The organism is Yoonia litorea, assembly GCF_900114675.1.
In the GTDB taxonomy this organism is placed as follows: Bacteria; Pseudomonadota; Alphaproteobacteria; order Rhodobacterales; family Rhodobacteraceae; genus Yoonia; species Yoonia litorea.
In genome coordinates this window covers 1-56,759 of the sequence record NZ_FOZM01000003.1, presented here as the reverse complement: position 1 = coordinate 56,759, position 56,759 = coordinate 1, and the positions used below count along the sequence as shown (strand labels likewise).

General features: G+C 57.1%; 58 protein-coding genes and 1 tRNA gene (1 of these 59 running past the window's edge). 30 read left to right on the top strand and 29 right to left on the bottom strand.

Features of this window, described 5'->3' with window-relative positions; translation table 11 throughout:
* From BM316_RS13430 to rnr, 4 genes are all read left to right on the top strand, one after another.
* Window positions 1-451, top strand: partial view of a heme-dependent oxidative N-demethylase family protein gene (locus BM316_RS13430; RefSeq protein ID WP_090209666.1) — the 3' portion only. The gene continues 260 nt to the left of window position 1, outside the view; 451 of the gene's 711 nt are visible here — the last part of the coding sequence; the start codon falls outside the window, past its left edge; its stop codon occupies window positions 449-451.
* 49 nt (window positions 452-500) lie between these two features.
* Window positions 501-1,643, top strand: coding sequence for a succinyl-diaminopimelate desuccinylase (gene dapE / locus BM316_RS13425; RefSeq protein ID WP_090209664.1), 1,143 nt, complete (start codon window positions 501-503; stop codon window positions 1,641-1,643).
* 98 nt (window positions 1,644-1,741) lie between these two features.
* A complete protein-coding gene (locus BM316_RS13420; protein ID WP_090209661.1) occupies window positions 1,742-2,206 on the top strand; it encodes a hypothetical protein in 465 nt (154 codons plus the stop codon).
* 53 nt (window positions 2,207-2,259) lie between these two features.
* Window positions 2,260-4,515: a ribonuclease R gene (rnr, locus tag BM316_RS13415; RefSeq protein ID WP_090209659.1), complete on the top strand. Its 2,256-nt coding sequence runs from the start codon at window positions 2,260-2,262 to the stop codon at window positions 4,513-4,515.
* On the opposite strand, the gene BM316_RS13410 is transcribed toward rnr, so the two are convergent.
* The 4 genes from BM316_RS13410 to ribA are packed head-to-tail and all read right to left on the bottom strand — an operon-like array spanning window position 4,516 to window position 7,132.
* Complete coding sequence (locus BM316_RS13410; protein ID WP_242649908.1) at window positions 4,516-5,001, bottom strand: hypothetical protein; 486 nt, start codon at window positions 4,999-5,001, stop codon at window positions 4,516-4,518.
* The gene (locus BM316_RS13405; RefSeq protein WP_242649907.1) at window positions 4,998-5,501 is read right to left on the bottom strand and encodes an RNA pyrophosphohydrolase; all 504 of its coding nucleotides are present in this window, start codon (window positions 5,499-5,501) and stop codon (window positions 4,998-5,000) included. Before BM316_RS13405 ends, BM316_RS13410 begins: the two co-directional genes overlap by 4 nt.
* Before the next feature lie 48 nt (window positions 5,502-5,549).
* Window positions 5,550-6,044, bottom strand: coding sequence for a L,D-transpeptidase family protein (locus tag BM316_RS13400; protein ID WP_090209657.1), 495 nt, complete (start codon window positions 6,042-6,044; stop codon window positions 5,550-5,552).
* Between the two features lie 14 nt (window positions 6,045-6,058).
* Window positions 6,059-7,132, bottom strand: coding sequence for a GTP cyclohydrolase II (gene ribA, locus BM316_RS13395; RefSeq protein WP_090210369.1), 1,074 nt, complete (start codon window positions 7,130-7,132; stop codon window positions 6,059-6,061).
* A 162-nt stretch (window positions 7,133-7,294) separates the two neighbouring features.
* Here ribA and BM316_RS13390 point away from each other — a divergent pair, with 162 nt between their 5' ends.
* Window positions 7,295-7,981, top strand: a complete 687-nt coding sequence (locus tag BM316_RS13390) for a response regulator transcription factor (RefSeq protein ID WP_090209655.1) — start codon at window positions 7,295-7,297, stop codon at window positions 7,979-7,981.
* 185 nt (window positions 7,982-8,166) lie between these two features.
* Window positions 8,167-8,541: a rhodanese-like domain-containing protein gene (locus tag BM316_RS13385; protein WP_090209653.1), complete on the top strand. Its 375-nt coding sequence runs from the start codon at window positions 8,167-8,169 to the stop codon at window positions 8,539-8,541.
* Here the strand turns inward: BM316_RS13385 and BM316_RS13380 are convergent.
* Together BM316_RS13380 and serB are read right to left on the bottom strand one after the other, a co-directional pair.
* Window positions 8,538-9,650 carry a trans-sulfuration enzyme family protein gene (locus BM316_RS13380; protein ID WP_090210367.1) on the bottom strand — a complete coding sequence of 371 codons (1,113 nt, stop codon included), beginning with the start codon at window positions 9,648-9,650 and terminating at the stop codon, window positions 8,538-8,540. The genes BM316_RS13385 and BM316_RS13380 overlap by 4 nt on opposite strands.
* A gap of 47 nt (window positions 9,651-9,697) precedes the next feature.
* Complete coding sequence (gene serB, locus BM316_RS13375) at window positions 9,698-10,573, bottom strand: phosphoserine phosphatase SerB (protein ID WP_090209651.1); 876 nt, start codon at window positions 10,571-10,573, stop codon at window positions 9,698-9,700.
* A 236-nt stretch (window positions 10,574-10,809) separates the two neighbouring features.
* Between serB and BM316_RS13370 the strand changes: the two genes are divergently transcribed.
* The 4 genes from BM316_RS13370 (at window position 10,810) to mnmH (ending at window position 15,519) form a co-directional block, all read left to right on the top strand.
* Window positions 10,810-11,955, top strand: coding sequence for a phosphoserine transaminase (locus BM316_RS13370; protein ID WP_090209649.1), 1,146 nt, complete (start codon window positions 10,810-10,812; stop codon window positions 11,953-11,955).
* Window positions 11,956-12,028: 73 nt separating this feature from the next.
* Complete coding sequence (gene serA, locus BM316_RS13365; RefSeq protein ID WP_090209647.1) at window positions 12,029-13,621, top strand: phosphoglycerate dehydrogenase; 1,593 nt, start codon at window positions 12,029-12,031, stop codon at window positions 13,619-13,621.
* A 10-nt stretch (window positions 13,622-13,631) separates the two neighbouring features.
* A complete protein-coding gene (locus BM316_RS13360) occupies window positions 13,632-14,423 on the top strand; it encodes a metallophosphoesterase (protein ID WP_090209645.1) in 792 nt (263 codons plus the stop codon).
* A gap of 43 nt (window positions 14,424-14,466) precedes the next feature.
* Window positions 14,467-15,519: a tRNA 2-selenouridine(34) synthase MnmH gene (mnmH, locus tag BM316_RS13355; protein WP_090209643.1), complete on the top strand. Its 1,053-nt coding sequence runs from the start codon at window positions 14,467-14,469 to the stop codon at window positions 15,517-15,519.
* On the opposite strand, the gene BM316_RS13350 is transcribed toward mnmH, so the two are convergent.
* The 6 genes from BM316_RS13350 to BM316_RS13325 are packed head-to-tail and all read right to left on the bottom strand — an operon-like array spanning window position 15,506 to window position 22,655.
* Entirely contained in the window at window positions 15,506-17,602 is a 2,097-nt protein-coding gene (locus tag BM316_RS13350; RefSeq protein ID WP_090209641.1) for a slr1591 family oxidoreductase, read from the bottom strand. The two genes, mnmH and BM316_RS13350, sit on opposite strands and share 14 nt — an antisense overlap.
* A 24-nt stretch (window positions 17,603-17,626) precedes the next feature.
* Complete coding sequence (locus BM316_RS13345) at window positions 17,627-18,184, bottom strand: pyridoxamine 5'-phosphate oxidase family protein (RefSeq protein ID WP_090209639.1); 558 nt, start codon at window positions 18,182-18,184, stop codon at window positions 17,627-17,629.
* Complete coding sequence (locus BM316_RS13340) at window positions 18,177-19,208, bottom strand: lipocalin-like domain-containing protein (protein WP_090209637.1); 1,032 nt, start codon at window positions 19,206-19,208, stop codon at window positions 18,177-18,179. Before BM316_RS13340 ends, BM316_RS13345 begins: the two co-directional genes overlap by 8 nt.
* Window positions 19,198-21,582, bottom strand: a complete 2,385-nt coding sequence (locus tag BM316_RS13335) for an FtsX-like permease family protein (protein ID WP_090209634.1) — start codon at window positions 21,580-21,582, stop codon at window positions 19,198-19,200. The genes BM316_RS13340 and BM316_RS13335 overlap by 11 nt, the downstream gene beginning before the upstream one ends.
* Entirely contained in the window at window positions 21,579-22,238 is a 660-nt protein-coding gene (locus BM316_RS13330; RefSeq protein ID WP_090209631.1) for an ABC transporter ATP-binding protein, read from the bottom strand. Before BM316_RS13330 ends, BM316_RS13335 begins: the two co-directional genes overlap by 4 nt.
* A 54-nt stretch (window positions 22,239-22,292) precedes the next feature.
* Window positions 22,293-22,655, bottom strand: coding sequence for a VOC family protein (locus BM316_RS13325; protein WP_242649906.1), 363 nt, complete (start codon window positions 22,653-22,655; stop codon window positions 22,293-22,295).
* Window positions 22,656-22,781: 126 nt separating this feature from the next.
* Here BM316_RS13325 and BM316_RS13320 point away from each other — a divergent pair, with 126 nt between their 5' ends.
* Together BM316_RS13320 and BM316_RS13315 are read left to right on the top strand one after the other, a co-directional pair.
* A complete protein-coding gene (locus tag BM316_RS13320) occupies window positions 22,782-23,957 on the top strand; it encodes an acetyl-CoA C-acyltransferase family protein (protein WP_090209628.1) in 1,176 nt (391 codons plus the stop codon).
* A 74-nt stretch (window positions 23,958-24,031) separates the two neighbouring features.
* A complete protein-coding gene (locus BM316_RS13315) occupies window positions 24,032-24,325 on the top strand; it encodes a Dabb family protein (RefSeq protein WP_090209626.1) in 294 nt (97 codons plus the stop codon).
* Here BM316_RS13315 and BM316_RS13310 read toward each other — a convergent pair.
* Window positions 24,322-25,161 carry an aspartate dehydrogenase gene (locus BM316_RS13310; RefSeq protein ID WP_311135669.1) on the bottom strand — a complete coding sequence of 280 codons (840 nt, stop codon included), beginning with the start codon at window positions 25,159-25,161 and terminating at the stop codon, window positions 24,322-24,324. The genes BM316_RS13315 and BM316_RS13310 overlap by 4 nt on opposite strands.
* Window positions 25,103-25,873: a peroxide stress protein YaaA gene (gene yaaA / locus BM316_RS13305; RefSeq protein ID WP_090209620.1), complete on the bottom strand. Its 771-nt coding sequence runs from the start codon at window positions 25,871-25,873 to the stop codon at window positions 25,103-25,105. Before yaaA ends, BM316_RS13310 begins: the two co-directional genes overlap by 59 nt.
* Before the next feature lie 116 nt (window positions 25,874-25,989).
* Between yaaA and BM316_RS13300 the strand changes: the two genes are divergently transcribed.
* Window positions 25,990-26,829: a fumarylacetoacetate hydrolase family protein gene (locus BM316_RS13300; protein ID WP_090209617.1), complete on the top strand. Its 840-nt coding sequence runs from the start codon at window positions 25,990-25,992 to the stop codon at window positions 26,827-26,829.
* On the opposite strand, the gene hspQ is transcribed toward BM316_RS13300, so the two are convergent.
* A complete protein-coding gene (gene hspQ, locus BM316_RS13295; RefSeq protein ID WP_090209615.1) occupies window positions 26,826-27,152 on the bottom strand; it encodes a heat shock protein HspQ in 327 nt (108 codons plus the stop codon). The two genes, BM316_RS13300 and hspQ, sit on opposite strands and share 4 nt — an antisense overlap.
* Before the next feature lie 80 nt (window positions 27,153-27,232).
* Between hspQ and BM316_RS13290 the strand changes: the two genes are divergently transcribed.
* Window positions 27,233-28,114 (top strand): AEC family transporter, encoded by an 882-nt coding sequence (locus tag BM316_RS13290; protein WP_090209613.1) that lies wholly within the window; start codon window positions 27,233-27,235, stop codon window positions 28,112-28,114.
* 74 nt (window positions 28,115-28,188) lie between these two features.
* Complete coding sequence (locus BM316_RS13285) at window positions 28,189-28,779, top strand: transglycosylase SLT domain-containing protein (RefSeq protein ID WP_090209610.1); 591 nt, start codon at window positions 28,189-28,191, stop codon at window positions 28,777-28,779.
* 40 nt (window positions 28,780-28,819) lie between these two features.
* On the opposite strand, the gene BM316_RS13280 is transcribed toward BM316_RS13285, so the two are convergent.
* From BM316_RS13280 to ttcA, 3 genes are all read right to left on the bottom strand, one after another.
* Window positions 28,820-29,425, bottom strand: a complete 606-nt coding sequence (locus tag BM316_RS13280; protein ID WP_090209607.1) for a LolA family protein — start codon at window positions 29,423-29,425, stop codon at window positions 28,820-28,822.
* Window positions 29,426-29,601: 176 nt separating this feature from the next.
* Complete coding sequence (locus tag BM316_RS13275; protein WP_090209605.1) at window positions 29,602-31,134, bottom strand: PstS family phosphate ABC transporter substrate-binding protein; 1,533 nt, start codon at window positions 31,132-31,134, stop codon at window positions 29,602-29,604.
* A gap of 293 nt (window positions 31,135-31,427) precedes the next feature.
* Window positions 31,428-32,267 carry a tRNA 2-thiocytidine(32) synthetase TtcA gene (ttcA, locus tag BM316_RS13270; RefSeq protein WP_090210363.1) on the bottom strand — a complete coding sequence of 280 codons (840 nt, stop codon included), beginning with the start codon at window positions 32,265-32,267 and terminating at the stop codon, window positions 31,428-31,430.
* A gap of 89 nt (window positions 32,268-32,356) precedes the next feature.
* Here ttcA and BM316_RS13265 point away from each other — a divergent pair, with 89 nt between their 5' ends.
* The gene (locus BM316_RS13265; protein WP_090209602.1) at window positions 32,357-32,893 is read left to right on the top strand and encodes a DUF3833 family protein; all 537 of its coding nucleotides are present in this window, start codon (window positions 32,357-32,359) and stop codon (window positions 32,891-32,893) included.
* A 94-nt stretch (window positions 32,894-32,987) separates the two neighbouring features.
* On the opposite strand, the gene BM316_RS13260 is transcribed toward BM316_RS13265, so the two are convergent.
* Window positions 32,988-33,890, bottom strand: a complete 903-nt coding sequence (locus BM316_RS13260; RefSeq protein ID WP_090209599.1) for a LysR family transcriptional regulator — start codon at window positions 33,888-33,890, stop codon at window positions 32,988-32,990.
* Between the two features lie 88 nt (window positions 33,891-33,978).
* On the opposite strand from BM316_RS13260, the gene BM316_RS16610 reads away from it, so the two are divergent.
* Together BM316_RS16610 and BM316_RS13255 are read left to right on the top strand one after the other, a co-directional pair.
* Window positions 33,979-34,191: a hypothetical protein gene (locus BM316_RS16610; protein WP_131802593.1), complete on the top strand. Its 213-nt coding sequence runs from the start codon at window positions 33,979-33,981 to the stop codon at window positions 34,189-34,191.
* A gap of 30 nt (window positions 34,192-34,221) precedes the next feature.
* On the top strand, window positions 34,222-34,851 hold the full coding sequence (locus BM316_RS13255; protein WP_090209596.1) for a DUF924 family protein: 630 nt from the start codon (window positions 34,222-34,224) through the stop codon (window positions 34,849-34,851).
* Between the two features lie 67 nt (window positions 34,852-34,918).
* On the opposite strand, the gene yidD is transcribed toward BM316_RS13255, so the two are convergent.
* The 3 genes from yidD to rpmH are packed head-to-tail and all read right to left on the bottom strand — an operon-like array spanning window position 34,919 to window position 35,672.
* A complete protein-coding gene (yidD, locus tag BM316_RS13250) occupies window positions 34,919-35,140 on the bottom strand; it encodes a membrane protein insertion efficiency factor YidD (RefSeq protein ID WP_090209593.1) in 222 nt (73 codons plus the stop codon).
* On the bottom strand, window positions 35,140-35,514 hold the full coding sequence (gene rnpA, locus BM316_RS13245; RefSeq protein ID WP_090209590.1) for a ribonuclease P protein component: 375 nt from the start codon (window positions 35,512-35,514) through the stop codon (window positions 35,140-35,142). Before rnpA ends, yidD begins: the two co-directional genes overlap by 1 nt.
* A 23-nt stretch (window positions 35,515-35,537) precedes the next feature.
* A complete protein-coding gene (gene rpmH, locus BM316_RS13240) occupies window positions 35,538-35,672 on the bottom strand; it encodes a 50S ribosomal protein L34 (RefSeq protein WP_090209587.1) in 135 nt (44 codons plus the stop codon).
* A gap of 291 nt (window positions 35,673-35,963) precedes the next feature.
* Between rpmH and BM316_RS13235 the strand changes: the two genes are divergently transcribed.
* From BM316_RS13235 to BM316_RS13180, 12 genes are all read left to right on the top strand, one after another.
* Entirely contained in the window at window positions 35,964-36,695 is a 732-nt protein-coding gene (locus tag BM316_RS13235) for a TVP38/TMEM64 family protein (RefSeq protein ID WP_090209585.1), read from the top strand.
* A 3-nt stretch (window positions 36,696-36,698) separates the two neighbouring features.
* A complete protein-coding gene (locus BM316_RS13230) occupies window positions 36,699-38,117 on the top strand; it encodes a dihydrolipoyl dehydrogenase family protein (protein WP_090209582.1) in 1,419 nt (472 codons plus the stop codon).
* A 19-nt stretch (window positions 38,118-38,136) separates the two neighbouring features.
* Window positions 38,137-39,522 (top strand): sensor histidine kinase, encoded by a 1,386-nt coding sequence (locus BM316_RS13225; RefSeq protein ID WP_090209579.1) that lies wholly within the window; start codon window positions 38,137-38,139, stop codon window positions 39,520-39,522.
* Between the two features lie 75 nt (window positions 39,523-39,597).
* Window positions 39,598-39,674: transfer RNA gene (locus tag BM316_RS13220), tRNA-Arg, on the top strand.
* A gap of 135 nt (window positions 39,675-39,809) precedes the next feature.
* A complete protein-coding gene (gene glgB, locus BM316_RS13215; RefSeq protein ID WP_090209576.1) occupies window positions 39,810-42,023 on the top strand; it encodes a 1,4-alpha-glucan branching protein GlgB in 2,214 nt (737 codons plus the stop codon).
* A 43-nt stretch (window positions 42,024-42,066) separates the two neighbouring features.
* Window positions 42,067-44,439: a glucosylglycerol hydrolase gene (gene gghA, locus BM316_RS13210; RefSeq protein WP_090209573.1), complete on the top strand. Its 2,373-nt coding sequence runs from the start codon at window positions 42,067-42,069 to the stop codon at window positions 44,437-44,439.
* Window positions 44,440-44,527: 88 nt separating this feature from the next.
* Window positions 44,528-45,106, top strand: a complete 579-nt coding sequence (locus BM316_RS13205) for a hypothetical protein (RefSeq protein ID WP_090209571.1) — start codon at window positions 44,528-44,530, stop codon at window positions 45,104-45,106.
* Window positions 45,106-45,771 carry an ABC transporter ATP-binding protein gene (locus BM316_RS13200; protein ID WP_090209568.1) on the top strand — a complete coding sequence of 222 codons (666 nt, stop codon included), beginning with the start codon at window positions 45,106-45,108 and terminating at the stop codon, window positions 45,769-45,771. Before BM316_RS13205 ends, BM316_RS13200 begins: the two co-directional genes overlap by 1 nt.
* Window positions 45,771-46,940, top strand: coding sequence for an ABC transporter permease (locus BM316_RS13195; protein WP_090209564.1), 1,170 nt, complete (start codon window positions 45,771-45,773; stop codon window positions 46,938-46,940). The genes BM316_RS13200 and BM316_RS13195 overlap by 1 nt, the downstream gene beginning before the upstream one ends.
* A gap of 15 nt (window positions 46,941-46,955) precedes the next feature.
* Window positions 46,956-47,729, top strand: a complete 774-nt coding sequence (locus tag BM316_RS13190; protein ID WP_090209561.1) for a DUF4198 domain-containing protein — start codon at window positions 46,956-46,958, stop codon at window positions 47,727-47,729.
* Window positions 47,726-48,061 carry a hypothetical protein gene (locus tag BM316_RS13185; protein WP_131802592.1) on the top strand — a complete coding sequence of 112 codons (336 nt, stop codon included), beginning with the start codon at window positions 47,726-47,728 and terminating at the stop codon, window positions 48,059-48,061. Before BM316_RS13190 ends, BM316_RS13185 begins: the two co-directional genes overlap by 4 nt.
* Window positions 48,062-48,073: 12 nt before the next feature.
* A complete protein-coding gene (locus tag BM316_RS13180; RefSeq protein WP_165606596.1) occupies window positions 48,074-48,952 on the top strand; it encodes a metal ABC transporter substrate-binding protein in 879 nt (292 codons plus the stop codon).
* Between the two features lie 39 nt (window positions 48,953-48,991).
* Here BM316_RS13180 and BM316_RS13175 read toward each other — a convergent pair whose 3' ends face one another.
* The 7 genes from BM316_RS13175 to BM316_RS13145 form a co-directional block, all read right to left on the bottom strand.
* Window positions 48,992-50,482 carry a mannitol dehydrogenase family protein gene (locus tag BM316_RS13175; protein ID WP_242649904.1) on the bottom strand — a complete coding sequence of 497 codons (1,491 nt, stop codon included), beginning with the start codon at window positions 50,480-50,482 and terminating at the stop codon, window positions 48,992-48,994.
* Window positions 50,482-51,255 carry an L-iditol 2-dehydrogenase gene (locus tag BM316_RS13170; RefSeq protein ID WP_090209550.1) on the bottom strand — a complete coding sequence of 258 codons (774 nt, stop codon included), beginning with the start codon at window positions 51,253-51,255 and terminating at the stop codon, window positions 50,482-50,484. The genes BM316_RS13175 and BM316_RS13170 overlap by 1 nt, the downstream gene beginning before the upstream one ends.
* Entirely contained in the window at window positions 51,252-52,256 is a 1,005-nt protein-coding gene (locus tag BM316_RS13165; RefSeq protein WP_090209547.1) for an ABC transporter ATP-binding protein, read from the bottom strand. Before BM316_RS13165 ends, BM316_RS13170 begins: the two co-directional genes overlap by 4 nt.
* Before the next feature lie 13 nt (window positions 52,257-52,269).
* Window positions 52,270-53,100, bottom strand: coding sequence for a carbohydrate ABC transporter permease (locus BM316_RS13160; RefSeq protein WP_090209545.1), 831 nt, complete (start codon window positions 53,098-53,100; stop codon window positions 52,270-52,272).
* Between the two features lie 11 nt (window positions 53,101-53,111).
* Window positions 53,112-53,990 carry a carbohydrate ABC transporter permease gene (locus tag BM316_RS13155; RefSeq protein WP_090209542.1) on the bottom strand — a complete coding sequence of 293 codons (879 nt, stop codon included), beginning with the start codon at window positions 53,988-53,990 and terminating at the stop codon, window positions 53,112-53,114.
* Between the two features lie 117 nt (window positions 53,991-54,107).
* Window positions 54,108-55,424: an ABC transporter substrate-binding protein gene (locus BM316_RS13150; RefSeq protein WP_090209538.1), complete on the bottom strand. Its 1,317-nt coding sequence runs from the start codon at window positions 55,422-55,424 to the stop codon at window positions 54,108-54,110.
* Window positions 55,425-55,519: 95 nt separating this feature from the next.
* A complete protein-coding gene (locus BM316_RS13145) occupies window positions 55,520-56,545 on the bottom strand; it encodes a LacI family DNA-binding transcriptional regulator (RefSeq protein WP_207493706.1) in 1,026 nt (341 codons plus the stop codon).
* Between the last annotated feature and the right edge of the window lie 214 nt (window positions 56,546-56,759).

Sequence of the window (56,759 nt, the reverse complement as noted above, 5' to 3'; positions counted from 1 at the left end):
GGAGGTGACGTGCCCCGACGGGCGCACGTTGGTCATTGACCGCGACGCCCCCCTTCTGACCCTTGGCCATCTGGTGCAGGAAGACCTCTGCATCCTCGAAAAGCGTGGGGCCGAGCATGTCCTGACGGGTGCTGTTTTGTGCTTTCCTGCAAGCTGGCGTCTGGCCGACAAGGTCGGCCGCCCGCTGGCGACGATCCATGATCCTGTTCCCGAATACGACAGCAATATCGCCGCGCGCGTGCAGCGCCTTTTCGACGGCGTGCAGGTAGGACGACCGCTTTGGCGGTTTAACAGGCTCCGCTATGCCAACCCCGATTTGCATCAGCCTGTCAGACAAGACCCTGACGCCCCGCGCCCTTATCACCGCTCGGAGCGCCAGAGCATCTTGCGCCTGCCCCGGACGCAGGCGGTTGTCTTCACCATTCATACCTTCGTGGTCGCTGACCGCTGATTGCATCCCATGCGCCATCCCGATAGCCATTGGGGAAAGGAGCTAACACATGCCTATTGATCCCGTTGACCTGACTGCGGCACTTGTCCGTTGCCCATCTATCACCCCCGAAGAGGGTGGTGCGTTGGTCCATCTGGAAAAAGTCCTGACAGATGGTGGTTTCACCTGCACCCGCGTGGATCGCGGCGGCGTGTCAAACCTCTTTGCACGTTGGGGACGGCAGGGCGCAAACCGCTCGTTCGGGTTCAACGGCCACACTGATGTGGTGCCTTTGGGCGATGAAGCTGCCTGGACGATGCCGCCCTTCGGCGCCGAGATCAAAGACGGCTACCTTTATGGCCGTGGTGCAACGGATATGAAATCGGGTGTGGCGGCTTTTGCGGCGGCGGCGATTGATTTTGTTCAGGACACGCCACCTGATGGCGCCATTATCCTCGCCGTTACCGGCGATGAGGAAGGCGATGCGACAGATGGCACGACTGCCTTGCTCGACTGGATGGCCGCCAATAACGAAAACATGAGCGTTTGCCTTGTTGGTGAACCGACCTGCCCAGACGTGATGGGTGAGGCGATGAAGATTGGCCGGCGGGGGTCAATGGCCGCGTTTTTCACGGTCACGGGGGTACAGGGACATGCGGCCTATCCGCATCGTGCCAAGAACCCGATGCCTGCGATCGCACGATTGATGGATGCGTTGTCCAGCCGCGTGCTGGACGAGGGGACAGAACATTTCGATCCTTCGTCACTCCAGGTGCTGACCATCGACACCGGCAATCCTGCGACCAATGTCATTCCGTCACAGACCCGCGCGACCGTGAATATCCGCTTCAACGACACCCACACCAGCGCGGCCCTGACCACCTGGATGCAGGAGGAAGCTGACAAGGTCGCTGCGGCGTTCGACGTCAAGGTCGAGATGCGGGTGAGGGTCTCTGGCGAAAGCTTTGTGACCCCTCCGGGAGAGCTGTCCGATCTGGTCGGCGCTGCGGTCGAGGCCGAGACAGGGGTAGAACCCGCATTGTCCACCTCTGGCGGCACGTCGGATGCACGGTTCGTCAAGGATCATTGCCCTGTGGTCGAATTCGGCCTGACGGGCAAAACGATGCATCAGGTGGATGAGCGGGTGAAGGTCGATGAGGTCCACCAGCTCAAGGCGATCTACACGCGCATCCTGCGTGACTATTTTGCATAACGCCGCGGGATTTCCGCAAATCCCGCCCGTTGCGGCCCTTGTCCTGCCTTAGTTCTGCGGCACTGGTTGCCGAGTAAGAATACTCAGGAGCTATTTTCATGAAGCGTTTTGCCCTTGCCGCCATCGCTGCTGTTACCTTGTCCGGATGTTTGTCGTTTCCGACCACACCGGAAGAACTGCGCAGCCACTCAGGTGTCCGCACAGAAACAATTGAGGTGAACCGCTCGGCCTCTGCTGCGATGTCCACGATTTCCAATCGCGGACGGTCCTGCCTGAATTTCGGGTCTCAGACACAGATCACGCGCGGGATGACCATGAACGCGATCTTCACCGACAATTACCGCACACGTCGCGAAGGCAATTCTTTCATCGTTGAGCATATGAGCCCTAACAACGTCGGTGATCCGGGCTGGTACCCGCGTGTTCTGGCCGATGTTGTCGCGACCGGCTCAGGCGCGCGCGTCACAACCTACGCCCCCATTGGTGATGGCGTCTTCACACGGGCCATTCAGGCATGGGCGCGTGGTGATACGACGCCCTGCCCCCGTAACGATCTGTTCTGATCAAACGCAGCTATTTGGATGACGCTTGCCGCAGCCCGTGCTAGGGCTGCGCCATGACACGTATCCCCTCGAAATCGGAAATCCTCGACTGGATTTCGGCAAACCCCACCAAATCCGCCAAGCGCGACATTGCCAAAGCCTTTGGCATCAAAGGGGCTGCGCGGATTGATCTCAAACGGTTGCTCAAGGAATTGCAGGATGAGGGCAAGCTTACCAAACGCCGCTCATCCTATCGCGATGCCGAAGAGCTGCCGCCGGTGGCGGTGCTGGAAATCCTCGGACCGGATCCGGACGGGGATGTTTTTGCCAGACCGATGGAGTGGACAGGCGAAGGACCTGAGCCGCGCATCCTGATGATGCTGCGCGAAAGCGATCCAGCACTGGGTCAGGGAGACCGCATTCTGGGGCGTCTGACCGTCGACAAGACCGAGGACTACACCCACACCGCCCGTATGATCCGCCGCATCGGTGCCAACCCTTTGCGTATTCTCGGTGTCTTCCGTGCGGGATCAGAGGGCGGGCGTATCCTGCCAATCGACAAAGGTGCTGACAAACAATGGACCGTAGCTCCGGGTGCGACGGGCGGGGCCAAGGACGGAGAGCTTGTGGAGGCCGAACAGGCCGGCCCCAAAGGCCGGCTGGGGCTGCCAAAGGCCCGCATCATCACGCGGCTTGGCGATCCGACTGCGCCACGCGCAGTGTCGCTGATTGCAATCCATCAGCATGGGATTCCTGACCATTTCCCGGACGAGGTCATTGCCGAGGCCGATGCGGCGACGCCTGCAAAGCTCGGCAAACGGCGGGACCTGCGGGATATGCCGCTGATCACCATCGACCCTTGGGATGCCCGCGACCATGACGATGCCTGCTTTGTCGAGGCTGACACAGATCCCAAGAATGAAGGCGGATTCATCATCTGGGTCGCGATTGCGGATGTTGCCCATTACGTGACGCCCGGCTCGGCACTTGACCGCGAAGCGCGGCAACGCGGCAATTCCACATACTTCCCCGACCGGGTTGTGCCAATGTTGCCGGACCGGCTGTCTGGTGATCTGTGTTCGCTGCACGAAGGAGTGGAACGCGCCTGCCTTGCGGTTGCCATGCGGATTGACGCGGCTGGCATTAAAATAGACCACCAGTTCCATCGCGGGCTGATGAAATCAGTCGCATCACTCAATTACGAAGAAGTCCAGGCGGCAGTTGACGGGCAACCAAACGACAAGGTTGCGCCGCTGATGGATGAGATCATCTCACCACTTTACGGTGCGTTTTCAGCCTTGATGAAGGCGCGGGCGCGGCGTCAACCGCTCGACCTTGACCTGCCGGAACGCCAGATTGTCCTGAACGACAAGGGACAAGTGACCTCGGTCCGGTTCAAGGAACGGCTCGATGCGCACCGGCTGATCGAGGAGTTCATGGTGCTGGCCAACGTGGCCGCCGCTGAAACGCTCATCGCCAAGAAATCGCCGCTACTGTTCCGCGTCCACGAAGAACCCGACCCTGACAAGCTGGAGGCCTTGCGCGAGGTGGCGCAAGCCTCGGGTCTCAATCTTGCAAAGGGTCAGGTGCTCAAGACCGCGCACCTCAATGCGTTGTTGCGTGGCGCGCAGGGGTCAGAGAATGACGAATTGATTAATATGGCCACCCTGCGGGCGATGACGCAGGCGTATTATGCGCCGGATAACTTCGGTCATTTCGGCCTTGCTTTGCGCTCTTACGCGCATTTCACGTCACCCATCCGCCGCTATGCCGACCTCATCGTCCATCGTGCCCTGATCACGGCGCATGGCTGGGGTGATGATGGTCTGAGTGAATGGGACATCGCCCATCTGGCCGATACGGGAAAGCAGATCAGCGACACCGAACGGCGCTCGATGGCGGCTGAACGGGACACCACGGATCGCTACCTCGCGGCCTTTCTGTCGGACCGTGTCGGTGCAGAACTGACGGGCAAGATTAGCGGCATCGCCAAATTCGGGGTTTTTGTGAAACTTGACGAGACCGGCGCGGACGCAATGATCCCCATCCGCACACTGGGGCGCGAGTTCTTTCACTATGATGCCGATAGTCAGACCTTGATGGGGTCTGACAGTGGCATGGTGATCGGTCTTGGGCAGAAGGCAACCGTCAAGCTGGCCGAAGCGGCACCTGTCTCTGGCGGGTTGATCGTGGAATTGGTCGCGCTTGATGATCGGATCATGCCGCGTGGCCCTAGCCGTGGACGGGGCAAGCCGCCGCGCCGCAAACAGGCCAGCGGACGCAAGAAAGCGGCAAAAACGGCCCGCAAGGTCAAGCGCAAGCGGAAATGATTATTCGCTGACAGGCACGCAAGTTCCGTCAGCCATGCAGCTTTCCAGCATCGTGACCACCGCGTCGGTTGGCTCGAAAAATGTCATGCTGCCACAGGGGTCAGCCTGTAGAATTGCCGGCGGGTCGCTGAAAGGCACAAACCAGACTGCCTCGACGTTGCTGCGGGCCGAGCCGCACCACGGACCGGCGCAATTGACCTGCAACAGGACGTTGCCGACATAATCTGTCGTAAAGCCTTGCTTGCTCAAGCCACTGCCGACAAAGAACCCAGGGATGGGGTCAGGCTGCGCCATGTCGTTGTCGCCGACGCTTGGCGGCAGGGCCGCTTCGTCAAATGTCAGTGTGCCGCGCAGCACGAAATAGCTTTCCTCCGCGGCTGCGAGCCGTTTGAAGGTCTCAATGGGGTCTGGCCGCAGACAAGAGAGCGCTACCGACTGTGTTGCGAAGGCTGCACACAGAACGGTTGTGATCAGCAGACGTATCACAGTTTGTCACCAAATTCGGCCAAGACCTGTTGATAGACCTCCCGCTTGAAAGGGACGATTGCCGCCACGATCTCACCGGCGTCGATCCATTTCCAAGCGGTGAATTCGGGGTGATCTGTGTCGAGGTTGATGTCGCGATCCATCCCGTGAAAGCGCATCAGATACCATTTCTGTTCCTGCCCGCGATACCGCCCGCCCCAGATATTGGGAACGAGTGCATGGGGGATATCATAGCGGATCAGCCCTTTGGTCTCTGCTTCGGTCGAGACAAGCTTGGCCGGGATGCTCGTCTCTTCTTCCAGCTCCCGCAAAGCAGCGTCGCGGGTGTTTTCACCTTTGTCGACGCCCCCTTGTGGCATTTGCCAGGCGTCGGTGTCTCGGTCGCGACGTTGTGCGACAAATACCTGTCCGCGCGGATTGGCGAGCATCACGCCAACGCAGGGGCGATAGGGAAGCTGGGCGATTTCGTCAGGGGTCATGGCTGGGCCTTGGTCTTTCATCTGATCCACCTTTTGCGGGTTGGACGAGATTTAGGCAAGATGGCGGCGCTATGCGATAACAAGGCGTGTTTCATGGCGGATGCGGGCGGCTATCCAGCGCAGGTGGTCTCGTCTGAAGGCAATACATCCCGCCGTCGGCCGCCCCGGCCCGCGCCACTGATGGATAAAAATCGCAGACCCCCTGCCCTTGACCGCGTAAGGCCAGTTCCAGTCTGTCAGGATCACCAGGTCATACATTGGATCAGCCCTGCGCAGGCGTTCGTGACTATAGGGATAGGGTGCACGCACCATGAGGTTATAGTCCTCATGGGACGGATCATCTGACCACAGATCAGACGGTCCGATGGGAAGCGCCCAATCTGCTGGACGCGCCATCCGGTCAGGCCGGTAAAGCATCCCGACGATCCGATGCGTGCCACGCGGCGTCGCACCGTCGCCTTCCTTTTTGCGATCCGTTAACCCACCGCGCCCGATGGTGCAGGGAAAGCGGCGGTTCATAAAGCGCAGGTGGGTAGGGGTGAGGACAAGATCGGTGGGTTTCATGTCATCTCACCTGATCAAAAAATATGACCCGACTTCGCGGCCTTTGTGGCGAGGTATCCTTCGTTGTGGCGGTTTTCGCCGACCTTGAGCGGCACGCGTTCGACGACGGTCAGGCCGCAGCTGTTCATGCGTTCGACTTTAGCGGGATTGTTGGTCATCAGCCGCACTTGAGAGAACCCCATGCGGCGTAAAATCTCCGCCCCGATGCGGAAATCGCGCTCGTCATCCTCGAACCCGAGGCGGTGGTTGGCCTCGACCGTGTCAAAGCCCTGATCCTGTAACGAATAGGCCCGCATCTTGTTGGCAAGGCCGATCCCGCGTCCTTCCTGATTAAGGTAAAGCAGAACGCCAGCACCCTCCGCCCCCATCTGGGCGAGGGCGCCGCGCAGTTGCGGGCCGCAGTCGCATTTCAGCGATCCCAGCAAGTCGCCGGTGAAACAGGCCGAATGCAGGCGCGACAGCACCGGCTGTTCCCGGTCGGGACGGCCGATCTCAACGGCGTAGTGTTCTTCTCCGCCATCCTCGGGGCGGAAGATGTGCAGACGCCCGGCTTCTGATACCGTCAGCGGCAGGCGCGCATGGACGATTTCGTGCAATGGGCTGAGCGACGTGTCGACCGCGGCTGCCTCGGGCACCAATGTCAGATTGTTCTGGGTGGCGAAGGCGGATGCGTCGGTCACTTCGACAACAACGGCTGCAGGAAGAAGCCGCGCCGATTTTGTCAGCACGATGGCGGCGCGATGGAGCGCGGCAGACCCGTCACGCTGGGTGAGAAGCGGGCCTTTCATCGGGCTGCGCAAGTCATCGGCAGGGTCCGCAATAGCACGCACCCATGCAAGGTCCGCGTCAGACGGGATTTGAACGCGGGCAACGTCTCCGTCATAGGCGCGGGCTTTGAGGGTGTCCGCGCGCCACGACGTAATGGCCAATACCGGATCGCCGATCGAGCGCATCGCAGCAAGACGTTTTGCGTCCAAGGTCTCTGCTGCGAGAATCACGGCACCACCGGCAAAAACCACAGGCACACCCATGCGCAAATCCGATCGCGCACGTGCCAAGCGTTCATTTGTGTCGGGGGAAAAGCCCATCAGGTTCATGCCTTGCAATTTGTTTCAATCCCATACCCGTTCCGTCGCGAAAGTGAAACATTTGCCGGTCAAATCACACGTCCGTGTGAACCTTTCATCCTGTCACTTGTTGAGGACGTAACAAGAACACAAGTCTGATCCAGACGGCAAAGGAGGCCGCAGATGGCACAATTGAAGAAAATCTTGCTGGTGGATGATGATGACGACCTGCGCGAAGCGCTGGGCGAGCAGTTGTTGATGACCGAAGACTTCGATGTTTTCGAAGCCGACGACGGTGCCAGTGCAATGGTGAAGGCAAAAGAAGGCCTTTACGATCTGATGATTCTCGATGTGGGTCTACCAGATACAGACGGACGTGAGCTTTGCCGCGTGTTGCGCAAGCAAGGCGTGAAGTGTCCGATCCTGATGCTGACGGCACAAGACAGCGATGCAGATACCATCCTTGGACTTGATGCTGGTGCCAACGATTATGTCAGCAAACCTTTCAAATTCCCTGTCCTTCTGGCCCGTATCCGGAGCCAGTTGCGCACGCACGAACAGTCAGAAGATGCTGTTTTCCAGCTTGGACCTTACACGTTCAAGCCAGCACAGAAGCTGCTGGTGACCGAAGACGATAAGAAAATCCGTCTGACCGAAAAAGAAACCAACATCCTCAAGTTCCTCTATCGCTCGACCGAGGGTGTGGTGGCCCGTGATGTGCTCTTGCATGAGGTCTGGGGCTATAACGCGGGTGTCACGACACACACGTTGGAGACACATATTTACCGTCTTCGCCAGAAAATTGAACCAGATCCGTCCAATGCGCGCCTTCTTGTGACCGAATCTGGTGGCTATCGTTTGGTGGCATAGAGAGCGTTCCGACGGCTGACTGATTCCCTCGCAGTGCCGTCGGACCCAAGAGTTCCCGCCGAAGATCGGGTTATATCTTCACCTCCCTGTTGGACTTGCCCGGGCTTCGCGCCCGGGCTTTTTTCTTTTCTGGTTATTTCGCGATCCGCACTTAAGTTGAGAGGAAAGCAACCGGGAGAAACCAGATGAAATCAGCCAAAGACTTTATGGACGAAGCGAACGCCGTTGTGCCGCGTCTGAGCGCAGAAGATGCGATTGCGAAGTACAATGCCGGAGGTGGCGTTTTTGTTGACGTGCGCGACAGCGGTGCCATCGCCCAGAGCGGAACGATCAAGGGCGCGCATCGCATTGCACGCGGGATGATGGAATTCGTCGCGGACCCTGAAACCCAGTTCTACAACGACGCACTTCAGAAAGACGCTGACATTTACCTGATCTGCGGCGCAGGCGGTCAGGCGGCCCTTGCAGGCAAAACGCTCAAGGACATGGGGTACCAGAACGTCACCAACATCGGTGGTTTCGGCGCCTGGAAAGAGGCTGGCGGTCCGACCGAAGACTAGGCCAGCGCCTGTTCCCAATCCGCGATCAGATCATCGATATGTTCGATCCCCACTGAGACGCGGATCAAATTCTCAGGAATGCCGGTGTGCGGTTCAATCGTTTGCCGGTGTTCCACGAGACTTTCGACACCGCCGAGCGATGTTGCACGCAAGAAGACCTGTAATTTCCCTGTGACCTGCAAAGCGCGGGCGCGGTCCCCCCTCACCAGAACAGACAGAAGGCTGCCATAGCCGCCTTGCATCTGTTTTTGCGCAATCGCGTGGCCAACATGGTGCGGCAATCCGGGGTAAAAGACATCTTCTACCCCGTCATGTGCGAGAAGATGTTCAGCAAGTTCCTGTGCGTTCTGGCTCATCCGCTCAACACGCAAAGGCAGCGTGCGCATCGCACGGGTCAGAAGCCATGCCTCGAACGGGCCAAGGATTGCACCAGCCATTTTGCGATCCGCACGGATCATCTGCCAGACCTCAGTCTCGGCATTGCGGGTCGAAAGCACGCCCGCCAGCACATCAGAGTGCCCGTTGATGCCTTTGGTGGCCGAATGCATCACAATATCTGCGCCGAAATCCAGACCACGCATCAGGATCGGTGTCGCTGCTGTGGCATCCACCACAAGCAGTCCAGATGTTGCGTCTTTGACGGCGGCGATATCGACGGATTTCAGCCAAGGGTTTGATGGGGTCTCAATGAAAACCAAGTCCGCCGGTTGCTCTGCGGCGGTCGCGATCAGATCATCTGCGTCCACTTCGGTCAGCGCAATCTCGCGGCGCTCGCAGAAATCCCTGATCCAGGCCATTGTCCCCCAATAAATGCCGGATTGGACAATGACCTTTGCCCCGTTTGGCAAGGTCCGGAACACCGCCGCAATTGCCGCCATGCCCGACGGGAAGAGCAACGTTTCAGCCGCATCCTCAAGCCGGCGCAGCACTTCTTGGGCTTGCCGCAAATTGTCGGAATCGTCACGCGAATAGATATTATCCGCCCGGACCGGCGCGTAGTCAGCATCGCGCATGAAGGTGGTGGACGGTTGCAGCGCAGGCACAACACCACCCGAGTGTTGATCGACGGCTCCGGCAGCATGCGCTGCGATTGTGGCGGGCTTTTTCATTTGATCCATGGCGATGTTGTTGCAGCGGGTGCCTTGGCTGGCAAGTCTCAGGAGACGAATTCGTCGCGGCTATAGCCTTGTAGATAGAGAAGCGCTGTCAGATCGCCATGATTGATCCTGATATCGCATTGCGCCTGCACTGCGGGTTTTGCATGCAGGGCAACGCCTGCCCCGGCACGGCCCAACATGCCAAGATCATTAGCACCGTCACCCACTGCCATGACGTCACTCTCGGTGATCCCCAAACGTGCGGTGATCTCTTCAAGGGCCTGCACTTTGGCGGCTTTGCCCAAAATCGGGCGACCCACCTCGCCTGTCAGGGTGCCGTTACTTGTAAGCAGCGTGTTGGCGCGGTTTTCATCAAACCCCAATGCCGCGGCGACGCGCGCTGTGAAGGCTGTGAAACCGCCCGACACAAGGGCCGCGTAGGCGCCATTGGCTTTCATGGTGTTCACCAGTTCATAGCCACCGGGCATATATGTGATCCTTCGATCTAGCGCCTCCTCAATCACGCCGACGGGCAAGCCCTTGAGCAAGCCTACGCGTTCGATCAAGGCGGCCTCGAAATCAAGCTCGCCGTTCATGGCCCGGGCCGTAATGTCGGCAACATGTGCGCCGACACCGGCCTCATCGGCGAGTTCGTCGATGCATTCCTGACGGATCATTGTGCTGTCCATATCCGCAAGCAGCATCTGCTTTCGCCGCCCTTCAAGCGGTTGCACGACCAGATCAACACATGCCTGCTGCAGATCTTCCCAGACCTGCCAGTGCGTGTCCGGCATTGCGGGCACTGCAAACTCGGCAGCCTCATCAATTGAGAGCCAGTTTGCATCCCCGCCACCCCAAGCATTGCGCAAATTCTCGACCAGAGCCTTGTCGAGCTGACGTTCGGTCGGGGTCGTGATCAGGGTAACAGTAAACATGGGGGCCTCGTTTCGGTAGCACGCGATGTCTAGCGCCGCTCGTGCACGAATGGCACCCCAAAAACCTTCACTTCGCGGAAACGCAAGTTTCCTATTCGCGCAAATCGTGTCGCAAAATTTTTGCAAGACGACGGTTTTTGACGTTTTCGCTATTGCCCGAACATCCTGCGGGCAGTATCTGCGCGAGTGGGACACCCTTCCCCAACGAAGGGCGCATATCTGTAAGGATACCACCGATGGTAGATACAAAACCGGCAACGCGGCCGGCAAACCCGCGTTTTTCATCTGGCCCTTGCGCCAAACCCCCCGTCTGGAAATTGGAAGCCCTCAGCGATGCCGCACTCGGCAGATCGCATCGTGCCGCCATTGGCAAAGCCAAGCTTGCAGAAGCCATTGACCTGACGCGTGAAATTCTTGGCGTGCCTGACGACTACCGGATCGGGATCGTACCGGCATCTGACACCGGCGCTTTCGAGATGGCGATGTGGTCGCTGCTGGGCGAACGCCCTGCCGAGATGGTCGCTTGGGAAAGCTTTGGCGCTGGCTGGGTCACAGACGTGGTCAAGCAACTCAAGATCGATGCAACGACGCATACAGCCGAATATGGCGAGATCGTCGACATGGCGGCGCTAAACTACGACAACGACGTGTGCTTTACGTGGAACGGCACGACCTCTGGCGTGCGTGTGACCAGTGGCGATGTGATCCCGGCAAACCGTGCGGGCCTGACACTTTGTGATGCGACCTCTGCCGCTTTTGCGCAGGACCTTCCTTGGGACAAGCTGGATGTGACGACCTTCTCTTGGCAGAAGGTCATGGGTGGTGAAGCGGCGCATGGTATGCTGATCCTGTCACCGCGCGCTGTTGAACGGCTGGAAAGCTACACCCCTGCCTGGCCTTTGCCGAAGATTTTCCGCCTGACCAAAGGTGGCAAGTTGATTGAAGGCATCTTCCGTGGCGAAACCATCAACACGCCATCCATGCTGGCGGTTGAGGATTACCTTGCTGCGTTGAAATGGGCGCGGTCCATCGGTGGTCTGGATGCCTTGATCCACCGTGCCAACGCCAATGCGCAGGCGATCTGGAATTTCTGCGCTGAAAAGCCATGGATCGCGAACCTTGCCGTTGATCCGGCCACACGCTCCAACACGTCTGTCTGTCTGAAGTTCACAGATGACCGCATCACCGACGGCGCTGCATTTGCAAAAGCTGTAGCCAAGCGTCTTGAGGCCGAGAATATCGCCCTCGATATCGGCGCCTACCGCGACGCCCCTGCCGGTTTGCGGATCTGGTGCGGCGCGACAGTCGAGACCTCTGACATCGAAAAGATGCTGCCGTGGCTTGAATGGGCGTTCGAAGCTGAGATCGCAGCACAAGCTTAATCATATATATTTTGGCCGGCCTGTCGGATTTTCAAAAGTCTGACAGCGCCGTCCCCGACGAAGGACAATAGAAATGGCTCCTAAGGTACTTATCTCTGACAAACTCTCCCCTGCTGCCGTGCAGATTTTCAAGGATCGCGGCATTGATGTGGATTTCCAGCCAGACCTTGGCAAAGACAAGGAAAAACTGCTCGAAGTCATCGGCCAGTATGACGGTCTGGCGATCCGTTCCGCCACAAAGGCGACAGAAAAGATCATCGCCGCTGCTGATAACCTCAAGGTGATCGGGCGCGCCGGTATCGGTGTCGACAATGTGGATATTCCCGCTGCATCCAAGAAGGGCATCATTGTGATGAACACGCCCTTCGGCAATTCCATCACCACCGCTGAGCACGCGATTTCCATGATGATGGCCGTTGCGCGTCAAATTCCCGAGGCCAACGCCTCAACCCACGCCGGCAAATGGGAGAAATCCCGCTTTATGGGTGTGGAACTGACCGGCAAGACGCTGGGTGTGATCGGTGCGGGTAACATCGGGTCTATCGTGATCGACCGTGCACAGGGCCTGAAGATGAAGGTGATCGCTTATGATCCGTTCCTGTCGGAAGAGCGCGCGACCGACATCGGCGTCGAAAAGGTCGAACTTGACGCGTTGCTGACCCGTTCGGACTTCATCACCATGCACGTTCCGCTCACGGACCAGACCCGCAACATCCTGTCCCGTGAGAATATCGCCAAGCTGAAAAAGGGCGTGCGGATCGTAAACTGCGCCCGTGGCGGTCTGGTGGATGAAGAGGCATTGGCTGACGCACTGAAAGAAGGTCACGTTGCTGGTGCCGCGTTCGACGTCTTTGCGGTTGAGCCTGCCACGGAAAGCCCGCTCTTTAACCTGCCTAACGTTGTCGTGACACCGCACCTTGGTGCGGCAACGACCGAAGCGCAGGAAAACGTGGCCTTGCAGGTTGCAGAACAGATGTCAGATTATTTGCTGACGGGTGCCGTGCAAAACGCGCTCAACATGCCGTCCGTGACAGCCGAAGAGGCCAAGGTCATGGGTCCTTGGATCAAGCTTTCCGGGCATCTTGGCAATTTCATCGGCCAGATGACGGATGAGCCGATCAAGGCGATCAACATCCTTTTCGATGGTGAAGCCTCAGAGATGAACCTCAAGGCGCTGACCGCTGCAACCGTGGCGGGGATCATGATGAAGTCGAACCCCGACACCAACATGGTCAGTGCGCCGGTTATCGCAAAGGAACGCGGCATCAAGGTCTCGACCACGAAGCAGGACCAGTCCGGTGCTTTTGAAGGTTACATCAAGGTGACAGTCGTCACGTCTGATCGCGAACGGTCTGTTGCGGGGACCGTCTTTAGCGACGGTAAGCCGCGTTTCATCCAGATCAAGGGCATCAACATTGATGCGGAGATCGGTGAGCACATGGTCTACACCACCAACGAAGACAAGCCCGGGATCATCGGCGCCTTGGGTTCAACGATGGGGGCCAACAATGTCAACATCGCGAACTTTACCCTTGGCCGTGCGGTCGCCAAAGGCGAGGCGATTGCCCTGCTTTATGTCGATGAACCTGTGCCTGCTGCGGCTCTGGATGCCTTGCGCGAGACAGGTCTTTTCCGGCAGGTGAAGCCGCTGAAATTCAACGTCTAAGCGGTGAGACGTGACCCTGGTTTACGCGATAGGCGACATTCACGGCCAGAAGGCGCACCTGGATCAGGCCCTTGACCTGATCCACGCCGATGGCGGCGCGGATGCCGAGATCGTTTTTCTGGGGGACTATACTGATCGCGGCCCTGACAGCAGGGCCGTGATCGAAACACTCGTGTCGGGGCGGGATTGCGGACGAAACTGGCACTTTATCAAAGGCAATCACGACCGCCTGTTTACCCGCTATGTCCGAGAAGGTCGCGAGCATGATCCCAAGGTCCGGTCAGGCATCAGTTGGCTGAACCCGCGCCTCGGCGGCACAGCGACGCTTGGATCTTACGGTGTGATTGGCACGCCTGTGTTTTCGCGCTCTGACGATGATGGGCTGGAGTGGTTAACCGCATTTGAAACCGACGTACAGGCCCACGACCCAGCCGCGCTTATGGAAGCTGCACAGGCAGCGGTTCCCGAACACCATCTTAACTTTCTGGAAAACTTGCCGCTCATCCACCAGACGGACGACTTGCTCTTTGTCCATGCCGGTTTGCGAATGGATTTGCCGCCGCACCAACAGGATGCCGAGGATCTTTTGTGGATCAGGGACGGCTTTCTTGATGACACGCGCGACTACGGCAAACTGATCATTCACGGTCATACTGCGCTTGATGCACCGGGGCATTTCGGCAACCGCATCAATCTGGATGGTGGCGCCGGATACGGTCGTCCGTTGGTGCCTGCAGTGTTTGAGGGGCGGCATTGCTGGCTGTTGACCGGTCAAGGTCGCGTTCCCTTGGAGCCGTCCTGACAGGTGGCTTGCGTCGGCGGGCTGTGCCACCTATGCACCTTCTATGCCTGTCGCATTTTCATCCCTCGACGCAATCCTGAACCACGGCTTCGATGAGGTGATCGACGTCCGCTCTCCTGCGGAGTTTGCCGAAGACCACATGCCGGGCGCTATCAATCTACCGGCACTCGACAATGCCCAGCGCGCAAAAGTCGGAACCATCTACAAGCAGGTCAGCCCCTTTCGCGCCCGCAAGATCGGGGCAGGCATGGTCATCCGCAATGTTGCTGACCACATTGATGGTCCGTTGCAGGAAAAAGACGGCGCTTGGCGACCCTTGGTTTACTGCTGGCGCGGCGGACAACGCAGTGGTGTCTTCAGGACGATCCTTTCTGAAATCGGCTGGCGCGCAGAGACCGTCAAAGGCGGTTACACAACCTTCAGACGGTTGGTGAACAAGGCGTTGCACGAGACCCCACTCCCGCACAGTTTCGTTCTGCTGGACGGCTACACGGGCACTGCGAAAACCGAGCTGCTCCCTCGGTTGCAGGCAAGAGACATTCAGGTCATCGATCTTGAAGGGCTTGCGCAGCATCGTGGCTCGCTCTTGGGCGACATGCCGGAAGGTCAGCCTGCACAGAAAGGTTTTGAGACCGCCTTGGCTGTTGCGCTTCATCGGTGTGACCCATCACGTCCGGTCGTGGTCGAAGCTGAAAGCAGCAAGATTGGCCGTATCAATCTGCCCAAGTCCGTCTGGACTGCGATGTTGGCGGCACCACGGATCACTGTAAGTGCACCGGCACAAGCGCGCGCTGCGTATCTGGCAGACACTTACCGCGACATTATCTCCGACCCGGAGTCCCTTGCCAAACGACTCGCGCCGCTGCGTCGGTTACGTGGTCATGCCACGGTCGAACGTTGGATTTCGCTTTCACGGGAAAACGCACTCGTCGCGCTTTCTCATGCGCTGATGGTGGAACACTATGACCCTGCCTATGCAAAATCCCGCAGAATAGATGAGCTTGAAGTTATCGCGTCATTCGAGGCGGACCGTCTGGATGAGACAGGACAAGAACGATTGGCCGATCAGATCGCCGATTGCATCAAACAACTTTGATTGCCGTCCCTTTGGTGATCTCTCCGATTATCGCGGCTTGATAGCCTGCCGCCTTGAGTTGATCGAGGCAGGATGCCACCTCTGCCGGGGCGATGGCGGCCAACAGACCGCCTGCCGTTTGGGGATCAAAAAGCAAATCGGATGGGCTGCCGTCGATATTTCCGGCACCCAGGCGGTTATCCTCGAACAGCGATGACTTCACGCCTTGTGCCGACAGGTCTCGTGCGCCTTCCATCACCGGAACTGCGCGCCCATCTACTTTGGCACCGACGCCGGAGGCATCGCAAATCCCCCGCAAATGGCCCGCCAGCCCGAAACCCGTCACATCCGTCATCGCATGTGCGTTTGCAAGGATGGCCGACGCTGCCGCCTGATCCTGCATCATAAGCTCCAGACAGGCGATGACGTCCCTGCCCTTGGCTTTGCCCGACATCTCGGCCGCCATAATGGTGCCGCTTCCGATTGGTTTGGTCAGGATAAGACTGTCACCTATCTTGGCCCCAGCCAGCGTAATGGGTGCCGATCCTGTCCCAAGTACGGTGAACCCAATGGTCAGTTCTGCCCCAAGTGACGTGTGACCGCCGATGATCTTGCCACCCGCCTTGCTGAATACCTCTTCTGCGGCCTGCATGATTTCAGCGACGGTGCGTTCCTGTAGTGCAGAAGACATACGCGGGAGGATCAGGCTGGCTGTTGCCGCCTGTGGCTTTGCCCCCATCGCCCAGATATCGCCCAGCGCATGCACCGCAGCAATGCGCGCCATGACGCGTGGGTCGTGAACAAATGCCCTGAGGTGGTCCGTCGTCATAACCTGACCTGGTTGCACGACAGCAGCATCATCGCCGAAGGCACTGCCCAACACCTGACTGAGTGCTGCACGTCCGACCTTGGCGCCACATCCACCACACATCGGTTTCTCGCCAAGCGCATCGTCCATGCCCAGCGCAACTTTCCGCGGAGGTTTCGGGCGTTCCATCATTTTCAGATCATCGAACTGCCGCATAAATTTCCGGTCAATGTGATCTTTCAGGCGCCAGAGCGCGGACCCTTTTCGTGCCGTCCCGAACCGTTCGGCCATCGCTGACTTTCTGCCCAGCGAAATCAGCTTGAGGTAATCGCGCTGAGGATTGTAGCGCTGCATGCGCCCACCCGACAGCGCGGCCCTCAAATTATCGTAAAGAACCGGCGCTTCACGTACGGCGTAAACCCCCGCTTTCGGGCGCGGATCATGGGAAAGATGCGCGCAGTCCCCAACTGCAAACACATTTGGGTTGCTTGATCGAAGTGCTGCATCGACAACGATAAATCCGTCTTTTAATTCCAGTCCGGTCGTCCCGATCCAGTCATGTGCCTTTGCCCCGGCAGCACCGCAGGTGAAGTCGCTTCTGATCGTCCGCCCATCGGCGAGCACGACACCATCAGCGAAAACCTCTGTGACGTCTGTGTTTTCGAAAATCTCGATTTCCGCCTCTGCCAGAGCCCCCAGCATCAACTGGCGCGCCTTGTAACCAAGACTTGAGACGACACGGCCGCGATCAATCAGTCTGATTGATGGAGATTTGCCTTTCAGCGCATAGGACATTGCCATGGCCAATTCAGCACCCGCGACGCCGCCTCCGATGATGGCAACTTGCGGTGACTGGGCGTCATTGCGAAACGCATCCCAACGTTCCGCAAAGCGCCCAAGTGGCTTGGCGGGCACGGCATTTGCGGCAAATCCTTGAAGGTCAGGCATCGTCGATGTGATGCCCACATCAACAGAGAGCACATCATAGGCGATCGGCGGTCCGCCCTTCAGTGAAACGACTTGAGCGTCAAGATCTATACCGTCTGCGGCATCGTTAATCACCCGCGCCCCGGCGAACCGCGCGAGCCTCACCAGGTCGATATCAAGCTCGTCGCGGGAATAGTGGCCAGCAACAAACCCCGGCAGCATACCTGAATATGGGGCGGTCGGTCCGGGATTGATGAGTGTCACCCGCACCCCTGGCAACGGGTTCATACCCCACTTGCGCAGTACTAGCGCATGGGTGTGACCGCCGCCGATAAGGACCAGATCGCGCGTAAGTGGGAGCTCCATCATATCAGATGTTTAGCCAATCCAATCTTAGGGTGAAAGCCATTCCCCCTGCCAATCCTGCGCGTCAGAGAAACGGATTCTGCGGTGCTGCTGGCCGAGGTGCACCGCATCTATCGCAACTACCTTGCATCTGAGAACAGCAAAGCTGTCTGGATCGGGCGTTTTTTCATAGGCCAAAGCATCTTCAATCGGCGTACCAGGCGGCGGCGTCACGCCATAGGATTGCTGCGCATGATCAGGAATACGCCGCCAGAGCGCATCAGTTTGCGGTCCCGCTTCAATCGTGACTTCGGTTTGCAACCGCAGTTGGAGGGCAAGTGATTTGTCCCAGACATGCAGTGCGGCTCGCGGGACGTCCCTGAGGCTTCGAATTTTCGACGAGAACAGATCCGTGTGGACCGTGAGGCTTCGGGTGTTTTCATCCGCAGACCGCAACACCACGGTCCGCGCTTCGGGCCAACCTTCTGGCGAAACGGTCGCGAATGTGGGCAGACGTGCGGGATGGTCCGCATCACGGACACCTTGATCGAGCGTTTTCCAGACGTGTTCCCAAATCCCGTCCGAAGAGGTGAACCACTCAATCATATCCTGTCATCTCCAGATAACCGATCCCTGTATGCGTGCCGGAGACGGTCACGGGACCTTCCCAGTAAGGCACGCTTGTTGTCATCCAGGCATCCTCGTTGATCGCCGCGACTGTCACATCCACCTCGCGCTGAGGGAGTGTCACGCGCCAGACGACAGGGACATCTGCGTCATTGGCCGACAAGGGGGTGGCGTTAAATGCACCATCGGGGAATGCCGTCGTTTGACCATCCGGCGTAATCCATGTGGCTGCGGTGAAATCTGCGCCATCTGTCTGCTGCAGGCGGGAACCCATCAACTTGTCGCCGCTGTCGAAGGATAGCGAAAACCAATCCCAACCGGTTTGGTCCCCTGACAGCAGTTGGGAAGACCATTCGCGATCAAGCCAAGCATTTCCCGTGACCGCAACAGTGCCGCTCGGCAGGTGTAACTCACCCTCAATCGCGAAGAACGGCTGTGAATAGTAATATGACGCCTGACCGGAGTTGGACTTCACCGAAAATCCATTGTCGCCGTGAAAGACAAGTGGGCCTTGAGCCGTAAGCGTCATGTCGTAAGCAAAATCCGGGGCTGACGCTGTCATTTGCATCGTCTGCCAATCGCCTTCGAGCGCCCAGTCATCAATCCATGCGCTGAACGGCGCGGCGATCACCCCTGCCTGTCCGGTCCCACCGCGCGCGAGCCTTTCTGTCACGAAATGCTTTGTCTCGGTGGTCACAGCCGCATGTCCCATCCAAAGCTGCGGAGAGGCCCACCCATCGCTTTCTTCGGGGGCCATGGCCGTTCGGAAGAGTGTCCATTGCAGCCCGTATGGCGTCCCTTCGGCATCGGTCAGGTTAGCAGTCAGGTACCACCACTCAATTCTGTAGTCCGGATGGGCACCATGATCCTCTGGAAAGCGGAACATTTTGCCGGGCTGCGGTTCCGTAAATCCTTTGCCCGCCATTGTGCCGAGGCCGGCAAATCCCTGCGCCCAAGCTCCGATCGGCAGGAAGATGAGTGCAAGAAGGACCCTAACGTTCATTGGAAAACACTTTCAGCAGATCAGCAGGTGGTGTCCTTGCAAGGCGCAAGGCAGGCCATGCTGCGGCAAGTGCCGCTGCAAGCAAGGCAAAGACGGCCAACCGCAGGTAGTCGGCGGGAAAGAGGTACATGGGCAGCCGCCAACCGAAAGCGGCCACATTCACCACTGCCAGAAGCGCCCATGCCAACGCCAACCCGAGCGGCAATGCGACCAGTGCCGTCAGGCAGGCCAGCATCACAGCACGCGCCAATTCGATCCGGCCAAGCTGGCGGCGCGTCAGACCCATGGCCCATGCTGGTGCAAGTTGCGGCACACGCATTGTGGCGAGCGTCAACAAGCTCATCAGTATCGCGAAACCGGCAACCGCCAACGTCAGGATGTTGAGTGCGGTCGTGACCGTGAATGTCCTTTCAAAGATCTCAAGTGAGATCGCCTTGATCCCGGCCTGATCGACAGCCTGCGTCGGGGCAATACCTGTTGCTGCTTCAAGCGCGCTCAGGAAGTTTTCGACATCGGCAGGATCCATACGCAAACCAAAGTTCTGCGCCTCGACCTCTGGATAAAGCGCCTCGAAGACTGGCTCTGCAATCACTGCTTGGCCAATCGGGTTGCCATAGTCGCCATAAATCCCGACCACGGTGAAGGCGCGGCTTTGCAGCGTCAGGACTTGGTCCAAGGCAATGTCTGCGCGGCGCGCCAGTTGCTCATTGATGACTATGGCCTGTCCAGAAAATGTCTGATCCCAGGCATCAGACGTGCTTTGCAGGAAACGCCAGTTGTCACGGTAAGTCGCATGGTCACGTGCGCTGAAAACCTCTGCTGGCTGACCACCCAAGGTCACATCGGCACTCTGGATAGGCAGTATGGCGTCGACTCTCTCCTCTGCAAAGGCGATTAGCGCATCTGACTGGGCTGTGTCCTCGGTCCGGATATAAAGCTCTGAGGCCAAACGCTGATCCAGAAATCCCACAAAAGTCAGTCTGAAACTCGACACCATTGTCGAGACGCCAACGTTGGCGGCCATCGCCAAAAGCAGCGCCATCAGTGCCAAGGACAATCCCGGCAACTGTTGCCGCGTATCAGCCCAGAACCACCCCAGAACAGGACCTTTGGCGCGGGTACTGAAGACGGCCAGCAAGCGATCAAGGATAAGAGGCAGACCGAGCGCCGCACCGATCAGCAACGTCCCCAACAAGGCGAAACCTCCGACAAGGCCGTCTGCTGTCACCATCAGAACGAGAGATGCCGAAAGTAATAGCAGCGCAAGACCGCCTTGGACCTTTGCGCGGCGACCGGCCGCCATTGCCAGAGCACGTGGTTGTGCGGCAGCAAGAAGTGGCATCCGGCTGAGTTGCGCAAGCGCGCCGCTCGCGGCCACAGCTGTTCCGCCCACGGCAATTGCCAGTCCTGAAAGCCACCACGAGGGTCGCAGTTGAAGTGTGCCTGCAACATCGGCGCCATAGAGGCCGCGCAGCGTCGCCGCTACATCAGGTAACAAGAGCGCCGCCACCAGATAGCCAAGCGCCACACCGATGATGCCTGCGAGCAACGCAAACAACAGCAGTTCGACCGCCATCAACCAGACAAGACGTGACAGTGGTACGCCAAGTGCCCGCAATGTCCTGACAACCGGTCGGCGCTGCTCAAACGCAAGGCCAATTGCCCCGTGAACGATGAAGATGCCAACCGCGAAACTCAGCAATCCGAACGCCGTCAGATTGAGGTGAAAACTATCGGTCAAACGGCCGATGTCGCTGCCGCCCTGCGCCACTTGCCTGACAAGGTCAGGAGCGACTTCGGCTTGCGCTCTCTGCCCTATGGGCTGACCCGGCAAGATAATCAGCGCATCAATCACGCCGGTTTTGTCCAGCAGTCGCTGGGCGGCTCCGATATCGGCGATCGCAGTGTTCGGCGCAACATTCTCTGAGATCACAACATCGACGCCAGATAGACCTGCGGCTGTGTCCGCATTGGCAAAAAAAGGGGTGTCACCACCGAGGAAGCCTGCCAAGTCGTTGTCTTGGCCGAGACTGACAGGTCCCAATCCAACGGGCGCCGTCAACGGCTCTACACCGACAATCCTTATGCCATCAAGACGGCCTTGAACGACTGGCGACACCAGCCAACCCGCGCGGCGCATTTCCACGAAGACCTGTTCGTCCATCGGCAGGCCGTCACGTCGGACAAACCTGTCGTATTGACCTTCGCCAAGCGTCGCTGCTGCGGCGTCGTAGCTGGCCCTTGCTTCGGCGTTGACAGCCTGCACCCCCGACCAAAGGGCAGTGGCCAAGGCAAGACCTGCAAGCAGAGTGAAAAGCTGCAGCGGGTTGCGCCACCAGTGCGACATCAGTGCTGTCAGCACAGCACGCGTCATGCGATCCGTCCCGCCTTCAGATGTAAACGGCGCCCCAACCGGCCCGCCAGTGCCTGTGAATGCGTGACCATCAGGAGGCCCGCACCGGTATCTGCAGCAAGATCAAGCATCAGATCCATGACGACCCTGGCTGTGTCTTCGTCAAGATTACCTGTCGGCTCGTCAGCAAGAACCAGCGCCGGTTTCGGGGCCAAAGTCCTTGCGATGGCGACCCGCTGCTGCTGGCCACCTGACAGTTGCTCTGGATATTTGCGCAAGTGGTCAGCCAGTCCCATCGTACCAGCCAGTGCTTCAGACCACTGCGGATCGTATTTATCGGCCAGTCTCGCCTGAAACGCGATGTTGTCAGCGACAGTCAGGCTAGGGATCAGGTTGAACTGTTGAAAAACAACGCCAACGCTGCCGCGCCGGATAGCGGCGCGTGCGGCATCGTCGGCGCCCGCAATGTCGTGACCATTGATCACGATCGCCCCTCTGTCGGGCATATCCAATCCACCGATCAGGTGGAGCAAGGTGCTTTTCCCACTGCCGGACTCACCTGTCAGGGCCAGCGTTTCACCTTCGCCAAGCCGCAGATCGACACCGCGCAGCACCTCAAACGGACCGTCCGCCGTCTGATAGGTCTTATGAATGTTTTTTACGTCCAGCAGCATCATGTTTCCTTTGCGCCTAGAGGTAAGGCATTGGCCGCGAAAGGAAACGCCGGTTGTCTATGTTGCGGCAATCAATTCAATGCGATTGCCCACTGGATCAGCCGTGAAACAGCGCGTCACCGTCGGAAGGCTCGTGTCCCACGTCACCGGATGCCCATGCACCTTGAGACGTTCCGCCAAGGCGTTCAGATCGTCGATAATAAACGCAGGGTGTGCCTTCTTTGCGGGGTGAAAGTCCGGATCGACACCAAAATGGACCTGAGCAGTCCCCGCAACCGCCCAGAAACCACCGCGCCCCCTGAGCGGTTCGGGCTTTGCCACTTCGCGCATTCCAAGACTTTCGCAATAGAATTTGCGCATCACCTCTTCGGCACCGGCAGGCAAAGCCATTTGAATATGGTCAAGACCAACAATCATCATTCAACACCTCTCCGATACGTAGTATACAATTGCATACCAAATGAAAATGCTCTGCCGCCACGTTCTGCTGGCCTCCGGCGCGAAGGCTTGTCAAACTCTGCGCAAATCAGTTTTGGAGGCTTCGTCATGACAGATATCGTCATTCTCGGTGGTGCACGTACCGCAATCGGAACATTCGGTGGAGCTTTGGCAGGCACCACACCGATCGAACTGGGCAGCGTCGCAGCAAAGGCTGCTATGGAGCGCGCAGGTGTCGAAGGTGACCAGATCGGGCATGTGGCCTTCGGTCATGTGATCAACACGGAGCCAAAAGACATGTATCTGTCACGGGTTGCCGCAATGAATGCTGGCATCCCCGAAACCACGCCCGCCATGAACGTCAATCGCCTTTGTGGTTCCGGCGTGCAGTCCATTGTGTCTGTCACGCAGTCTTTGATGCTGGGTGACGCCGAATTTGGACTTGCGGGCGGCGCCGAGAATATGAGCCGTTCTCCATTCATCATCCCCGACCAGCGCTGGGGCGCCAAGATGGGCGATATCCGAACGCTGGACATGATGCTTGGCGCGCTGAACTGTCCGTTTGGCACTGGTCACATGGGGGTCACCGCAGAAAACGTGGCCGCTGAGCACACCATTACACGTGAAGAACAGGATGCATTTGCCCTGCAAAGTCAGGAACGCGCTGCTGCAGCAATCGCCGCTGGTCACTTCGACAGCCAAATTGCGCCGGTTCAGATCAAACGCAAACGCGAGCTTGTCGATTTTGTGCGCGACGAACATCCGAAAGCCACAACGATGGACGCTTTGGGCGCTTTGCGTCCGGTCTTTCAAAAGGATGGATCAGTCACCGCGGGCAATGCGTCTGGTTTGAACGACGGTGCGGCAGCAATCGTTCTGGCGCGCGCCGATGCGGCAGAGGCTGCGGGGCTTGCGCCAAAGTTTCGCATCCTCGGCTATTCACACGCTGGTGTGCGTCCAGAGGTTATGGGTATCGGTCCGGTGCCTGCAGTGGCCAACCTTCTTGTCAAACTCAAGCTCACAGTGGACGATTTCGATGTGATCGAAAGCAATGAGGCATTTGCCTCGCAAGCCCTCGCGGTCAGCAAGGAACTCGGGTTTGACCCGGCCCGCGTCAATCCCAACGGCGGCGCGATCGCATTGGGTCATCCAGTTGGTGCAACCGGGTCGATCATCACCGTCAAAGCGATGTATGAACTTGAGCGGATCGGCGGCAAGCGTGGTTTGATCACAATGTGCATTGGTGGCGGTCAAGGTATTGCGCTGGCGATTGAGCGACTTTGACGCGCTAGGCTTGCGGCGGTGGGGTCAGGCTGTATGACAGGACAACATCGCTTCGCTTCTTGAGGTAAACCGCTTTGACCGCCCGCCCTGCCCTGCGCCACGTCGTCTTTTTCAGTGCAAAAGACAAGGCTGATACGATCCGCATTGTCGAAGGTCTGGAAATTCTGGCAGATATCCCGCACGCACGCGTTTTTGAGGTTCGTCAGAACCGCCAGCAGGATGCTTTGTCGTCCGAAGTCGATGTTGTGGTCTATGCCGAATTCGACAGCGAAGAGGATCTCGCGGCCTACAAGGCGCACCCGCTTTATGAAGCCTCCATCAAAGCTGTCCGCCCATTGCGCGAATTGCGGATGGCGGCGGATTTTTAGAAACCCACAGCTTTCTGCATTTCCCTGAGAGCTGCGACAACGCTCATCGCAGCGAGGGCTGAGCTTTTTGGGTTTTCAGGCAAGCCAGCGCCTGAGATTTCGAATGTCAGTGATCCAAATTCGCCCTGAGCACTGATCTGGTGGACATTCTTGTCAACGTGAGGGTCGGCAATCAGTTTGACGCGTGTCCTGTCGAAACCGATCCCCGACAGGGCCACGGCTGCGGCAACATTGGCATTCTTGGGATATCTGAGCGCAGCTTCACGCGCGGTGCCTTCAAAATGCACAGTCGCTTCGGTCAGGGTGTCAAGTTTCAGGACAGTTTCGGCAGGTGATCCAACCCAGCCTTGGGGTGGCTTGCGACCTGTGTAAACCACAGCGTCCAGATCGCCTGAAACCGCACTTCGCAAGGCATCGAGCGCACCAATCGCGCCGCTTGCCAGATGCAGCCGCGCATTCCCTGCTTTTGCAGCGACGGCAAGGCGCGCCTCCAGATCGGTATCAGCCAGTGCCCCCAAAGAAACAGTGAGCACGTCAAAGCCTGCCTCAAGGGCCAAAGGTCCGAACTCAGCGAGGGCGGTATGCCCGCCACAGTCGATCACGAGGTCCGGTTTCTCCGGCAATGCTGCGAGTTCTGACACCATCGGCGGGACGGCGTTTGCATCGTCCTTGCCAGAGCGAACAATCTGCCCGACTTCGGTAATATCAAGCTGCGCAAGCTTGCCGCGGACGAACGATCCGATAGCACCCTGCCCTATGATCGCGACTTTCATCTGGCTACTGCGGGTAATCGCGAAGGAAGACCCATTTATCGCCGTCCGACAGGTCAGGATCATAGGCGTAGCCGCCACTTGCGAAGTCTTTGATTCCATCCGCATGCGTTACGCGGTTTTCGATCACGAACCGCGCCATTGCACCGCGGGCACGCTTTGCAAAGAAGCTGACGATGCGCGGCTTGCCGTCTTTGACTTCCATGAACTGTGGCGTCACCACGCGAAGCTTGAGCGCCTTTGCCGCAGCAGCGCCGAAGTACTCCTGGCTTGCGCAATTGATCAGGGTGTCAGTGCCCACTTCGGCAGCTTGCGCATTGAGCGCTTTGGCAATCGTATCACCCCAGTAGTCATAGAGCGACTTGCCACGCCGTGTCTTGAGTTTGCTACCCATCTCGAGGCGATAGGGCTGGATCGCATCGAGAGGACGTAACAGACCATATAGCCCCGACAGAATACGCAGATGATCCTGCGCCCATCGCAGATCATCATCCGACAGTGTCTTGGCCTCTAGCCCGTGGTAGGTGTCTCCATTGAAAGCCAGCGCGGCAGGTTTGGTTGCGCTCTCGTCCGGCTCAGCGGCAAAGGCCCTGAAGCGATCACGGTTCAGCTTTGCCAGATCATCAGAGATATCCATCAACCCTTTGAGTTGCTTGAGCGTCAGATTGCGTGCCGTCTTGGAAAGTCGCACAGCATCTTCCTGAAACTCGGGCTGGGTCGCAGACGTCTCTACGGGGCTCATATCAAGTGATTTGGCGGGTGAAACGACAACAAGCATCGAAAGGTCCTTTTGGTCTTTGAGGCAGATGTAACATGCCACTCCTGCTTGACCAGCCCTCTGGCCAAGCGCTGATGAGCGGCCTATGTCTTTCTGAAATTCGGAGGAGGATCGACATGAGACTGGGCCGCGTCAAAACACCCGATGGCATCAAACCCGTCGCCTACGATATGAACGGCGCATTGCGTGACCTTTCTTCCCACATCGCCGACATTTCTACGACGGTCATCGCCCCCGATAAGCTCGCCGAATTGGCGCAAATCGACATTTCAGGATTGCCAGAGATCACAGGGACAGCGGCACCATTCCTGGCGGACGTCAGGCGTATCTTCTGCATAGGTCTGAACTACTACGACCACGCCAAAGAAATGGGCATGGCCATCCCGGAACATCCCATTCTGTTTGTGAAGGCATGCGAGGCGACAGGGGCCACCGACCCGATTGTTCTGCCAAAAGGGTCAGAGAAAACAGATTGGGAACTCGAGCTTGGCGTTCTCATTGGCAGCCGCGCGCATCACGTCAGCGAAGACAAGGCGCTCGACCACGTGGCCGGATATTTCATGGCCAATGACGTGTCAGAGCGGCACTATCAGATGGAGCTGGGCGGCCAGTGGGTGAAGGGTAAGTCAGCGGACAGTTTCGCACCCGTTGGACCCTATTTCGTCACGAAAGACGCAATCAGCGATCCTCAGAACCTCAAGATGTCGCTGGAGGTAAATGGCGAGACGATGCAGAACGGCTCAACCGCCACGATGATTTTCAACGTCCCGCAAATCATCGCACATGTCAGCCGTTTTATCACGCTACATCCAGGCGATCTTTTCCTGACAGGCACACCCCCTGGCGTGGGTAGCGGAAAGTCCCCGCAGCGATATCTCAAGGCTGGTGATGTGGTCACAGCGAAAATAGAGGACCTCGGCGAGATGCGCCACGAGGTCGAGGCGTTCGCGGGTTAGTTCAACTGCACCTGCAACGGATAGTGGCCATCCTCGAAAGGACCGAAGAGGTCATCGACGTCAGGATGGTCAACCGGCTCGCCAGAATAGTCCGCAACCAGATTCTGTTCTGAGACGTAGGCGACGTAAAAGCTCTGCTCATTCTCTGCCAAAAGATGGTAGAACGGCTGGTCCTTGCTGGGACGGCTATCCTCAGGGATGGCGTTATACCACTCGTCAGTATTGGCAAACATGGCGTCTACGTCAAAGATCACACCCCGGAAGGGGTGCTTTCGATGCCGGACGACTTGGCCAAGGTGATATTTCGCGCGTGTTTTCAGCATTTCTTTCGCCTATGCCTCTATATATGTCTGCTGCACGTGCAAAGTCTATGTCTGCGTGGCCGAATTAAAGGAAACAGTCTGTGAACCTGGCTCTGACAGTCCTGAACATCACGGCTCCTGTGTTCCTGCTTGCTGCTGTGGGTTTTTTCTGGGTCAAGCTGGGGTTTGAGTACCGCGTCCAGTTTGTCACGCGCATGGCAATGACGCTCGCCGTGCCTTGTCTGATCTTTGTGGCGCTGATGCAGACGGAAATCGCGCCTGAGGCACTTGCGGCGCTCTCGCTGGCATCATTTGTCGCCTATGCCATTGTCATGCTTGCAACTTTTCTTGTCGTGCGCCTTGTCGGACTGGACAGCAGGACATACCTCGCCCCGCTGATTTTCGGCAACACAGGTAACCTGGGGCTGCCATTGGCACTGTTTGCGTTCGGGGAGGTGGGCCTTGGCTATGCGGTAGTTGTTTTCGCAGTTATGGCGATCCTGTCTTTTACGGTTGGTATCTGGATGGTCGCCGGGGCGGGTTCATTCAAGAAAGTCATTTCGGAACCTTTGGTCGCAGCCACACTGCTTGGGGCCCTGTTTTTGTGGCAGGGTTGGGAAACGCCAGAGTTTCTGACCAATGCGCTTGAACTTGTGGGGCAGATGGCGATTCCCATGATGCTGATCACACTTGGCGTCGCTGTCGCCCGTCTGGAAACCGCCGCAATGACGCAAGCGGTCCTGCTTTCCGTGGTCAAGTTGGTGATCTGTGGCGCGGCAGGCTGGGCCGCTGCGGTCGCCTTCGGGCTTGATCCGATCGCGGCTGGTGTCTTGATTGTGCAAGTTGCCACACCTGTTGCCGTGACCTCTTATCTCATCGCAGAAAAATACGGCGCAGACGCCCAACCTGTGGCTGGTCTGGTGGTTGCGTCGACCCTGCTTTCGGTGATCGCGCTGCCGCTTATCCTTGCATTTGTGATCTGATCACCCCTTCAAGGGCATTCCCAGACGGCCAATCTCGCGCTATCATAAGAAAAAACAAAGAAAGCGAGAGGCAGATGAGCAGTTTCTTTCGCGCAATGGCATGTTTGTTGCTGCTGGCAAGTTGCAGCGGCGGAACCGGGTATAACTCGGCGCCGCGCAATCTTGATGACGCGTGCAGCATCCTGTCCGAGCGCCCGACATACCTTCGCGCCTTCCGCGCAGCAGAGCGGAAATACGGCGTCCCGATCCCATCCATGATGGCGATTATCTATCAGGAAAGTAAATTCATCGGGGATAACCGCACCCCGCACCGCTACGCCCTTGGCGTTATTCCCGTAGGCAGACAGTCGTCAGCCTTCGGCTATAGCCAGGCGCTGGACGGTACATGGGAAGAATACCAGCAACTTGAAGGCGGACGTGGCGCGCGGCGCGATGACATCTATGACGCGACCGACTTCATGGGATGGTATATGGAGCAAACGGTCGAAGAGACGGGCGTTCCGATCACCGACACCCGCAACCAGTATCTTGCCTACCACGACGGGCGCACCGGTTTCCTGCGCGGAACGTGGCGGTCAAAAAGCTGGCTGGTCCGGATTTCAGGCGAAGTCGAAGCCCGCGCGCTGATGTATGACCAACAGCTTCGGGCCTGTCGCAAGATTTAAAGAAAAGGCGGCCACGCGGCCGCCTTTGTCTTTCAAGGCATCAATTGCCGCGACGACGCATCTCGGCCTGAATATTGAAAAGCACATCGCGGATAGCCGCGCCTGCCACCAGATCGTTCAGGATCACAGTTGTCTGGGTCCCCAGATCATCAGTGACAATCCATTGGCGCAGCTCAATCGGGTTTGCTGTAAAGACCAACTGGATATTTCCGTATTGCGGATTTTCGGGATCCTGCGCGGTGACTGTCGTGCTGGTTCCATCGAACGAAACGTTGGTCACCATGTTCTCGGCACCCAGATTGACATTTTCACGTAAGATGATGCTCAGAGGTGTGCTGCGCAAAGGGTAGCGCTCTGGTCCGGTGTTGGAGCGCGGATCAAAGACGGCAAGCTGCCCGCCCCCGGCAAGAACCATCGTGTCATCGGGAGCGTTGTATTCGAACCTGATCCGCCCGGGCCGCTTGATATAGATCTGCCCTGTCGACAGCGTGCCATCAGCGTTGATCTGGGTGAAACCACCCTGCGCTGTTTGCAGGCCGTTAAGGTAGGTGGAGATTTGGTTCAGCGAAAGCTGCTGTGCCGAAGCAGCACCTGCATAGACTGCAAGTGCGATTGCGACGAAAACATAGAGGATGCGTTTGGTCATGCGTCTTACCTATTTATTCGAGCGGGGATTTGCACCCCGCAGACAAGAAGAACAACAGCATTTCGCGCTGAGCTAAGCGATATCAGGCCACTTGATAGGCGATAACCTGCAAGCAAATAACCAAAAATGGCACCGCAGGTTCCCGCGATGCCATGATCATTCTTCAATTGGTGTCTTTAGCGCAGCCAGACCTCGACCCGGGTCGCGGGTGCAGCGTCGTCAGGGCCATCAATGCAGCTGGTCAAAGCAATATTGCCGAACCCAAGTGTGGCGACATTGACATCGCCTGCCGCCAAGGCAGAACCCGCTGCCGCCTCGAAGGCCGCACCCATGTCGGAGGCCGCCTGCACAGAGGCCGCGATCGCCGCACGGCTTTCGCCGCCGCTTTCAGCAAAACCGACAAAGACCAATTCCCGTCCGGCATAATCACCAGAAGCAGCCGCATCACGTAGATCGCGCATCATGGCTCTATTCCACGCAGCCTGCGGACCCGTCACAGCACCCCCGAAGAACGTGGTCGAAAGCCGATCCATGCTCAGCAACTGCTGGAACATCTGTGCAGCCGCAACACGTTGGTCATCGTCAAGCGTTGCATTCAACAGTCCATTGAGGCGAGCATTCTTTTCCATCCCGCCTTGTTTGACTGCTGAAAAGTCAGGCAGACCCACCTGCGCCATTGCCGCCTGTCCTGCGTCCGTCGCCGCGAAATCAAACAATCCAACCGCAGGCCCGGTTGTCTGACCAGCGGCATAAGTCGCCATGACAGGCCGTACCAGAGGATAGTCGCCGGAAAGAACGTTAAATGGCGTGTTCGAGACGGCAATGCCGCAGGATCCCACAATCGGAACCGCTAGGTCGGGGTTTGCCGCGTCAGAGCTCACGATGCTGATACTGCCCGGGAACTGGTTTACGGATGCCGCAATGCCTCTCTCATCGCCCATAGCGAGGATTCCGTTCGCCATGGAAAGCCCTTGAGGCGCAAGGATCAGGGCATTGATCTGTTGTTGCAAAGGTGCCGTGTCAGGCAACCGAAGTCCCAGCACGGCCAGATCAGCACCACCGATCTGCGACCAATTGGTGACCTCTCCGGAAAACACCCGGCCAAGGTCCGCGATCGAAATCTGATCCAGCCCGACGTTTTGCGCGATCTGTACCGTCAACCCGTCCACACCGAGCAACTGGTGCGACATCGCACTATTTGGCCCTGACCAGCCGGACGGACCAGTATAGGCAACGTCGCCACTGCCATTGAGCGCCACAGTTTCCAAATTGATGTCGGCGGTATCACCTTCAGCCGCTTCGCTGAGCGCGGCACCTTCGCCGCTGGCGGCATAGGTTTCTGCCAAGGCGTTATAGATCGCAGCGTTTGCCGCATTCGCAAAGCCGACTGTCAGATCGCCTGTTGCCGCTGCTGTTTGGATGTCAGCCTCATCGCCCCCCGCCTGAACGCCGGCAAGGTCGGTCTCTGAGAGGCCGAAATCATTGGACGCGAGGACCTCAAGGCATCCCTCGCCATAGCAAATCACTTCTGACGCCGGAACGCTGATCGTGCCGACTAAGGTCTCAACACGCAGCATGACGCCGTTATATCCGACGATTTCACCCGAAACGCTGATGAACTCATCTGGGGAGCGCAGGTCAACTTCCTGCGCCAGCAACGCAACGGGCGCCGCAGTACACAACAGAGCGGTGGCAATTCTCGCGATCATTTTCTTCTCGGCTCCAGCAATCTGTCGATGCTATTCGGTATAGCTTGATTCACACTAGAACATCGAAAGCTGGCAAAACTTGGGTGAATAGCCGAATTTCAAGATGACTGTGTAGATTCCCGCAACAATCCAGAAAGCCTTATTTTGTTGGCATTTGAGCAGGGTGGGAAGCCATCTCGCATCCGCAATCCTTAGTGTTGCCACAATCGGAGCGCGTCGAGCACAAGCCAGCGCAAAGTGAAGACTGCGCCTCAAGTTGCAAAACTCTAAGTGAAATTCAGCCCAAGTGCTGGCTAATTGCTGTCCGTTCCCGCTGACCGCATCAAACCGGCAAAATCAAACAGCTTCGGGTCCAACAGATGTGATGGCCGCGCATTCATCAAGGCACGGAACATGACCTGACGGCGACCCGGACTGTTCTTTTCCCAACCATCGAGGATTTGCTTGACCTGTTGGCGCTGCAACCCGTCCTGAGACCCGCAAAGGTCGCATGGGATAATCGGGTAGTTCATGGCTTTGGCGAATTTTTCGCAGTCCACCTCGGCCACATGGGCGAGCGGACGGTAAACAAAGAGATCGCCTTCCTCGTTGAGCAGCTTCGGCGGCATCGTGGCCAGCCGTCCGCCATGGAAGAGGTTCATAAAGAAGGTCTCAAGGATATCATCTCTGTGATGCCCCAATACCACGGCCGAACATCCCTCTTCCCGCGCAATGCGGTAAAGATTGCCGCGCCGCAGACGTGAACAGAGCGCGCAGAAAGTCCGACCCTGTGGCACCTTATCCATGACGATCGAATATGTGTCCTGATATTCTATACGGTGCGGCACACCCATCCGCTCAAGAAAGTCAGGCAGCACCGTCGCCGGAAAACCGGGCTGACCCTGATCAAGGTTGCAGGCGATCAGTTCGACAGGCAGCAACCCGCGCCATTTCAGCTCATAGAGGGCCGCCAGTAGCGTGTAGCTGTCCTTACCGCCTGAGAGGCAGACGAGCCACTTCGCGTCACGTTCGATCATCCCGTATTGCTCGATCGCCTCGCGGGTGTAGCGCACGATGCGTTTGCGGAGTTTCTTGAACTCCGTCGTTGTCGGCGCGCCTTCGAAGAGCGGGTGGATTTCGGTTTCATCAAGCATGGCGCGCATATGCCAGAACCAAACACGCCTGCCTAGAGGCATCCAATCATGTCGTCGCGGCGTATCAAAGGAAAAGACCGGAGAAAACGATGCGCCTCATCCTCGCCGCTGCCCTGATGTTCGTTGCTGCCTGTACGGGCAAACCTTCGCTTGAGGACCCCGTCCTTTCAGATCGCAAACTCAATCTGGAAGAATTCTTCGACGGTGAACTCGTCGCCTATGGCCAGTTTCAGGATGTCTTGGGCACCGTGCGCCGTAATTTTGTCGTCGATATCACGGGGGACTGGGACGGCGAGCGGCTGCGCCTTGTCGAAGATTTTGTTTATGAGGACGGCTCGACCGAACAGCGCATCTGGACGCTGGTCAAAACCGGCGAGGACAGCTGGTCAGGCACCGCCCCCGGTGTGATCGGAACGGCAAGTGGTATTGAGGATGGCGACCGCTTCAACTGGGTTTACGAAATCGATCTGCCGATCCCAAGCTCTGACGGTGAGACCGAGACTATGCGCGTCAGATTTGACGACTGGATGTGGCTCTTGGCCGACGACCGTCTACTGAACCTCGCCTACGTGAAGCGGTATGGGTTCGATATCGGAACAGTGACGATCTCGTTTGAGAAGTTGTGAACTGAGCGGGACATACTTTGAAAGTGGCAGTTTTGCGGGACGAAGCTGCCGTTGATAGTCTATGCACGTAAGTCTGCTTTAGGGGATTTACCCCCTAGTTCTTTCGCAAATGCGCACTGTATCGCGGCGCAAGATATGCTGTGAACGCCTTCACCTCAGGTCGGCGGTAGGCGGACGGATTCACCAACAGCCATACCGTCGATCCCAAGTCGTCGGGCAACTCAATACAGTGGACGAGCGTGTCGTCGCTCTTCATGAACCGTGTCGGGAGAACGCCAATACCGGCCCCCATTTGAATGGCGGTTTTCATTGCCTTAAAGTCTTGGCAAGTCATCGCAATCTGATCCGGGTTGATGCGCTGCAGCAGCCACTTATTGACCGGATGGACGGCCAGATTTCCACCAAAAACCAGATACTTATATCCATCCATTTCTGATACTGAGTGCGGTAGATCAGATTTGGCTGTATAAGACTTCGACGCAAACAACGAATGCGAAATGGTGGCCAAATTCCGGCAAATCAACGATGGATCCTCGATTTCCTTATTTGTCCATCTAAGTGCGATGTCGACATCTCCTGCCGATATGTCGATGGCCTCGTCACTTGGGATCAATTCGAAATTCACACTTCCGTAGCTTTCGACAAAGCCTTTTAAGATTGCCGACAGGTGAGGATTGAATGCGTCCGTCACTGCAGTAATCCGAATGGTTCGGGATTGGGAAGACGCCAATCGGGCCGCCGTCGCATCCAATTCTTTGGCCGCTTTCTCAACTGCTTCGGCGCTTGGCAAAAGCATCAATGCGTCTTGCGTAGGTGTAAAACCTTGCGTGTTCCGATCAAACAGAACCAGCTTAAGCACGTGTTCCAGTGCTTCAATGCGTCTTGCCACAGTGGGCTGTGCCATCCCGAGCGTCTTGGATGCCGCCAAGGTGGAACCGGCTCGCATTACTGCAAGGAAAACCCGCACATCTGAAAGGTTCTGAAAAACGCTCTTCATTTTTGTAGAACAGCACAACGTCAACGCGGATACCAGCAAAATTCATGCGTCCTTAGGCTCAATTCAACGCCAATGAGAGGACTGACCAATGACACTTACATTCCCAGCTTTCAAACTCCCCACTCTGAAGTCGATGTTCGGTGGGGCTGTCGCCAACCCCGCCACAGACGCCACGCCAGAACATGAAATTGCGTATGCTGAACGCGCTTTTCTGCGCGAATTGTTGGCCCAAAACCCTGAGGCCATTCAAAGCGACCTCGGTCTCATGGCAATGATGTCCCAGTATCCCCAGCAATTCTGAATATCTGGGATGACAAAGGATGCATCTCCCATGAGTTTCTTACCAACTGACGTTCTCGATTTCTGGTTTCCTGACACCGGTCATCAAAACGCGCCCGAGACATATGCAGCGTTTTGGTCAGAGCGTATGCAAGGCGGGATGGACGATGCGATCATTTCAAAGTTCGCCGACCTCACCCAAGCGGCAGCATCCGGCCAACTCGATCACTGGGCCGAAACACCCCGCGGGCGGCTCGCCCTGATAATTGCTTTGGATCAGTTCCCGCGCTCTTTGTGGCGCGACACGCCCGCAGCATATGCGCAAGACATCAAGGCCGCACGACTTGCTTTGGAAGGCATGGCAAACGGGCACTTTGCATGTCTCCAGCCGTGGGAAATGATGTTCTTTTACATTGCGATTGCACATTGTGAGGGGCCGGAACACCTAGCGCGGATGCGTATGCTGGATGATACTGTCGAACTGGTCATTAGAAAGCTGCCAGATCAACTTTGCGAAAGTGGTCCACGCCTTCGGGCGCAACATCTAAAGGTCAAAAAGATCATTGCAACGTACGGGAGGCACCCTCATCGCAATGACATTCTTTCGCGACACTCGACCCCCGAAGAAGAGCTCTATATTTCTGCTGGTGATTTTCCACATCTTCCCAAGAAAGGACCTTAATGCATCCTGCAGCATTGGAAACTCTGGGCTCAGACTCGCCGTTCGCTGCAAAAAGCAAATGACCTACCTAATCCGGGACGTTATCGATTCCCGATCCGCCCCAAGGATGGCACCGCATGATCCGCCGCACGCTCAGGTAGGTGCCTTTGATCGCACCATGTTTCTCCAATGCCTCAAGCGAATAGGCCGAACAGGTCGGCTGGTAGCGGCAACTCATTCCGATCCATGGGGAGAGCACGACACGGTAGGCGCGCACCGGCAAAGACACGATATAGGCAAATGGAGTCATCAGTGGACCTTTTGCAACGCCCGGCGCAGATCGGCCAGCAGCTGATCAAAAGGTAGGGATGCAGTCGTCTCTTTGCGACCTACAAGAACGTAATCCCAGCCGTCGCGACCCGATTGAGGCAAAATCTCGCGCGCGATTGCGCGCAGGCGGCGTTTGGCGCGGTTGCGGGCAACGGCATTACCGACCTTCTTGGAACAAGTGAAACCGACGCGAATGCCGCTTGCCTCGCCTTCGGCCCGTTTACGGGCTTGCAGGTTGAAGCCTTGCGTCCCGAAACGGCGCGCATGGCTGGCGCGAACGAAGTCTGCGCGCTTGGTCAGCACGCATAAAGAAACCGCCGGCGGGCCGTTCTCTGGCGCCACCGGCGGTTCCATAGCAGTCAACAAGAAGCGGGCGCTTACGCGCTCAACTTTGCACGGCCTTTAGCGCGGCGTGCGTTGATGATCTTGCGGCCGGACTTCGTCGCCATACGGGCGCGGAATCCGTGACGGTTCTTACGAACGCGATTTGATGGTTGGAACGTGCGCTTCATAGCAAGCTCTCCGGTTGATAGGCCAAACCCGCCTGAACAGGGATTCGAAGCCAAATGACAATTCAGACCCGTCCTTTAGAGGGGGCATTGCCGCGTGTCAACGCACCGACAGCGCCGAAAATGCAACAATGGAAGATTTCATCGCTCCCAAATGTTTCAATCATCACATCCGAAACCCGCCAAACTGAAACATCTGGGCGGCTTTGTATCAATGCGCTGTGATGTGGCTATCGCGAAAGCAGTGTTGGGTCCATCTATCCTGCAACGCAAGAGACCCTATTGGACCGAGAAATGACTGATATGACCGACGCCCCGCGAAACCCAATCCTCAAGAAGCTCCCTCTCATCATCATCGGGATCGTGGCCCTGCTTGGGGCTTTCTTTCTTCGTGACTACCTCACATTTGAGGCCTTGGCGGAGAACCGCGAGGCGCTGATCGGGTTCCGGGATGACAACTATCTTGTCACTGTCCTTGTCTTTATCGCAGCTTACGTTGTGATTGTTGCTTTTTCCCTGCCTGGCGCCACCATCGCAACGCTGACTGGCGGGTTTCTTTTTGCGACCTTCCCCGGCGCGCTTTTCAACGTGCTCGGTGCGACAATCGGTGCCACAGCGATCTTTCTGGCCGCGCGCTGGGGGTTCGGTGAAAGCCTTGGCAAAAAACTGGAAGGCTCTGACGGGACCGTCAAAAAGATCAAAGACGGAATTGATGAAAACCAGTGGTCGATGCTGTTTCTGATCCGGCTGGTGCCAGCGGTGCCATTTTTTCTGGCCAACCTGATCCCCTCGTTTCTTGAAGTGCCGCTCTACCGCTTTGTGGTCTCGACTTTCATCGGCATTATCCCCGGGACCGTCGTCTACACATCCGTCGGCGCAGGTCTGGGCGAAGTCTTTGCCCGCGGTGAGACCCCGAACCTTGGCATTATTTTCGAGCCCCAGATCATTTTCCCAATCATCGGACTTTGCGTTCTGGCGGCGCTTCCCATTCTCCTCAAGGCCATTCGTGGCAAGAAAGGTCTCTGAATTATGAACCGCATAAAAACTGATATCTGTGTCATAGGTGGCGGCTCCGGTGGTTTGTCCATCGCGGCAGGCGCGGTCCAGATGGGGGCCAAAGTGGTCCTTCTGGAAGGGCACAAGATGGGCGGCGATTGCCTGAACTATGGCTGTGTTCCTTCCAAAGCACTGATTGCCAGTGCCAAACAGGCGCACGCGATGAACCACGGAGCGGTTTACGGGGTCGGCAATGTGTCCCCGACAATCGATTACGCCGCAGCCAAGGATCATGTGCACGATGTGATCGCTCAGATTGCCCCGGTTGATAGCGTCGAACGCTTCGAAGGTCTGGGCGTGCATGTCATATCGAAATACGGTCGCTTCATCTCCAGGACCGAGGTGCAGGCAGGCGATACAGTCATTGAAGCACGCCGCTTTGTTGTGGCGACAGGCTCAGGGCCGTTCGTTCCGCCCATTCCCGGGCTGGACGGCGTACCCCACTACACCAACGAGAACATATTTGATCTACGCGAACGCCCAAAGCACTTGATCATCATCGGGGGCGGGCCAATCGGCATGGAGATGGCACAGGCGCACCGCCGTTTGGGATGTGAGGTCACCGTGATCGAAGGTGCCAAAGCCTTCGGTAAAGATGACCCGGAGATGGCGGCAATCGTGCTCGACAACCTCAAGTCTGAGGGCATCGATATTGTAGAAGAGGCCCAAGCGGAAAAGATCAGCGGCAAAGACGGCGAAGTCACGGTGCATACGCCAAAAGGTGAATTCACGGGGTCGCATTTGCTTATTGCTGTCGGGCGCAAGGTGAATGTCGACAAGCTCGATCTTGAAACAGGTGGCGTGGCTTACGACCGCTCTGGCCTCAAGGTTGGATCTGACTTGCGGTCGGTGACCAACAAAAAAGTCTATGCCGCTGGCGACGTGGCCGGAGGCCTGCAGTTTACTCATGTGGCAGGCTATCATGCAGGCGTCTTGATCCGCTCAATGCTGTTTGGCCTTCCGTCAAAGCAGCGCACAGACCATATCCCGTGGGCAACTTACACCGATCCCGAACTGGCGCAGGTCGGTCTGACCGAAGCTCAGGCAAAGAAAAAGCATGGATCGGCCGTCGAGGTCGTGCGCTTCGAATTTCACCACAATGATCGTCTGATTGCAGAACGCAAAACTAAGGGGCTGATCAAGGTGATGGTCGTGAAGGGCAAGCCGGTGGGGGCGTCGATTGCAGGCCATATGGCAGGAGAGTTGATCAGCATGTGGGCGATGGCAATCGCCAACAAGATGAAGATGTCAGCCATCGCCAACACCGTTGTGCCCTACCCGACCGTGAGTGAGGTTAACAAACGCGCAGCCGGCGCTTACTTTAGTCCAAGACTTTTTGACAACCCAACCGTAAAACGGGTTGTAGGACTGGTGCAGCGCTGGTTGCCCTAAGTCCTTAGCGCGAGGGACAATGACCAACTCACTTTCAGGTCGCTTTCTTATCCTCACGATCATCTTCGTGATGTTGGCAGAGATTTTTATCTTTGTTCCTTCTGTCGCGCGGTTTCGTGAGGACTACCTGCTTGCGCGCCTAGAGCGGGCTCAGATTGCGTCGCTGGCTTTGGAAGCCGACGATATGATTTCGCCCGCGCTTGAGTCCGAACTTCTGCGCAATGCCGAAGTCTACAACGTCGTGCTCAGACGCGATCAGGTCAGGCAACTTGCCCTTTCCTCGCCACTGCCCTCACCCATCGCCGAAACCTATGATTTGCGCGATCCCAGCGGTGCGACGTTGATTATGGATGCCCTCAGAACGCTCTTTCTCAACGAGAACCGGATTATCCGAGTGATCGGTGATCCAGTGCGGGAAGGCGGACTGCTGATCGAGGTCACCATGGATGAGATGCCGTTGCGGCATGCTCTTTTGGCGTATGGGTGGAATATCCTGCTGCTGTCTGCGGCCATTTCGATCATTACGGCAAGCCTGTTGTTTGTGGCGGTCCAGATCCTGCTGGTCCGCCCGATCAAAGGTGTTGTCACACACATGCAGGCCTATGCCCGCTCGCCAGAGGACGCCAGGCAGATCATCACACCGACCGCCAGCGTCCGTGAACTACGCGACGCCGAAGAGTCCTTGCAGATGATGCAGACCCAGCTGACCGGCGCGCTCAAGCAAAAGGAGCGTCTGGCACAGCTTGGCGGCGCTGTCGCCAAAGTCAGCCATGACCTTCGGAATATCCTGACATCGGCGCAGCTTTTCACCGACCGGATTGAGTCCTCAGATGATCCATTGGTCAAGAGGATGGCACCAAAGCTGGTCAACTCCATCACGCGGGCCGTCAACCTTTGCGAAACGACGCTGGCATTCGGACGGGTCGACGAACCGGCTCCATCGCTGACGCGCGTGAACATCGCCAAGATTGTCGCCGAAGTCATCGACAGCGAACGGCTCGCGGCGGGTGACGACGAAATCTCCTTCTCTGAGGATATTCCTGCATCCATGACAATGCGCGCCGACGGCGAGCAGCTTTACCGCGTCATCTTCAACCTTGTGCGCAATGCGCGGCAGGCCATCATGGCTACAGGAAAACCCGGCGAGATTTGCATTCAGGCCACCGAAGACGATCAAAGCTGGCGCCTGACCATCACAGACACCGGTCCGGGGCTGCCGAAAAAGGCACAAGAATATCTGTTTCAGCCGTTTCAGGGTGGCGCACGTAAGGGAGGGTCGGGGCTTGGTCTGGTGATTGCCGCCGATCTCGTCCGCGGACACGGGGGGCGGCTTGAGCTGCAAAGAACCGACGAAACAGGGACTGTTTTCATGGTGCAATTGCCGAAAGACGACATCGCGCTTTAGGTCGGAGTTCTTTGCCAAAGAATCCCAATTCGCCCTTGCATCGCCAGCCAAGCATCGCTAAATCCCCCGATACGCGGATTGGTAGCTCAGTTGGATAGAGTACTTGACTACGAATCAAGGGGTCGGGGGTTCGAATCCTCCCCAGTCCGCCATTCTTCCTACATTCTGAAAATCGCGCTTGGACCAGGAAACATGGTCGAGCTTCTGCAACCGTGACCTTACTTTCTCATTGGGAAAATTGGGCCGACCACCGTTGAATTGACCAAGCGCAAGATTAACTCCAATGGATGCCTATCGATAACACGCGCGATGTCAGGCACGCCGAAGCCGACGCATATAAAGAAATTGCTGAAGGGACCTGTGCTGATCCTTTCGCAATACTTGGCCCCCAAAAAACAATTAATGACACATGTCGCCTGACCGTCTTTCAGCCAGACGCGACTGAGATCACTGTTCTTGAACGCAAAGGCCGCGAAACGCAGCTTGCTCCGGTCAAAGACGCGAACGGTTTCTTCAGCGGGACCATCAGCGACGGGGCTGATTATCGCCTCCGTGCAGTCTTTCGGAATGGTCAGCACTGGGAGTTTGACGACCCCTATCGCTTTGACCCCGTTATCGGTGAATTGGACCAACACCTGATCGGCGAAGGGACCCACGGACGCCTCTGGGAAGTTCTGGGCGCAAATTGCATCACGCATCAGGACGTCAACGGTGTCCATTTTGCTGTCTGGGCTCCGAATGCTCAGCGCGTCTCTGTCGTGGGCGGCTTCAACAACTGGGATGGTCGCCGCCATCCGATGAGGCGTCTTGCCGGCCCCGGCATCTGGGAGATTTTCCTGCCGGGCATCGAAGAAGGCGAAGCCTACAAATTCGAAATTCTGGGTGCTGATGGCCGCCTGCAGCCGCTGAAAGCTGACCCTGTCGGTTTCGGGTCAGAGCACGCGCCGAAAAATGCCTCAGTCGTGCGCGACATTCGTGGCTATGGCTGGCGCGATGACGCGTGGATGGCTGAAAGGCAGCAAAAGAACGCACGCACTGCACCCATTTCAATCTACGAAGTCCATCTTGGTTCGTGGCGACGCAAGAACGGCGGACGGCCAATATCATACCGCGAAGCTGCGGAGGAACTCGTGTCCTATGTCGCTGATATGGGCTTTACCCATATCGAGCTGATGCCGGTCAGCGAATATCCCTTTGACGGCTCTTGGGGCTATCAACCTGTGGGGCTTTACGCACCGACTGTCAGGCACGGCCCGCCGCACGAATTCCGCGATTTGATTGATGCCGCTCATCGAAAAGGGCTTGGTGTCATCCTTGACTGGGTTCCCGGCCATTTCCCGACCGACCCCCACGGGCTCGGCAAGTTTGATGGCACAGCCCTTTACGAACATGCTGACCCGCGCGAAGGGTTTCATCAGGACTGGAATACACTGATCTACAACTACGGTCGGCCAGAGGTGAAAAACTTTCTTGTCGCCAATGCCCGTTACTGGCTTGAGGAATATCACCTCGATGGTTTGCGGGTCGATGCTGTGGCGTCCATGCTTTACCGTGACTATTCGCGAAAAGATGGGGAGTGGATTCCAAATAAAGACGGTGGTCGCGAAAACTATGAGGCCATTGCCATGTTGCGCGAAATGAACAGCGCCACCTACAGCGACAATCCAGGCATTATGACTGTGGCCGAGGAAAGCACAGCGTATCCCGGGGTATCGCGACCAGTGTCAGACGGTGGACTTGGCTTTGGATACAAGTGGAACATGGGGTGGATGAACGACACCCTGGAATACATGAAAAAGCATCCGATCCATCGTCGTCATCACCATCATCAAATGACGTTCGGCATTACCTATGCCTTTAGCGAGAACTTTGTCCTTCCCATCAGCCATGACGAAGTTGTGCACGGTAAAGGCGCAATGCTTGGGAAGATGCCTGGCGATGATGATGCGCGCTTTGCAAATTTGCGCGCCTACTATGGCTTCATGTGGTCCCAGCCAGGCAAGAAACTGCTTTTCATGGGTCAGGACTTTGCACAAGCGAGCGAGTGGAACCACGCAGGCGAGCTTGATTGGGCCGCACTGAAGGATGCGCGACACCTTGGTGTGCAATCTCTCGTCCGCGATCTTAACAAGCTATATCGTGAAACCCCTGCGCTCCATGTCGGTGACTCTGATCCGAACGGCTTTCAGTGGATCGAAGCTGACGATGCTGACCGGTCTGTTTATACATGGATCAGACGCGGCGGGCCTGATGATCCGAACGTCGTCACAGTCTGCAATTTCACCCCTGTGGAACGCAGCGCCTATCGGCTTGGACTGCCCGTTGCGGGGCGCTGGCGCGAGGCGCTGAATACCGACGCCAAGGCCTATGGCGGCGGCGGACGGAGCAATGCCAAAGGCGTGCTGGCCCGCGCGGAGCCTTATCAGGGACAAGCTGCGCAAGCCGAGGTTTATCTGCCACCACTTTCCACGGTGGTGCTGATCCATGATAGTAAAAGCTGAACAACAGACATCTATACGTGACCAACTGACAAGAGCACGAGACATGACACTGAGTGAAACGATTGAATTCATCGAAAGCGCAGCGCAGGCAGAGGCCGACGCGGCCGGAGACACCCTGACCCATGCCGAAAGTACGTTTGAGGCAGATCGTGAAATCGTGCGCCGATTGGGTGGCCGCGTCGAAGACGACATTGCCATCTTCGGCTTCTGGGCACCTGAACTGCTTGATGCGCGTGTCCCGACCAGTGACATCTTTCTGGAGGTTCTCCGCCCGGTCGGGCCGATTGATCTGACCAGATCGCATCAGAATGTCAGTTTTGAACGCGCCTATCTGCCTGTTGTGCGTCAGGAAGCCTATTGCTTTACCGCCGTCAAAGGGCTGCGCGCGGGCAGTCGCGATGCAGTTGGCGATTTCTACGCAATCACGTGGCGCGACTCTGAAGATCAGTGGCACCGCATTCTGGATCCTCTTGCCGCGTCTTTGCCTTTTGGCGCCATGGCCCCTGCTGAACTTTACGATGTGTCTGCAATGCAGGCTGCCCGTGCCGACCTCGATTACTTTTCCGCGTTTGAAGGCACCGAGCCACACAAATTCGGGCCGCCGACCAACATTCTGCAGATCCATGTGCCAACCGCGACCGCAGGCGGTACCTTGGCAAGCCTGACGCGACACTACCAACGGCTTGCCGAGAGGGTAGAGCGTGATCTACCGCTTGAGCCAGCCGACCGACTCTTTCTGGGCTATGACGCTGTGCAGCTTCTGCCAGTCGAGCCGACAACGGTTTATGAAACAGGCCCGGCCTTCTGGCAGGAAACGACCGGCGACGACGACGTGCTTTCCGTCGATCTGCTTCGCCCCGATACAACCAACTGGGGCTATGACGTCGTCATTTCAGGCATGGCGACTGTGAATCCGGTTTTGCTTGAAACCGGCCGCCCGGATGAGCTTGTTGATCTGGCCGCGACCCTGCACAACTTCCCGTCCAAGCCAAAACAACTGATCTTTGATGTGGTGTTCGGTCACTCCGACAATCAGGGGCTTCAGGCTCTGAATGGTCATTATTTTGCCGGGCCCAATATGTACGGCCAGAACCTCGCCTATCAAAACCCCACTGTTCGCGCGATCCTGCTTGAGATGCAGCGGCGCAAAGTCAATTTCGGCGCTGACGGGGTCCGTGTCGACGGCGCGCAGGACTTCAAGTGGTGGGATGCTGCCTCACAGCAGTTGCGCCATGACGATGACTACCTGCAATCCATGGCCGATATCGTTCAGGAGGTCGGCGGCACCAGCTATAGACCCTGGTTCATCTTCGAAGACGGACGCCCTTGGCCGGAGGAAGACTGGGAACTGTCCTCAACCTATCGGTCTGTCATCGAAATGCAGCGTGACGACGATGTTTTCCAATGGGGACCGCTGACGTTCGCACACAACACGCCATTTCTTTACACATTCTGGCTGTCCAAATTCTGGCGTATCCGCGAGATGGTCGATGTCGGCGAGAACTGGATTTCAGGCACCTCGAACCATGACACCCTCCGGCGCGGCACACAGGTCAGCCCCAAACTTAACGTGAACACACGGCTTGGCCGCACCCGCATGGAGATTCTGGATAAGGCCTATGACAATCCAGCCGTCCACGTCCTGACCTATGCTGCCATGCCTGGCGTCCCGATGGATTTTCTAAACGCGATGGCCCGCGCCTCATGGGGCTTTATCCGCAATCAGGATGACCGCTATGGGGTGAAAGTTGTCGCTGAAGAGGCGATCAGCCTCAAATGGCAGGTGGATGAGTATAGCTATTCGATTCCCGGCAGTTTCACACGCTTGAAAGAACTCGGATTTCAGACCCGTGAGGAACTAGCCCGTTTCTTCGAATTCCTTCCGGCGCTTGTCGAAGTCACCGAATATGACCTCGAAGAAATTGCGCGGCTCCTGAACGCATCGGAACCGCCGATTGCTGGGCCTGAATTCTCGGTTGCAACGCTCAAGGAAATTGCGCGCGCCTGGATGGATGACATGCACGACTACTGCAATGTCTCGCATTCGCTTTCGTCGCTTGATGCCGATCAGGCTGCGTTCTGCCTGCAATTGCGCAACTTCCGCCGTGCCCGGCCGTGGCTGCGTCAAAACTATGGCCCGAAAGATCGCTTTGATTACCTGCAACCAATCGATGGCCGAACAGTGTTCACCTCTTTGCGGCATGGCCCTGATGGTGAACAGGTCTTCACCGTCTGCCACATGGAAGGCAAACCGACGATGGAAGTCGATCCGCTGGTCCTGCCTGTCGAAGGGATCAAAGGCACAGGTTGGGAACTCGCGTTGCGCACACCTTCCATCGGTCCGGACTACGGCGGTGGTCCTATCACGCTGAAGGATTCCATGGCTTTGGTTTACGTAAGAAAAAGTCAGGGCTAGTGCGAAACACCCTCGCGCCTCTTGCAGTCCATCACTGACTATAAGAGGTTAGCGAAATCCCGACCAACCGAGGCCGACGACGGACCCTATGACCCGCAATCTCATTCTTTCCGGACTTGCGTTCGTTGTTCTGGCTGTTGTTGCCGTTGTCTTTTTGATGCCATCAGACAATCGCGTTTCGGAAACTGAAAAATTCGCCGCGCCCGGTCTCGACCCTATGACCATCGAAGAAGCGCGCGGCGAATTCTGGCGCCTGACACCTGCGCTGTTGCTTGAGGTATACGACGCCTTTGGCCTTACGGAGGAAGACGCGATCTACGATACTCTCGCGACAGTGACGCACGGTGACGCGCTCGAATATCTCTACCTTGAACGCGTTGGCGCTATGGCTGATGGCGGACTGGATGAGGCCGATCAAACCATACATGAAATCAAGCTGCTGAATACACGGGTCGTCCGTGATGGCGGCACTCTTGCCATAGACGCGTCATGGCAGGTGATCGGAACGGTCGGCCACGCTGAACACCTGCATGTGCGCGGGAATACCTATAGTGCCGATCTTTCTGTCGCCCCTGTCGAGGGGTCCTGGCGGATCACCGACTTTACCCTGCGTGAAGTCAATAGAGACGCGGCTGGTGAAACCTTTCTTGCCCCGCAGGACGAGTGATGGTCCGACTTGAAAACCTGAAATTCGGGTATAGCGGCACTGGTTTTCGCCTGCGTTTTCCAGAATTCACGCTTGATGAAGATGAGCGCGTGGCCATTGTCGGCCCAAGCGGCAGCGGCAAGACCACATTGCTCAATCTCATTGCCGGAATACTCTCGCCTGAAAGCGGTCTGATCGATGTTGACGGTGTCAACGTCGCGGAACTAAGCGATGCCGAAAGGCGGCGCTTTCGTGCCAGCACGATTGGATTTGTGTTTCAGGATTTTGCGTTGCTCGATTATCTCTCGGCTCGGCAAAATATCCTCTACCCTTACCGGATCACACCTGCGCTGAAACTTGATGCCGCCGCCCGTGACAGGGCCGAGGCCTTGGCGGTGGCCTGCGGGATCGGTGACAAGCTTGACCGGCACCCCACGGCGCTGAGCCAAGGTGAACAGCAGCGTGTTGCCATTTGTCGGGCGCTTGTGACGCAACCCAAGTTGATCCTGTCAGACGAAGCCACCGGCAACCTTGATCCGGCAAGCAAAGAGCGCATCCTTGATCTGTTATTCGCGCAGGCAGCAGAGGCCGGTGCCGCCGTTTTGGCCGTCACCCATGACCACGAGCTGCTGCCGCGATTTGAACGCGTATTGGACTTTGCACAGTTTCACGAAGGTGTCGGTTGATGAACGCGCTTTACCTCGCCTTTGCCTATTTGCGGTATCATTGGGCGCGTAGCCTGATCCTGACATTGGTTGCGGCTCTTATTCTTTTTGTTCCGGTCGCGACGCAGATCCTGCTTTCGACAAGTGAAAGGTCGCTGCTCGCGCGTGGCGACGCCACACCGCTCCTGCTCGGCAGCCGTGGCTCACAGCTCGACCTGACGATGGCGGCGCTTTATTTTTCCGACGAGAAACCCGATCCGGTCACAATGGAGGCGGTTGAATCCGTCTGGGACAGCGGGCTTGGCATCCCGATCCCCGTGCACACGGCATTCGCCTCAAGCGGGTTCAGGATCGTCGGCACAACACTGGACTATTTCGATTTTCGCAATCTGCAAATAGCATACGGACGGGGGCTGTCGGTCTTGGGTGACGCGGTGATCGGGGCAGATGTCGCTGCAACACTTGGAAAGGGTGTCGGAGACACTCTGGTCTCCTCTCCTGAAAACCTGTTCGACCTAGACGGCGTCTATCCGCTCGAAATGCCGATTGTCGGCGTTCTTGCCGCGACGAATACCCCAGACGATCAGGCAATTTTTGTTGATATAAAGACCGCTTGGGTCATTCAGGGCATCGGTCACGGCCATGAGGATGTTGTCACCGTAGCAGAAATTGCCGCAGGCAGCGAGGCTGTCGCGAATGCCGCAGTTGTCCAGTACCAACGGATCACACCAGAGAATATCGATACGTTTCACTTCCACGGCAGTCAGGATGACTTCCCGACCTCTGCGGTTATCGTCGTCCCAAATGACACACGCGCTGCGACCATCCTTAAGGGGCGATATCTTGATGGCGAAAACCCTGTGCAATTGATCGAACCTGCAGGGGTCATCCAAGGACTGGTTGACCGGATCTTCCGGATCAAATCGCTCTTGGATGCAGTGACAACGATCATTGCGATTGCCGCATTCGCCGCCATCGGCCTTGCCGTTTTCCTGAGCTACCGGTTGCGCGCACGCGAAATCGCGACGGCCGTGAAACTCGGCGCGCGCAAGGGCATGGTGTTGCGACTGTTGTCGGCAGAGACAATCACATTACTTTCGATTTCAATAATTATCGCGGCAATCGGCGCATCGCTTGTCGCACAAAATGCTGAAAGCTGGGTGGGCTGGTTGCTGTCCCTCGGCGCATAATCAAGAGGAGATATTATGAAACGTCATTTCATCACTGCATCGCTTGCAGGGCTGCTTTGCACAACGACACCAGCCCTTGCCCACTATGGTATGATCATTCCCAGCGATCCCATGATCAGCCAAGAAGATGGGCGCAGCGTGTCTTTGACCATGTCATTTTCTCATCCGTTTGAACTGGCGGGTATGACGCTTGATCGTCCTGTATCTTTCAGTGTGACCCACGAAGGCGAAACGACGGACTTGCTCGGCGATCTGAATGACGCGACCGTCATGGACGAACAAGGCTACACATTGGACTTCCCGATTGACCGTCCAGGGACTTACATCTTTGCGATGGAGCCACAGCCCTATTGGGAACCCGCCGAAGATGCCTTTATCATCCATTACACCAAGACCTATCTGACCGCCTACGGTGATGACGAAGGATGGGATACCGAACTTGGTCTTAAGACCGAGATTGTGCCTCTGTCCAAGCCCTTCGGCCTTTGGGAACACAACGTCTTTCAGGGCATCGTCAAAATGGACGGCGAGCCAGTCCCTTATGCGGAAGTCGAGGTGGAATTCTTCAATGAGGACGGCAGCGCCACAGTCCCCGACGAACTGATGATCACCCAAACCGTGAAAGCTGATGCAGATGGTGTTTTCACCTACGCGCCGCCTTCTGACGGCTGGTGGGGCTTTGCCGCCCTGAACACGGCTGACTACACGTTGCCGCAAGACGGTGAGGACAAGGCGGTCGAGCTTGGTGCTGTGATCTGGGTCCATTTCGAAGAATGGACAGGCCAGTGATCCGCAAACTTGCACTCGCCACGGGTCTGGCAGTCGCACCGATGGGGGCGTCTGCACACCAGTTGATCGTTTTTGCTTCGGTAGATTGCGAGGCTGTCACAGTGGAAGCAAAGTTTTCCAACGGGAACGCCGTGCAGGAGGCGGAGGTTCGCGTGTTTGATGGTCAAAACAGCCTGTTGACCACGCTGCCGATCAACACCGACGGGACGGTCAGCCTGCCTCTGGAAAGTGTAGACCACGCCACTGGTCTGTTGATTGAGGTCGATACCGGAAGCCACGACAATTACTGGATCGTCACGCCAGACGACATTGCCACAGGGTGTAACAGCTAGATGACCTTCGCCGTGAGACTGCTCTCAACACTTGTTATCGCGATTTCAGCGACATTCGCCCATGCGCAAGACAAACCGCGCGTTGTCACGGCGAACTACCCATTGCAGTATATGGCCGAACGGCTTTTGGATGATGCGGCAGACGTTGTCTTCCCTGTGCCAGAGGGCGTTGACCCCTCGTTCTGGCGGCCTTCGATTGAAGATATCAGCGCGATCCAGTCTTCAGACCTGATCTTACTCAATGGGGCCGGCTTTTCGACATGGGTTGACCGTGTCTCACTGCCGCGCGCGAAGACGGTGAACACCAGCGCAGGTTTGGAAGATCAGTTTATCGTCACCGAAAGCATCACCCACAGCCATGGCGATGGTGGCGAACACTCCCACGAAGGGCTCGCCGCATATCTCTGGCTGGATCCGACGCTCGCAATCGCACAGGCCGAATCTGTAGCTGAGGCTATCACGGCACGCGGGCTTGCTGTGGACATTGATGTGGGCACCCAGCTTTCCGCTTTGCGGACCGACCTCGAGGCATTGGACGCGCTTGCCGAGACCTCGATGGTCAATCTTGAGGACACTGCAATCATCGCGACCCATCCACGATACCAATACCTTGCGCGGCGCTATGACCTTTCGATCACCTCCCTTGAATGGGAGGCTGGCGCAATGCCAACGGAGGCAGACTGGACTGCACTCGCCGATCTGGTCGCACAGACCGGTGCGCAGGTGCTCTTTTGGGAAGCCGCTCCACCTGCAGAAGCCATGGATACGGCTGCTGACATGGGTCTGGAAAACGTCGTTTTCCCGACACTTGCTCATGCCGAGGGCGGTCGCGACTTTTTGGAAAGTTACTCAGAGGCTATATCGGCCATTGCCGGATTGCAGCTGAGGTAGGTTTTCACCGAAAGCGCCTCATTGTTCCGGCTTTCGGTGCTACGCCACGTAGGTACGCAGCGTTGGCCTGCATCCATCTACCCACAATCGCCCGAGCCAGTGCGCGAACATCTCGGCAAACGCTTCGTCTTGCCCCAGAGAGCCGTAAATAGCTTTTTGATCCAGCCAGAGTTGCGGATCATCCTTTGCCGCAAGCGCAGTGGCGTTGAGATTGCCCCAGTTTGGATCATTCGCGAGGATTTCCGTGCCATTCTCGCGCGTTCCTGCGCACATCTTGGCCCATAGTGCCTCAGTCAAGGCAAGCCCACTGAAATCACCTCCCGCGGATAGCGCGTCGCGCAAAATGGGTAAGATGAACCCAGGGTGCCGCGATGACCCGTCAAAAGCAACGCGCCGCGTCGTGTCATGTATTTTGGGATTGGCAAATCGCGCCGAAATCAGTTCCAGATAGGCGGCTGGTATCATCTCTGGCACTGGTGCGACCTGCGGGGCGATCTCGGTTGCTTCAACCTTGTGAAAGAAGGCGGCAACATCAGCATCTGCCATGCATGACGCGATCGTTGGCAGATCAAGAAGCTCGCCTGCATTGGCCAGCACCTGATGACCGGCGTTCAGCATGCGGATCTTCATCGCTTCATAAAGGTGAACATCGTCAGTGATGGTGGCGCCAACCTTTTCCCATGGCGGGCGACCCGCGCAGAAGCTGTCCTCGATCACCCACTGGCGATAGTTTTCATGGGTTACGGGTGCTGCGTCCTCAATCCCAAGCTCTCTGACATAGGCAAGCTCACTGGGACCGGTCGCAGGGACGATGCAGTCGACCATCGCATTGGGGAACGTCGCATGGGTGGCGATCCAGTCTGCAAGTTCAGGGTCGGAGAGACGCGCCAAGCCGATAACAGTGGCACGCAAGACGTCCCCGTTGTGTTGCAGGTTATCACAGCATTGGCCGGTGAAAGGCCCAACGCCTGCATTGCGTCTGTTGCGATAGGCGGCCACCATGGCCCCGAAAGCTGTCCGCGGTTGATCAGGGTTTGCGGCATCGTGCTGAATGTCGGGATGCGCTGTATCAAGCGCCCCGTTAGCATCGCGGTAATAGCCACCTTCAGTGACTGTCAGGGCGACGATGCGGATTTTCGGGTCCGACATCGCAAAGATCAAAGGTCCGTTTCTATCCTCGACCGGCAGGAAATCGATCATTGGCCCCGACACCTCAACCGTCTCGCTGGCGGGGTCCAAGGCGACAAGCGTTGTCAGACAGTCCTGAGCAAGCAGACGGTCACGCATGACTGCATCAGTTGCTCTGACACCTGCGCCGATGATCGCCCAATCGTGGGCAAGGCCATCCTGCATGAGCCGGTGAAGATACCACGCCTGGTGCGCACGGTGAAAATTGCCCAAGCCGATATGAACAATTCCTGCCTCAAGCGTGCTCCGGTCATAAAGCGGCTTGATGACATGCGCTGGCAAATTCTGGAGGTTTTCATTGCTGAGTTTCATCTGCCCTCCCCGTTCGTCGTTATCCTTCATCAGCTCATCCAGTTGCCGCCATCGACATTATAGGTCTGCGCGACAATGTAATCGGCTTCAGACGAAGCCAGAAAGATCGCCATCCCTGTAAGGTCGTCGGCCGTTCCCATCCGTCCGAAGGGAACGGCCGCGCCGACTTCTTTCTTTTTCTGCCCGGGTGCCTTGCCTTCATGTTTTGCAAAAAACGCGTCAACACCGTCCCAATGCTCTCCGTCCACGACGCCGGGGGCGATCGCGTTCACGTTGATCCCGTGCTTGATCAGGTTCAAACCAGCCGATTGGGTCAGGCTGATGACAGCCGCTTTTGATGCGCAATAGACGGCAACCAATGCCTCACCACGGCGGCCCGCCTGAGAAGCCATGTTGATGATCTTGCCCTTGATGCCGCGCTCGATCATGTGGCGCGCGACGGATTGCATCGTAAAGAGTGTGCCCTTGACGTTGATATCGAAGACGCGCGCGTAATCGCTTTCGGTAATTTCGACGACTGGCGCTGCGGTGAAGATTGCAGCGTTATTGATGAGAATATCAATCTGACCGAAATGATTTGCCGCCTTTGCGATGCCAGCATCGATACTTGCTTGATCCGCCACATCCAATGCGACCGAAAGGGCGTTCTCCCCGATCTCGGCAGCAGCAGCCTGTGCTGCGGCCTCATTGATATCGGCGATCACGACCTTTGCCCCCTCGGCCACATAGGCCTTGGCAAAAGCCAGACCGATCCCGCGTGCGGAACCGGTAATCAGCGCCGTTTTACCGTCCAGACGCATCAGGCGATCCGCAAGCCTGCGGCGTCAAAGCGGTGAATTTCTTCGATACGGGGATTGAGGTGGATCGTATCCCCGTGTCGCAAGCTGACGTCACCGATCGCGCGGACGGTCAATGTCTCTGCAAGACCCGTGTTATGGATATGGAAAAAGGTGTCAGACCCCAAGTGTTCTGCGACGCCCACTGTCCCTTGCCACTGGCCGTTCGCTTCCACCACGTCGATATGCTCAGGGCGAATGCCGATAGTGGTGGTGTTATGCTTGGCCGCTTCTTCCCCTTCGATAAAGTTCATCTTGGGCGAACCGATGAAGCCAGCAACAAACAGATTGCGTGGCGTGCGATAGAGTTCGAGGGGCGAACCGACCTGTTCGATCACACCGGCCTGAAGCACGACGATCTTGTCGGCCATCGTCATAGCTTCGACCTGATCATGGGTGACGTAGATCATTGTGGTCTTCAGCCGCTCGTGAAGTTCGGAGATCTCCAGTCGCATTCCAACGCGCAAGGCAGCGTCTAGGTTTGACAGCGGCTCGTCAAAAAGAAAGGCCGCAGGTTCCCGCACGATGGCGCGACCAATCGCGACCCGCTGGCGCTGACCGCCCGATAGTTGCCCCGGACGGCGATCAAGGTAGTCCGTCAGGTTCAGGACACTGGCAGCCGCCTCAACGCGCTTGTCAATCTCGGCCTGATCCATCTTGGCCATGCGCAGTGGAAACGCGATGTTTTTGCGCACACTCATATGCGGATAGAGCGCATATGACTGAAACACCATCGCAAGGCCGCGCTTTGCAGGCACTACATCGGTCGCGTCCTTGCCATCAATCTCGATCGTGCCGGTCGTGATATCCTCAAGTCCCGCAATCAGGCGCAACAGGGTGGACTTGCCGCAACCCGATGGGCCAACGAAGACGGTGAACTCACCGTCCTGAATGGTCAGGTCCAGCGGTGGAATGACCTGAACATCGCCAAAGGACTTGGTGACTTGCTTGAGTTGAATCTGTCCCATGTGTCAGGTTTCCTTACTTTACGGCGCCAAACGTGAGGCCGCGGACAAGTTGTTTCTGGCTGAACCAGCCGAGGATCAGGATTGGCGCAATCGCCATTGTCGAAGCTGCAGAGAGTTTCGCGAAGAACAGGCCTTCGGGGCTGGAATAGCTGGCGATAAAGGCCGTCAGTGGTGCCGCGTTGGCTGCGGTGAGGTTGAGCGTCCAGAAGGCCTCGTTCCATGCAAGAATGAAGTTCAGCAGAACGGTAGAGGCAATGCCGGGGATCGCCATAGGTGTCAGCACATAGAGGATTTCTTCTTTCAGCGTCGCGCCATCCATGCGTGCGGCTTCCAGAATTTCGCCAGGGATTTCCCGGAAGTAGGTGTAAAGCATCCAGACAATAATCGGCAGATTGATCAGCATCAGGACAACCACAAGACCGATCCGTGTGTCGAGCAGGTTGAACTCCACAAAGAGGAGCGAAATCGGGTAGAGAACGCCCACGGCTGGCAGCATCTTTGTCGACAGCATCCAAAGCAGAATATCCTTGGTCCGGCGTGACGGCACGAATGCCATCGACCATGCCGCCGGCACCGCAATGAGAATGCCCAAAAGCGTCGATCCGCCTGCAATGATGACGGAATTCCACAGGAACCGCATGTAGTCGGACCGCTCCTGCACGACGCTGTAGTTCTCAAGCGTCCAGTCAAAGTTGAAGAACAGTGGCGGATCGTTGATGGCCTGCGCTTCGGTTTTGAAACTGGTCAGGATCGTCCAGAAGATCGGGAAGAAGATGATCAGTGCAATCGTCCAGGCGGCAGCCGTGGTGATCAGTTTGCGGCGGGGTGAGATAGCGCGTGCCATGTCTGCCTCCCTTACTTGTCGAGGTTCTTGCCGACGATGCGCATCAGGAAGATCGCAACGATGTTGGCAAGGATGATGGCATAGACACCGCCCGCAGAGCCCAAACCGATATTCTGGCTGTCAATAACCCGCTGGAAGATCAGATAGGTCAGGGTGCGTGTTCCGAAGGCGCCGCCGGTGGTGACGAAGATCTCAGCAAAAATCGACAGAAGGAAAATCGTCTGGATCAGAATGACGATCGTGATGGCGCGGCTGAGGTGCGGCAGGACAATATGCCAGAAGCGGCGCAGCGGTGGGGCGCCGTCCATCTCTGCCGCCTCAAGCTGTTCGCTGTCGAGGGACTGAATGGCGGTCAAAAGGATCAATGTCGCGAATGGCAACCACTGCCAGGACACAATAAGCACGATCGACCCCAGTGGCACATCGGAAAGCCACGATACGGGCTCGGCCCCGAAGAACCGCCACAAGTGTGAAAGGACACCGTTGACTGGGTCCATCATCATGTTTTTCCACACAAGCGCGGACACGGTCGGCATCACGAAGAACGGTGCAATGACGAGGATACGGACAACGCCTTGGCCAAAAAACGGCTGGTCCAGCAGCATGGCCAGCAAGATACCCAAGACAACTGTGATAATCAGAACACCGCCAACCATCACTAGCGTCGTCTGGACACTCGGCCAAAACGAACTCGACGAGATAAACCGGACGTAGTTGTCGAACCCGACCCAATCGAGCCCGCGATCAAGGCTGTCACCGCGCAGCGGCAGGTAACGCTTGAACGAAAAGTAGAGGGTCATGATCAATGGCACCAACATCCAGCCAAGAAGCAGAACAACTGCAGGCGCCATCATGATGCGGGCGGCGGAACGGGATGCTTTGGTGGCCATGGGACATGATCCTATTGTCGCGCAAATGCGCTTGTCGGTACCAATTCTATCAAGAATTGAGGCTCCGGACGGTCAGGGGCGGCAGCAAGCCGCCCCCTCCCCGGGAGGTATCCGCAATTAGCGGTAGCCTGCAGCTTCCATCGTCTCGTTTGCGATGGCTTGTGCATTGGCAAGCGCTTCTTCAACGGTCTGCTGACCTGCATAGGCGGCCGAGAATTCCTGGCTGACTTCGGTTGCCATGCCAGCCCACTCGGGGATGGCGGCAAACTGGATGCCTGTGTATGGCACCGGATCAACCGTTGGATTGTTCGGGTCGGCTGCGTTGATGCTGTCCAGCGTCATCTGTGCGAATGGAACGGCCTGATACTCAGGTGTCTCATAAAGCGATGTCCGTGCGCCCGGTGGAACGTTGGCCCAACCTTCGTTTTCAGCGACCAATTCGATGTAGTCCTTGGATGTGGCCCACTCGATGAACTGCTTGGCTTCATCAGCCTGCTGTGTACCGGCAGGGATCGCCAGCGCCCAGGCCCAGAGCCAGTTTGCACGTTTGTCTACACCTTCAGAATTCGGCGCCAGTGCGAAGCCAACCGAGTCAGCCACGGTCGAGTCGTCGCCTGTCACGAAGGAAGCCGCCACAGTGGCGTCGATCCACATGCCGCACTTGCCCTGATTGAACAGCGACAGGTTTTCGTTAAAGCCGTTTGTGGCGTAACCCTCTGGACCGTAGTCGTTCATCAGGTTGACGTAGAAGTTCAGTGCCTCAGCCCACTCAGGCTGATCGAACTGCGCATTCCAGTCTTCGTCAAACCAGCGTGCGCCGAAAGAGTTACCCGTCACAGTGATGAAAGCGCCGCCCTCACCCCAACCGGCCTTGCCGCGCAGGCAGATACCATTGATGTCGTTTTCAGGATCATCCATTGCGGCAGCCGCTTCGCGGATGAACTGCCAAGTTGGCGCTGCTGGCATCTCAAGACCAGCTTCTTCCATCAGATCAGTCCGATACATGACCATCGAGCTTTCGCCGTAGAATGGTGCTGCATAGAGTGTGCCATTGTATGACAGGCCTGCGCGCATTGCAGGCAGAATATCATCAACATCATACTCCGCTGACAGATCATCGAGGGGCACCAGCCAGTCGTTGCTGCCCCAGATCGGGGCTTCGTACATGCCGATTGTCATAATGTCGAACTGACCACCGTTTGTGGTGATATCGGTTGTCACACGCTGGCGCAGGACGTTTTCCTCAAGCGTCACCCACTCAACGGCGATGCCGGTCTCTTCGGTAAATTGGTCTGTATAACCCTGCATACGGATCATATCGCCGTTGTTCACAGTCGCGATTGTGATGGTCGCAGAGTGGCCGTCAGCAAATGCGCTACCAGCCGTGATGAGCGACAGAGCTGTCGCGGCACGAAGTGTGCTCTTCAAGGACATCCGGTGTTCCTCCCTATTGGATGCGATGGAGGAACGCTAAGACATAGGGTAACGCGGCGTCAACCGAAAATTTACGCGCGTAAAAGTTTTATATATCAGGCGCTATCCCGCAGGATCAGCTTCCCCTCTATTCGTGTGCTTTTCCAAGGCTCTACCTGTCCCTCGATGGCGTCGAAAAGCGCGTTCGCTGCCGTCTTTGACACTGCATCATAGTCATGGGAAATCGTGGTGAGCGGCGGGCATGTGAACCGGGAATACGGATGCCCGTCCTGTCCAGCTACACGAATCACCGCATCTGGCTGTCGGCCCACTTTGACCCCACGCTCATAGCAAGCAGTCAGCAAACCGATTGCGAGACGGTCATTGCTGCACAGCACCGTATTGGTCGGAAAGGCCCCCTCTTCCAGCGCCTTATGACCCCCGAGACGACTGATTTCTTCAAACTCCCACCCCTCGCCGTCGATTGAAATGACATGCGGCGTGAGGCCGAAACTTTCCATCGCTTCGATGTAAGCCTGGCGGCGACGGTGCGCATTGGGGTTGGCCGGTGTCTTCATCTCGTAAAAGCACGGAGGCTCGCCCGTCCGGCACAGGTAGTCTGTGATATGTGTCGTGAACTGGTTGTTGTCAGAGCCGACAAAGGCCAATCCGAACTGCTCGACGCTGCTGTCAAAGATCAATGTCGGCACGTCGTCGCAGAATTTTTCCAGAACCGCGCGATCTGTCGCCCGCCCCAATGGTGCCAAAAGAACACCTGATGGTTTGATCGACCTTAAGGTCATCAAAACATCGACCTCGTGATGGGTTTCGCCATGCGCGCTGAACAATGTGGGACGGTAGCCCGCGTCAATGCAGCGCCGCTCTAGGTTTCTGGCAATTTCGGCAAAGTAGGGATCGACCAGCGACGGGACCACGATGCCGATGTTCTTGGTCAGCTTCCGGTTCTGGTTCACCGCATACATATTGGGACGGTAGTCGTGTTCCTGCAAAGCCTCCTCGATACGTGCCCGTGTCTTGGGGCGCACGCTTTCGGGATCATTGAAGTATTTTGATACTGTCGGTCTGGAGATGCCGCTCAGGGCCGCAAACTCCTCCATATTCTTGATCTTGTCGTTAGCCACGCGAAATCCTCTCCTCCTTTCGCATAGCTTACACAAAATTTTACGCGCGCAAAATCATATCCTGCCATGACAAGTTTGGAAAACAAAAAAGGCCGCCCCGTTTCGGAGCGGCCTTTCTTTATTCTCGCAGCGGTCGGGCTTGTGCCCGGGCGGCGTTTTACTCGGTGATCTTGGAAACAACACCGGCGCCGACGGTGCGGCCGCCTTCGCGGAT

Bases quoted from the DNA above. Each gene is read 5' to 3' on its own strand.
- BM316_RS13230 (WP_090209582.1), top strand. From the start codon at position 36,699: ATGAACCGCATAAAAACTGATATCTGTGTCATAGGTGGCGGCTCCGGT.
- BM316_RS13380 (WP_090210367.1), bottom strand. From the start codon at position 9,650: ATGAAAAAGCCCGCCACAATCGCAGCGCATGCTGCCGGAGCCGTCGAT.
- BM316_RS13345 (WP_090209639.1), bottom strand. From the start codon at position 18,184: ATGATTGAGTGGTTCACCTCTTCGGACGGGATTTGGGAACACGTCTGG.
- BM316_RS13320 (WP_090209628.1), top strand. From the start codon at position 22,782: ATGACAGATATCGTCATTCTCGGTGGTGCACGTACCGCAATCGGAACA.
- BM316_RS13285 (WP_090209610.1), top strand. From the start codon at position 28,189: ATGAGCAGTTTCTTTCGCGCAATGGCATGTTTGTTGCTGCTGGCAAGT.
- BM316_RS13235 (WP_090209585.1), top strand. From the start codon at position 35,964: ATGACTGATATGACCGACGCCCCGCGAAACCCAATCCTCAAGAAGCTC.
- dapE (WP_090209664.1), top strand. From the start codon at position 501: ATGCCTATTGATCCCGTTGACCTGACTGCGGCACTTGTCCGTTGCCCA.
- serB (WP_090209651.1), bottom strand. From the start codon at position 10,573: ATGTTTACTGTTACCCTGATCACGACCCCGACCGAACGTCAGCTCGAC.
- ribA (WP_090210369.1), bottom strand. From the start codon at position 7,132: ATGGGCTTTTCCCCCGACACAAATGAACGCTTGGCACGTGCGCGATCG.
- yidD (WP_090209593.1), bottom strand. From the start codon at position 35,140: ATGACTCCATTTGCCTATATCGTGTCTTTGCCGGTGCGCGCCTACCGT.
- BM316_RS13390 (WP_090209655.1), top strand. From the start codon at position 7,295: ATGGCACAATTGAAGAAAATCTTGCTGGTGGATGATGATGACGACCTG.
- BM316_RS16610 (WP_131802593.1), top strand. From the start codon at position 33,979: ATGACACTTACATTCCCAGCTTTCAAACTCCCCACTCTGAAGTCGATG.
- BM316_RS13330 (WP_090209631.1), bottom strand. From the start codon at position 22,238: ATGATGCTGCTGGACGTAAAAAACATTCATAAGACCTATCAGACGGCG.
- BM316_RS13195 (WP_090209564.1), top strand. From the start codon at position 45,771: ATGAACGCGCTTTACCTCGCCTTTGCCTATTTGCGGTATCATTGGGCG.
- BM316_RS13260 (WP_090209599.1), bottom strand. From the start codon at position 33,890: ATGAAGAGCGTTTTTCAGAACCTTTCAGATGTGCGGGTTTTCCTTGCA.
- BM316_RS13255 (WP_090209596.1), top strand. From the start codon at position 34,222: ATGAGTTTCTTACCAACTGACGTTCTCGATTTCTGGTTTCCTGACACC.
- ttcA (WP_090210363.1), bottom strand. From the start codon at position 32,267: ATGCTTGATGAAACCGAAATCCACCCGCTCTTCGAAGGCGCGCCGACA.
- BM316_RS13300 (WP_090209617.1), top strand. From the start codon at position 25,990: ATGAGACTGGGCCGCGTCAAAACACCCGATGGCATCAAACCCGTCGCC.
- BM316_RS13225 (WP_090209579.1), top strand. From the start codon at position 38,137: ATGACCAACTCACTTTCAGGTCGCTTTCTTATCCTCACGATCATCTTC.
- BM316_RS13325 (WP_242649906.1), bottom strand. From the start codon at position 22,655: ATGATGATTGTTGGTCTTGACCATATTCAAATGGCTTTGCCTGCCGGT.
- gghA (WP_090209573.1), top strand. From the start codon at position 42,067: ATGACACTGAGTGAAACGATTGAATTCATCGAAAGCGCAGCGCAGGCA.
- rnpA (WP_090209590.1), bottom strand. From the start codon at position 35,514: ATGGAACCGCCGGTGGCGCCAGAGAACGGCCCGCCGGCGGTTTCTTTA.
- BM316_RS13265 (WP_090209602.1), top strand. From the start codon at position 32,357: ATGCGCCTCATCCTCGCCGCTGCCCTGATGTTCGTTGCTGCCTGTACG.
- BM316_RS13150 (WP_090209538.1), bottom strand. From the start codon at position 55,424: ATGTCCTTGAAGAGCACACTTCGTGCCGCGACAGCTCTGTCGCTCATC.
- BM316_RS13405 (WP_242649907.1), bottom strand. From the start codon at position 5,501: ATGAAAGACCAAGGCCCAGCCATGACCCCTGACGAAATCGCCCAGCTT.
- BM316_RS13190 (WP_090209561.1), top strand. From the start codon at position 46,956: ATGAAACGTCATTTCATCACTGCATCGCTTGCAGGGCTGCTTTGCACA.
- glgB (WP_090209576.1), top strand. From the start codon at position 39,810: ATGCCTATCGATAACACGCGCGATGTCAGGCACGCCGAAGCCGACGCA.
- BM316_RS13335 (WP_090209634.1), bottom strand. From the start codon at position 21,582: ATGACGCGTGCTGTGCTGACAGCACTGATGTCGCACTGGTGGCGCAAC.
- BM316_RS13160 (WP_090209545.1), bottom strand. From the start codon at position 53,100: ATGGCACGCGCTATCTCACCCCGCCGCAAACTGATCACCACGGCTGCC.
- BM316_RS13310 (WP_311135669.1), bottom strand. From the start codon at position 25,161: ATGATCCTGACCTGTCGGACGGCGATAAATGGGTCTTCCTTCGCGATT.
- BM316_RS13165 (WP_090209547.1), bottom strand. From the start codon at position 52,256: ATGGGACAGATTCAACTCAAGCAAGTCACCAAGTCCTTTGGCGATGTT.
- BM316_RS13175 (WP_242649904.1), bottom strand. From the start codon at position 50,482: ATGAAGGATAACGACGAACGGGGAGGGCAGATGAAACTCAGCAATGAA.
- serA (WP_090209647.1), top strand. From the start codon at position 12,029: ATGGCTCCTAAGGTACTTATCTCTGACAAACTCTCCCCTGCTGCCGTG.
- BM316_RS13370 (WP_090209649.1), top strand. From the start codon at position 10,810: ATGGTAGATACAAAACCGGCAACGCGGCCGGCAAACCCGCGTTTTTCA.
- yaaA (WP_090209620.1), bottom strand. From the start codon at position 25,873: ATGCTTGTTGTCGTTTCACCCGCCAAATCACTTGATATGAGCCCCGTA.
- BM316_RS13350 (WP_090209641.1), bottom strand. From the start codon at position 17,602: ATGATGGAGCTCCCACTTACGCGCGATCTGGTCCTTATCGGCGGCGGT.
- BM316_RS13400 (WP_090209657.1), bottom strand. From the start codon at position 6,044: ATGAAACCCACCGATCTTGTCCTCACCCCTACCCACCTGCGCTTTATG.
- rpmH (WP_090209587.1), bottom strand. From the start codon at position 35,672: ATGAAGCGCACGTTCCAACCATCAAATCGCGTTCGTAAGAACCGTCAC.
- BM316_RS13385 (WP_090209653.1), top strand. From the start codon at position 8,167: ATGAAATCAGCCAAAGACTTTATGGACGAAGCGAACGCCGTTGTGCCG.
- BM316_RS13155 (WP_090209542.1), bottom strand. From the start codon at position 53,990: ATGGCCACCAAAGCATCCCGTTCCGCCGCCCGCATCATGATGGCGCCT.
- BM316_RS13200 (WP_090209568.1), top strand. From the start codon at position 45,106: ATGGTCCGACTTGAAAACCTGAAATTCGGGTATAGCGGCACTGGTTTT.
- BM316_RS13275 (WP_090209605.1), bottom strand. From the start codon at position 31,134: ATGATCGCGAGAATTGCCACCGCTCTGTTGTGTACTGCGGCGCCCGTT.
- BM316_RS13205 (WP_090209571.1), top strand. From the start codon at position 44,528: ATGACCCGCAATCTCATTCTTTCCGGACTTGCGTTCGTTGTTCTGGCT.
- BM316_RS13340 (WP_090209637.1), bottom strand. From the start codon at position 19,208: ATGAACGTTAGGGTCCTTCTTGCACTCATCTTCCTGCCGATCGGAGCT.
- BM316_RS13280 (WP_090209607.1), bottom strand. From the start codon at position 29,425: ATGACCAAACGCATCCTCTATGTTTTCGTCGCAATCGCACTTGCAGTC.
- hspQ (WP_090209615.1), bottom strand. From the start codon at position 27,152: ATGCTGAAAACACGCGCGAAATATCACCTTGGCCAAGTCGTCCGGCAT.
- BM316_RS13420 (WP_090209661.1), top strand. From the start codon at position 1,742: ATGAAGCGTTTTGCCCTTGCCGCCATCGCTGCTGTTACCTTGTCCGGA.
- rnr (WP_090209659.1), top strand. From the start codon at position 2,260: ATGACACGTATCCCCTCGAAATCGGAAATCCTCGACTGGATTTCGGCA.
- mnmH (WP_090209643.1), top strand. From the start codon at position 14,467: ATGCCTGTCGCATTTTCATCCCTCGACGCAATCCTGAACCACGGCTTC.